The 57,671-nt window shown below is 70.8% G+C and carries 43 protein-coding genes (2 of these 43 running past the window's edge); 14 read left to right on the top strand and 29 right to left on the bottom strand.

The window, feature by feature from the left end; translation table 11 throughout:
- From AB0H93_RS07515 to AB0H93_RS07525, 3 genes are all read left to right on the top strand, one after another.
- On the top strand, window positions 1–506 hold the 3' portion of the coding sequence (locus tag AB0H93_RS07515) for a hypothetical protein (protein ID WP_358568959.1). The gene continues 316 nt to the left of window position 1, outside the view; only the last 506 of its 822 coding nucleotides appear in the window; its start codon lies beyond the left edge, outside the window; it ends in the stop codon at window positions 504–506.
- Window positions 507–670: 164 nt separating this feature from the next.
- Complete coding sequence (locus AB0H93_RS07520; protein WP_358568962.1) at window positions 671–2,269, top strand: amidohydrolase; 1,599 nt, start codon at window positions 671–673, stop codon at window positions 2,267–2,269.
- Window positions 2,270–2,414: 145 nt separating this feature from the next.
- The gene (locus tag AB0H93_RS07525) at window positions 2,415–4,631 is read left to right on the top strand and encodes a germacradienol/geosmin synthase (protein WP_358568965.1); all 2,217 of its coding nucleotides are present in this window, start codon (window positions 2,415–2,417) and stop codon (window positions 4,629–4,631) included.
- Between the two features lie 133 nt (window positions 4,632–4,764).
- On the opposite strand, the gene AB0H93_RS07530 is transcribed toward AB0H93_RS07525, so the two are convergent.
- Genes AB0H93_RS07530 through AB0H93_RS07540 form a run of 3 tightly spaced genes read right to left on the bottom strand, consistent with a single transcriptional unit; the run spans window position 4,765 to window position 7,807 of the window.
- A complete protein-coding gene (locus AB0H93_RS07530) occupies window positions 4,765–5,973 on the bottom strand; it encodes an amidohydrolase family protein (protein ID WP_358568968.1) in 1,209 nt (402 codons plus the stop codon).
- Window positions 5,970–6,431 (bottom strand): GAF domain-containing protein, encoded by a 462-nt coding sequence (locus tag AB0H93_RS07535; RefSeq protein WP_358568971.1) that lies wholly within the window; start codon window positions 6,429–6,431, stop codon window positions 5,970–5,972. The genes AB0H93_RS07530 and AB0H93_RS07535 overlap by 4 nt, the downstream gene beginning before the upstream one ends.
- Complete coding sequence (locus tag AB0H93_RS07540) at window positions 6,428–7,807, bottom strand: MFS transporter (RefSeq protein ID WP_358568974.1); 1,380 nt, start codon at window positions 7,805–7,807, stop codon at window positions 6,428–6,430. The genes AB0H93_RS07535 and AB0H93_RS07540 overlap by 4 nt, the downstream gene beginning before the upstream one ends.
- A 148-nt stretch (window positions 7,808–7,955) precedes the next feature.
- Between AB0H93_RS07540 and AB0H93_RS07545 the strand changes: the two genes are divergently transcribed.
- Window positions 7,956–8,837 (top strand): MurR/RpiR family transcriptional regulator, encoded by an 882-nt coding sequence (locus tag AB0H93_RS07545; protein WP_358568977.1) that lies wholly within the window; start codon window positions 7,956–7,958, stop codon window positions 8,835–8,837.
- 110 nt (window positions 8,838–8,947) lie between these two features.
- Here the strand turns inward: AB0H93_RS07545 and AB0H93_RS07550 are convergent, their stop codons facing one another.
- Window positions 8,948–9,661, bottom strand: a complete 714-nt coding sequence (locus AB0H93_RS07550; protein ID WP_358568980.1) for a hypothetical protein — start codon at window positions 9,659–9,661, stop codon at window positions 8,948–8,950.
- 221 nt (window positions 9,662–9,882) lie between these two features.
- Window positions 9,883–11,055 carry an MFS transporter gene (locus AB0H93_RS07555; protein WP_358568983.1) on the bottom strand — a complete coding sequence of 391 codons (1,173 nt, stop codon included), beginning with the start codon at window positions 11,053–11,055 and terminating at the stop codon, window positions 9,883–9,885.
- A 106-nt stretch (window positions 11,056–11,161) separates the two neighbouring features.
- Here AB0H93_RS07555 and AB0H93_RS07560 point away from each other — a divergent pair, with 106 nt between their 5' ends.
- Window positions 11,162–11,653, top strand: a complete 492-nt coding sequence (locus tag AB0H93_RS07560; protein ID WP_132486738.1) for an Lrp/AsnC family transcriptional regulator — start codon at window positions 11,162–11,164, stop codon at window positions 11,651–11,653.
- A 64-nt stretch (window positions 11,654–11,717) separates the two neighbouring features.
- Here the strand turns inward: AB0H93_RS07560 and AB0H93_RS07565 are convergent, their stop codons facing one another.
- The 4 genes from AB0H93_RS07565 to AB0H93_RS07580 all read right to left on the bottom strand — a co-directional run bounded on the left by AB0H93_RS07565 (window position 11,718) and on the right by AB0H93_RS07580 (window position 16,508).
- On the bottom strand, window positions 11,718–12,512 hold the full coding sequence (locus AB0H93_RS07565) for a serine hydrolase (protein WP_358568986.1): 795 nt from the start codon (window positions 12,510–12,512) through the stop codon (window positions 11,718–11,720).
- A gap of 39 nt (window positions 12,513–12,551) precedes the next feature.
- Window positions 12,552–13,937 carry an SLC13 family permease gene (locus tag AB0H93_RS07570; protein ID WP_358568989.1) on the bottom strand — a complete coding sequence of 462 codons (1,386 nt, stop codon included), beginning with the start codon at window positions 13,935–13,937 and terminating at the stop codon, window positions 12,552–12,554.
- A 114-nt stretch (window positions 13,938–14,051) separates the two neighbouring features.
- The gene (gene tnpB / locus AB0H93_RS07575) at window positions 14,052–15,434 is read right to left on the bottom strand and encodes an IS607 family element RNA-guided endonuclease TnpB (RefSeq protein ID WP_358568992.1); all 1,383 of its coding nucleotides are present in this window, start codon (window positions 15,432–15,434) and stop codon (window positions 14,052–14,054) included.
- Between the two features lie 135 nt (window positions 15,435–15,569).
- A complete protein-coding gene (locus tag AB0H93_RS07580) occupies window positions 15,570–16,508 on the bottom strand; it encodes an ornithine cyclodeaminase family protein (protein ID WP_358569509.1) in 939 nt (312 codons plus the stop codon).
- Window positions 16,509–16,727: 219 nt separating this feature from the next.
- Between AB0H93_RS07580 and AB0H93_RS07585 the strand changes: the two genes are divergently transcribed.
- The 5 genes from AB0H93_RS07585 (at window position 16,728) to AB0H93_RS07605 (ending at window position 24,165) form a co-directional block, all read left to right on the top strand.
- Complete coding sequence (locus tag AB0H93_RS07585; protein WP_358568995.1) at window positions 16,728–18,311, top strand: aldehyde dehydrogenase family protein; 1,584 nt, start codon at window positions 16,728–16,730, stop codon at window positions 18,309–18,311.
- Window positions 18,311–19,456, top strand: coding sequence for an FAD-binding oxidoreductase (locus AB0H93_RS07590; RefSeq protein ID WP_358568998.1), 1,146 nt, complete (start codon window positions 18,311–18,313; stop codon window positions 19,454–19,456). The genes AB0H93_RS07585 and AB0H93_RS07590 overlap by 1 nt, the downstream gene beginning before the upstream one ends.
- Before the next feature lie 248 nt (window positions 19,457–19,704).
- On the top strand, window positions 19,705–20,862 hold the full coding sequence (locus AB0H93_RS07595) for a Glu/Leu/Phe/Val dehydrogenase dimerization domain-containing protein (RefSeq protein WP_358569001.1): 1,158 nt from the start codon (window positions 19,705–19,707) through the stop codon (window positions 20,860–20,862).
- 147 nt (window positions 20,863–21,009) lie between these two features.
- Window positions 21,010–21,936, top strand: coding sequence for a LysR family transcriptional regulator (locus tag AB0H93_RS07600; protein WP_358569003.1), 927 nt, complete (start codon window positions 21,010–21,012; stop codon window positions 21,934–21,936).
- A gap of 45 nt (window positions 21,937–21,981) precedes the next feature.
- Complete coding sequence (locus AB0H93_RS07605; protein ID WP_358569006.1) at window positions 21,982–24,165, top strand: thiamine pyrophosphate-dependent enzyme; 2,184 nt, start codon at window positions 21,982–21,984, stop codon at window positions 24,163–24,165.
- 399 nt (window positions 24,166–24,564) lie between these two features.
- Here the strand turns inward: AB0H93_RS07605 and AB0H93_RS07610 are convergent, their stop codons facing one another.
- The 12 genes from AB0H93_RS07610 to AB0H93_RS07665 all read right to left on the bottom strand — a co-directional run bounded on the left by AB0H93_RS07610 (window position 24,565) and on the right by AB0H93_RS07665 (window position 44,364).
- Window positions 24,565–25,965: an FAD-linked oxidase C-terminal domain-containing protein gene (locus AB0H93_RS07610; RefSeq protein ID WP_358569008.1), complete on the bottom strand. Its 1,401-nt coding sequence runs from the start codon at window positions 25,963–25,965 to the stop codon at window positions 24,565–24,567.
- Between the two features lie 67 nt (window positions 25,966–26,032).
- On the bottom strand, window positions 26,033–26,833 hold the full coding sequence (locus tag AB0H93_RS07615; RefSeq protein WP_358569011.1) for an MBL fold metallo-hydrolase: 801 nt from the start codon (window positions 26,831–26,833) through the stop codon (window positions 26,033–26,035).
- 252 nt (window positions 26,834–27,085) lie between these two features.
- A complete protein-coding gene (locus AB0H93_RS07620; protein WP_358569014.1) occupies window positions 27,086–28,066 on the bottom strand; it encodes a phosphatidylinositol-specific phospholipase C in 981 nt (326 codons plus the stop codon).
- A gap of 72 nt (window positions 28,067–28,138) precedes the next feature.
- Entirely contained in the window at window positions 28,139–29,596 is a 1,458-nt protein-coding gene (locus AB0H93_RS07625; protein ID WP_358569017.1) for a carboxylesterase family protein, read from the bottom strand.
- 44 nt (window positions 29,597–29,640) lie between these two features.
- Entirely contained in the window at window positions 29,641–30,963 is a 1,323-nt protein-coding gene (locus AB0H93_RS07630; protein ID WP_358569020.1) for a wax ester/triacylglycerol synthase family O-acyltransferase, read from the bottom strand.
- 673 nt (window positions 30,964–31,636) lie between these two features.
- Complete coding sequence (locus AB0H93_RS07635) at window positions 31,637–32,530, bottom strand: methylenetetrahydrofolate reductase (protein WP_358569023.1); 894 nt, start codon at window positions 32,528–32,530, stop codon at window positions 31,637–31,639.
- A 31-nt stretch (window positions 32,531–32,561) separates the two neighbouring features.
- On the bottom strand, window positions 32,562–34,022 hold the full coding sequence (ahcY, locus tag AB0H93_RS07640) for an adenosylhomocysteinase (RefSeq protein WP_358569026.1): 1,461 nt from the start codon (window positions 34,020–34,022) through the stop codon (window positions 32,562–32,564).
- A gap of 47 nt (window positions 34,023–34,069) precedes the next feature.
- Window positions 34,070–37,636, bottom strand: coding sequence for a methionine synthase (gene metH, locus AB0H93_RS07645; RefSeq protein ID WP_358569029.1), 3,567 nt, complete (start codon window positions 37,634–37,636; stop codon window positions 34,070–34,072).
- A 19-nt stretch (window positions 37,637–37,655) separates the two neighbouring features.
- A complete protein-coding gene (locus tag AB0H93_RS07650) occupies window positions 37,656–38,630 on the bottom strand; it encodes a carbohydrate kinase family protein (protein ID WP_358569032.1) in 975 nt (324 codons plus the stop codon).
- Window positions 38,631–38,772: 142 nt separating this feature from the next.
- The gene (gene metK / locus AB0H93_RS07655) at window positions 38,773–39,975 is read right to left on the bottom strand and encodes a methionine adenosyltransferase (RefSeq protein ID WP_358569035.1); all 1,203 of its coding nucleotides are present in this window, start codon (window positions 39,973–39,975) and stop codon (window positions 38,773–38,775) included.
- A 185-nt stretch (window positions 39,976–40,160) separates the two neighbouring features.
- Window positions 40,161–41,864, bottom strand: a complete 1,704-nt coding sequence (locus AB0H93_RS07660; RefSeq protein ID WP_358569038.1) for a methyltransferase domain-containing protein — start codon at window positions 41,862–41,864, stop codon at window positions 40,161–40,163.
- Window positions 41,865–42,615: 751 nt separating this feature from the next.
- Window positions 42,616–44,364 carry an AMP-binding protein gene (locus AB0H93_RS07665; protein ID WP_358569041.1) on the bottom strand — a complete coding sequence of 583 codons (1,749 nt, stop codon included), beginning with the start codon at window positions 44,362–44,364 and terminating at the stop codon, window positions 42,616–42,618.
- Between the two features lie 228 nt (window positions 44,365–44,592).
- Between AB0H93_RS07665 and AB0H93_RS07670 the strand changes: the two genes are divergently transcribed.
- Both AB0H93_RS07670 and AB0H93_RS07675 read left to right on the top strand, forming a co-directional pair.
- Window positions 44,593–46,383, top strand: coding sequence for a sugar-binding domain-containing protein (locus AB0H93_RS07670; protein ID WP_358569512.1), 1,791 nt, complete (start codon window positions 44,593–44,595; stop codon window positions 46,381–46,383).
- 136 nt (window positions 46,384–46,519) lie between these two features.
- The gene (locus tag AB0H93_RS07675) at window positions 46,520–47,542 is read left to right on the top strand and encodes an aldose 1-epimerase family protein (protein ID WP_358569044.1); all 1,023 of its coding nucleotides are present in this window, start codon (window positions 46,520–46,522) and stop codon (window positions 47,540–47,542) included.
- On the opposite strand, the gene AB0H93_RS07680 is transcribed toward AB0H93_RS07675, so the two are convergent.
- Window positions 47,543–48,523: an iron-siderophore ABC transporter substrate-binding protein gene (locus AB0H93_RS07680; protein ID WP_358569047.1), complete on the bottom strand. Its 981-nt coding sequence runs from the start codon at window positions 48,521–48,523 to the stop codon at window positions 47,543–47,545.
- A 167-nt stretch (window positions 48,524–48,690) separates the two neighbouring features.
- On the opposite strand from AB0H93_RS07680, the gene AB0H93_RS07685 reads away from it, so the two are divergent.
- Window positions 48,691–49,527 (top strand): alpha/beta hydrolase, encoded by an 837-nt coding sequence (locus AB0H93_RS07685; protein ID WP_358569050.1) that lies wholly within the window; start codon window positions 48,691–48,693, stop codon window positions 49,525–49,527.
- Between the two features lie 15 nt (window positions 49,528–49,542).
- Here AB0H93_RS07685 and AB0H93_RS07690 read toward each other — a convergent pair whose 3' ends face one another.
- The gene (locus AB0H93_RS07690; protein ID WP_358569053.1) at window positions 49,543–50,427 is read right to left on the bottom strand and encodes an alpha/beta hydrolase-fold protein; all 885 of its coding nucleotides are present in this window, start codon (window positions 50,425–50,427) and stop codon (window positions 49,543–49,545) included.
- A 134-nt stretch (window positions 50,428–50,561) separates the two neighbouring features.
- Between AB0H93_RS07690 and AB0H93_RS07695 the strand changes: the two genes are divergently transcribed.
- The gene (locus AB0H93_RS07695; RefSeq protein ID WP_358569056.1) at window positions 50,562–52,106 is read left to right on the top strand and encodes an acetolactate synthase large subunit; all 1,545 of its coding nucleotides are present in this window, start codon (window positions 50,562–50,564) and stop codon (window positions 52,104–52,106) included.
- A 212-nt stretch (window positions 52,107–52,318) separates the two neighbouring features.
- Here the strand turns inward: AB0H93_RS07695 and AB0H93_RS07700 are convergent, their stop codons facing one another.
- The 6 genes from AB0H93_RS07700 to AB0H93_RS07725 form a co-directional block, all read right to left on the bottom strand.
- On the bottom strand, window positions 52,319–52,969 hold the full coding sequence (locus tag AB0H93_RS07700; RefSeq protein WP_358569059.1) for a response regulator transcription factor: 651 nt from the start codon (window positions 52,967–52,969) through the stop codon (window positions 52,319–52,321).
- An 18-nt stretch (window positions 52,970–52,987) separates the two neighbouring features.
- A complete protein-coding gene (locus AB0H93_RS07705; protein ID WP_358569062.1) occupies window positions 52,988–53,566 on the bottom strand; it encodes an ATP-binding protein in 579 nt (192 codons plus the stop codon).
- 242 nt (window positions 53,567–53,808) lie between these two features.
- Complete coding sequence (locus AB0H93_RS07710) at window positions 53,809–54,933, bottom strand: glycosyltransferase (protein WP_358569065.1); 1,125 nt, start codon at window positions 54,931–54,933, stop codon at window positions 53,809–53,811.
- Complete coding sequence (locus AB0H93_RS07715) at window positions 54,930–55,598, bottom strand: response regulator transcription factor (protein ID WP_132486789.1); 669 nt, start codon at window positions 55,596–55,598, stop codon at window positions 54,930–54,932. Before AB0H93_RS07715 ends, AB0H93_RS07710 begins: the two co-directional genes overlap by 4 nt.
- Window positions 55,599–55,733: 135 nt before the next feature.
- On the bottom strand, window positions 55,734–57,089 hold the full coding sequence (locus AB0H93_RS07720) for a glycosyltransferase family 2 protein (RefSeq protein ID WP_358569068.1): 1,356 nt from the start codon (window positions 57,087–57,089) through the stop codon (window positions 55,734–55,736).
- A 27-nt stretch (window positions 57,090–57,116) separates the two neighbouring features.
- Window positions 57,117–57,671, bottom strand: partial view of a glycosyl hydrolase family 18 protein gene (locus tag AB0H93_RS07725; protein WP_358569071.1) — the end only. The gene runs 654 nt beyond the window's last position; only the last 555 of its 1,209 coding nucleotides appear in the window; its start codon lies off the right edge, out of view — the gene reads right to left on this strand; it ends in the stop codon at window positions 57,117–57,119.

Genomic DNA, 57,671 nt, shown 5'->3' on the forward strand with positions numbered 1-57,671 from the left:
CCGTCGACTTCAACGGCGACTACCAGCCCAGCTGGCGCACCGCTCCCCCGCCGGCGGCCTTCGCCGAGGAACTGCGCCGCTACCCGCGGCCCGCCGCCGCCACGCCGGACTGGCTGGCCCCGCCGAGCGCCGGGCCGGCCGGCCTGCGCACCGCCGAGGTCTTCGACGACGACGGGCGGCCGATCACCGAGCGGCCGGGGCTGGACCCGGCGGAGCGCGACCAGGTGGCCGAATACCTGGAGGGGGCGCCGATCGTGCTGGCCGCGCGCAGCTACGACACCGACCGGCTGGACCCGCACCGCAGCCCGGCGGTGCCGATGACCTTCCACACCGACGGCAGCTGGATCTGGCCCGGCGCGGTCGGCTACTACCTCCGCCAGCACGGCGTCGCCCCCGAGTCGGAGCTGGTGGCGCACATCCGCAGCCGCGGCTTCCAGGTCCCGGACGTCGGCGAGCCCGCCCGCGAGCAGGCGGTCGCGGTCATCACCGGCGAACAGCGCATCTGACGACGGGTCGTGAGGGGCGACGGTCGCTAGAAAGGCCACAGGCCCGTCACGACCGTCGCCCTCCGGCTCGTGAGTGGCAATGGTCGTCATGACGGCCAGAACCACTCACGACCTCCGCCGCTCGCCTCGGCCGCGCCGGGGCGCGGTCCTGCGACAATCCGGGCATGCGCGAAGTCGTCTTCGCCGGCGGGCCGGTGGCCACAATGGACGCCGCCCGCTCGTTCACCGATGCCGTCGCCGTGCGCGACGGCCGGATCGCGGCCGTCGGCGACGCCGCCGTGCGAGCCCGGCTGACCCCGGCGACCGAGGTGATCGACCTCGACGGCCGGTTGCTGCTGCCCGGCTTCCACGACGCGCACGTGCACCCGGTGTACGGCGGCATCGAGCGGCTTCGCTGCGACCTCTCCGACTGCCTCGACTCGGCCGACTGCCTGCGGCGCATCGCCGAGTTCCGGCCGGACGCGGGCTGGGTGCTCGGCGGCGGCTGGGACATGGGCCAGTTCCCGGGCGGCACGCCCGACCGCGCCGCCCTGGACTCGGTGACCGGCAGCCGGCCGGCGTACCTGCTCAACCGCGATCACCACGGGGCGTGGGTGAACTCGGCGGCGCTGCGGCTGGCGGGCGTCGACCGCGACACCCCGGATCCGCCGGACGGCCGGATCGAGCGCGACGCCGACGGCGAACCGGCCGGGACCTTGCACGAGGGCGCCACCCGCCTGGTCGAGCGGGTGCTGCCGCCGACCAACGCGCAGGAGTACCTCGCAGGTTTGCTGGAGGGCCAGCGCCACCTGCACTCGTGCGGCGTGACGTCCTGGCACGACGCGATCATCGGCCCGTACCTCGGCTACGACGACACGCTGGAGACCTACCTGGCTGCCGACCGGCAGGGCCTGCTGACCGGCAAGGCCCGCGGCGCGCTGTGGTGGGACCGCGGGCGCGGGCGGGAGCAGATCGAGGAGCTGCGGCAGCGGCGCGAGCGGGCGCGGGGGCGGCGGTTCCGCGCCGACGCGGTGAAGATCATGCAGGACGGCGTGTGCGAGAACTTCACCGCCGCGCTGCAACTCCCGTACCTGGGCGGCCACGGCCGCGGAATGTCCTTCGTGGATCGCGACGTCCTCGCCGAAGTGGTTCCCGAGCTAGCCGCCGACGGGTTCCAACTGCACTTCCACGCGATCGGCGACCGCGCGGTGCGCGACGTGCTGGACGCGCTCGCCGCCACCACCGAGCGGCGCCTGCGGCACCAGATCGCCCACGTGCAGGTGGTGCACCCGAGCGACATCCCGCGGTTCCACGAACTCGGGGTCGTCGCGACGATCCAGCCCCGGTGGGCGGTCAACGACGCCGCGATGACCGAGTTGACCGTGCCGCACCTGGGACATCGGCGCGCCGGCTGGCAGTACCCGTTCCGGTCGCTGCGCGCCGCGGGCGCGGTGCTGGCCGCGGGCAGCGACTGGCCGGTGTCCGACGCCGATCCGGTGCAGGCGGTGCACGTGGCGGTCAACCGGCGCGAACCGGACACCGACGACGCGCCGTTCCTGCCGGAACAAGCGCTCGATCTCGTGGATGCGCTCGCCGCCTACACCGCGGGCAGCGCCTGGGTGAACCACGTGGACGGCGAAACCGGCACCGTCGAGGTCGGCAAGGCCGCGGACCTCGTCGTGCTCGACCGCGACCCGTTCTCCTTGCCACCAGGGGAGATCGGGCAGTGCCGGGTGGACCTCACGATGGTCGACGGCGTGGTCGTGCACGAGCGGAAGGCGTGACCCAACGCAGCGTCGCGCTGGGCTGGTCGGGCGACGTCGATTCTCGATCGTGTGTAACCCCACCGCAGGCATTGGCGGCCACCGCCAACGCTGGTTTCGTGCGCAGGGTCGACGACCATCGCAGAGAGGTCAGGTGCGCGAAACCATGCAGCCCTTCCGACTGCCGGACTTCTACCTGTCCTACCCGGCTCGGCTGAACCCGAACCTGGAGCGGGCACGAGAGCACAGCAAGGCGTGGGCTTACCGGATGGACATGATCGACGTGCCGCAGGACGGCGTGCCGATCTGGGACGAGGCGGACCTCGACCGGCACGACTACGCGCTGCTGTGCGCCTACACGCACCCGGACGCGGACGGACCGGAGCTGGACCTGATCACCGACTGGTACGTGTGGGTGTTCTACTTCGACGACCACTTCGTCGAGCTGTACAAGCGGAATCCGGACCTCGCCGGGGCCCGCGAGTACCTCGACGGGCTGGCCGCGTTCATGCCGGTGGAGGGCCCGATCACGGCGGAGCCGGCGAACCCGGTGGAACGCGGCCTGGCCGACCTGTGGACCCGCACGGTGCCTGCCATGAGCGCGGACTGGCGGCGGCGGTTCGCCGAGAACACCAAGCACCTGCTGGACGAATCGCTGTGGGAACTGGCCAACATCTCCGAGAACCGGCTGTCCAATCCCATCGAGTACGTGGAGATGCGCCGCAAGGTGGGCGGCGCGCCGTGGTCGGCGAACCTGGTGGAGCACGCCGTCGGCGCGGAGGTGCCGGCCGAGATCGCGGCGACCCGCCCGATGGAGGTGCTGCGCGACACGTTCTCCGACGCCGTGCACCTGCGCAACGACCTGTTCTCCTACGAGCGCGAGGTGCAGGACGAGGGCGAGCTGAGCAACGGCGTGCTGGTCTTCGAGAAGTTCCTCGGCTGCACGACGCAGGAGGCCGCGAACGCGGTCAACGACCTGCTCACCTCCCGGCTGCACCAGTTCGAGCACACCGCGCTGACGGAGGTGCCGCGCCTGCTCGACGAGCACGGCATCGACCCGGTCGGCCGGTTGGCCGTCCTCGGCTACGTGAAGGGCCTGCAGGACTGGCAGTCCGGCGGCCATGAGTGGCACATGCAGTCCGGGCGCTACCCGGACGGGTCGAGCACGCCGACCGTGCTGGCCGGGCCGAACGGGTTCGGGACCGCGGCGGCTCACATCGTCTCGTCGCTGCTTTCGACCGCACCGCAACGGATGCGCAGCTTCACCCGGGTCCCCTTCCAGCCCGTCGGCGAGATTTCGCGCCGGGAGATCTACATGCCCTACGAGGTGTCGATGTCCCCGCACCTCGACGTCTCGCGGGAGCACAACGTCGAATGGGCCCGCGCCATGGGCATGTTCGACGACGTGCCGCAGGTGTGGACCGAGCAGATGCTGCGGGACAACGACCTTCCGCACTGCTCCGCCGGGCTCGACCCCGATGCGACCGTCGAGGAGCTGGACCTGTCGGCCGCGTGGCTGACGTGGGGCACCTACGGCGACGACTACTACCCGTCGGTCTTCGGCCACGGGCGGAACATGGCGGGCGCGAAGGCGCAGAACGCCCGCCTGAAGGAGCTGCTCCCCCTCGAAGGCGCGAGTCCGGTCGTCCCGGTGAACATGCTGGAACGCGGTCTGGCCGACCTGTGGGAGCGCACGACCGGCCCGATGTCGCCCGAAGCCCGCCGGGCCTTCCGGAAGTCCGTGGAGGTCATGCTCGACAGCTGGCTCTGGGAACTGGACAACCAGCACCAGAACCACATCCCGGACCCGATCGACTACGTCGAGATGCGGCGCCGGACGTTCGGTTCGGACCTCACCATGAGCCTGTCCCGCTTCTCGCACGGGCAGTCGGTGCCGCCGGAGATCTATAGGACGCGCACGATCCGCAACATGGAGAACTCGGCGATCGACTACGCGACGATGGTCAACGACGTCTTCTCGTACCGCAAGGAGATCGAGTACGAGGGCGAGGTGCACAACGCGGTGCTGGTCGTGCAGAACTTCCTGGACTGCGGGCAGGACCGCGCCTTCGACATCGTGCACGACCTGATGACCGCGCGGATGAAGCAGTTCGAGCACACCGTGGAGGTCGAGCTGCCGGCGCTGTTCGAGGAGCGGGAACTGGACGCCGAGGCGCGGGCGACGCTCACCCGGTACGCCTCGGAGTTGCAGGACTGGGTGGCCGGAATCCTGAACTGGCACCGGGAATGCCGCCGTTACTTCGACTCGGAGCTGCGCCACAACATCCCGGTCGGCCTGACCAGGAGCGTGCTCCCCGGCCCCACCGGCCTCGGCACGTCCCTGGCCCGGCTGTCCTCCGGCTGGGACCCGGTGCTCGGCTGAGCCGGAGCGAACGGACCGTTCACCCCGGTAGACGAGGCAAACGGTCCGTTCACCGCACCCGCCCGCACCACCGAGGTGAGGTGAGGTGAACGGTCCGTTCGCTCCGGTAGATGCGGCGAGCGCTCCGTTCGCCTCAGACCACGGCGCCGTGCTGGACGACGTGGCGGATGTGCTCGGGGTTCGCGAGATTCGCGATGTCCTCCAGCGGGTCACCGTCGAGGACCACCAGGTCCGCCAGGGCACCCACCCGCAGCGTGCCGATCTCGCCGGTCATGCCGAGCAGGTCCGCCGCAGTGGTCGTCGCCGAGCGGATGACCTCCAGCGGCGGGAGGACCTCGCCGCGGATCCGGAACTCCTCGTTCTGGTGGCGGTGCATGCCGCCGAGCAGGTCGCTGCCGTAGACGATCTTGACGCCGCCGCGGTGCGCCATCTCCAGCGCCGCCAGCCCGGCGCCAAGCACGTCGTCGACCTTCCGCCAGCTGTCCTCCGGCAGCCCGAACTCGCGGCCCTCGGTCTTCAGCGCCCAGTACGTCACCAGCGTCGGCACCAGGAACGCGTCGTGTTCGAGGAATTCGGCCACGTTGGACTCGTCGATGAGGTTGCCGTGCTCGATCGACCGGATGCCCGCCTTCAGCGCCCGGCTGACCGAGCGAGCCGTGTAGGCGTGCGCGGCGACGTAGCGGTTGGCGGCGTCCGCCTCCTCGACGATGGCCCGCAGCTCCTCCATCGAGTACTGGGTGGAGTCGATGCGGTCGGTCGGCGAGGCCACGCCGCCACCGGCCATCACCTTGATGTGGTGCGCGCCCTTGCGGAGTTCGTCGCGCGCCGCGGCGCGCACCGCGTCCACGCCGTCGGCGATCCGGCCGAGGCCGGCGCAGCACTGGTGCCCGTCGTGCACCCGGGTGCCGCGCGGACGGCTGTCCCCGTGCCCGCCGGTCTGGCTGAGCGCCTTGCCGCAGAACGCCAGCCGCGGCCCGCGGATGAGGCCCTCGGCCTGCGCGTCGGCCAGCCCGAAGTCTGCGCCGGAGGCGTCGCGGACCGTGGTGAAGCCGCGGTCGAGCATCTTCCCCATGATCTGCGCGGCGTGCGCGGTGGCGTAGGACGGCGACCACGCGGGCAGCGCACCGAGATCGGCGGTGGCGGCGGTGACGTGCACGTGCGCGTCGATCAGCCCGGGCAGGACGGTGGCGCCGGCCAGGTCCACGATCTGCGCGCCGTCCGGCGCGGTCAGGCGGGGGCCGGTCTCGGCGATCCGGCCGTCGACGCACAGCAGGTCGCCTTCGGCGTACTCGCCGGTCTCGACGTCGAGCAGCTTGCCGGAACGCAGCAGCAGGGCGGTCACGAGTTCGACTCCTCCGTGGTGTTGTCGAGGCGCTGGACGAGTTCGGCCAGCGCCGGAACGGCCAGCGCCGCGAGCTCGGCGGCCCGGTCCACCTGGGCCTGGCCGTAGGCGTGCTCGGCGTCGAGCAGGGCGAGGGTGCCCAGGGTGGTGCCGTCGGTGCCGATGACCGGCACGTTGATCACCGAGCCGCAGCCGAGCTCCGCGATCAGCGCGTGGTCGGCGAAGACCTGGCGGACCGACTCCGCGTCAGGCCCGAAGAACGGCTTCTGCTGCCGGATGCAGCGGTCCAGCCAGTCGGCGGCGACCTCGACGGACTTCTCGCCGCCCACCGGGTACTGCTCGGGGTGGCTGGTGTGCGCCCGGTGCAGCACGCGGCGGCCGGGCAGCCACGCCAGCACGGTGAACAGCCGGACGCCGATCTCCCGCCGGATCCGGTCTTCCACTGTGGACAGGTTCATCGGGTGGCCACCTTCTCGACGTCGGCTTCGGCCACGTCCTCCAGCGACCGGCCCGCGGTGGACAGCCCGAACAGCAGGGTGCACACCACGCCGACCGCCAGGACCGCGGTGGTCATGCCGAACACGCCGCCGAAGCCCAGCGAGGCGGCGAACACGCCGATCACCGACGGCGCGATGATGCTCCCGATGCGACCGAACGCGCTGGCCAGGCCGGTGCCCGAGGCCCGGATCCAGGTGGGGAACACCTCCGGGGTGTAGGAGTACACCGCGGCGTAGGTGCCGTTGAGGAAGAACGACAGCACCGCCGCCGAGACCGTGATCATCACCGGATCGGTCATCTGCGACATCCAGAACGCGCTGGCCGCCGACCCCGCCAAGTAGAGCGCGATGGTGTTCTTGCGGTCCAGGAACTCGCCCAGCCACGCCGCCGAGAAGTAACCCGGCACCTGCGCGAGGTAGATGATGATCGAGAACTCGAAGCTCTTGGTGACCGTGATGCCCTGCTTCACCAGCAGCGTCGGGATCCAGGTGAAGAAGCCGTAGTAGGAGAAGGTGATCACGAACCAGATCAGCCAGGTGATCGCGGTGCGCCGCGCCATCCGGCCGGTCCACAGGTACTTCAGCGCCGAGAACAGGCCGACCTTGCGGGTCTCGGCGGGCTTGTCCACCGCGACCTCCGGCACCGGCGGGAGTTCGGTCCCGGTCGACGCCCGCACCTTGCGCTCCAGGTCGACCACGACCGCCTCGGCTTCTGCCGTTCTGCCGTTGGCCAGCAGGTAGCGCGGCGATTCCGGCAGCGAACGCCGCCACCACAGCAGCATCAGGATCGGCAGCGCGGTGATCACCTGCGCCCAGCGCCAGCCCTCGGGAATCGGCTGCACCACGAACCGGCCCAGCAGCGCGGCGCCGACGAAGCCGAAGGAGAAGAAGCCGGCGAGCGCGCCGACGAACCAGCCGCGCCGTGCGGCTGGGACGAACTCGGACAGGAACGGCGCGATGATCGCGCTCTCCGCTCCCGTCCCGAATCCGGCCAGCACCCGTGCGCCGAGGAAGATCTCGTAGTTCGGGGCGACCGCGGCGACGACGGAGAACACCGCGTAGACCGCCAGCGCCCACATCATGACCTTGCGGCGGCCGATGCGGTCGCCGAGCAACCCGGCGCAGGTGGCGCCGAACAGGAAGCCGAACGGGGCGGCCGAGCCGACCAGGCCGAGCTGCGCGTTGGTCAGGCCCCAAACTTCCTGGACGCTCGGCATCAGGAAGGCCACGACGGCCGCGTCCATCCCGTCGAAGGTGTAGCCGAGCCCGCCGATCAACAGCAACAGGTAGTGCGGTCGGCTCAGCGGGAGCCGGTCCAACCGGGCTAACAGGGACAAGGGTGCCTCCAGGATGTTCACAGCACCGGACGAAGTGACTGGCAACATATAGTGCAGATATCCTGATTTGCAATACCTGTTGCGTTTTGAGCTCGTTACAGTGTGCGTCGGCGGGCGCCGACGCCGAACGGCCGACGAAGGGAACGCGATGACCACCGACAGCGCAGTCGGGGAACCCGACGGGTTCGAAGAGTGGTTGCGCGGGCGCGTGCCCGAGCGCGGGCTGCGCAGCAAGGGCGCGTCGGTGCTGGAGGTGCTGCTCACGCAGCCCCGGCGGGCGTCCTACAGCTCCGCCGCCGAGGCCGCCGAGCTGGCCGGCGTCAACGTCGCGACGGTCAGCCGCACCGCGCAGGCGCTCGGCTTCAGCGGCTGGTCGGACCTGCAGCAGGAGTTGCGCGCACGGTTCCTGTCCTCGCTGAGCGCCCCTGAGGTCGCCGCGGCGCAGCACACCGAGGGCGAGCTCGGCGCCGCGTCGCTGCGCCGGGACCTGGAGTCGCTGGCCATGCTCGACCGGCGGTTCGACGAGCAGCAGATCCGCACCATCGCCGAGGCGATCGCGCAAGCGCGGCGAGTTCTGATCGTCGCCCACGGCAGTTACGCCTCGATCGGCGCGGCGCTGAGCCACAACGTGCGGCTGGCCGGGTACGACGCGACCCTGACGTACGACGCCGACCTGGCCAACGCGGTGTCCCGGATCGAACCGGGCGACGTGCTGGTGGCGATCAGCTTCTGGCGGCTGTACCAGCACACCGTGACCGCGGCCGAGGAAGCGCACAGCCGCGGCGCCCGGGTCTTCGTGCTCTCCGATGCGGCCAGCCCGGACCTGGTCGCGGCGGCGGAGGAGGTGCTGCTGATCCCCGCCGAAGGCGTGGCGTTCTTCCCGTCCCTCGCGCCGGGCCTGGCGGTCGCGCAGGCCATCGTCGCCCAGCTATCCACAGTGGACCCCGAGCGAACCCGCAAGTCCATCGAAGCGGCCGAGGCCCAGTGGTCCCGCTTCGGACTGATGCACCGCCAGCCCCGGCGCGGCTGAAGCCGGGGACCGCGCAGTTCCTGCCGATTCACCGCGCCGAAACGGCAAACCGGCGCGAAGCCGGGGCACAACCCAGGAAATCCGGGTCGTGCCCCGACGAGCGGTAGACGCTAGATACCGCCCACCCGCGGGAGCGGGATCTCCGGCACCAGCCTCGGCCGGAACCCCACGTCGCCCGACGCGGCCGACGGCGCCGGCGCTCCCACCACCGCGGTCCAGTGCGCGAGGTACTTGGCCGCCTCGGCCGCCAGCAACGCGTCCAGCTCCACCCGGTTGGCGTTCTTGCGCAGCCGCAACGGTTTTCCGCGACGCACGTCGAGCACCATCGGCGTCGCACCCGGCCGCAGGGCCGGCATCGCGTGCTCCAGGAGCCGCAGCGCCAGGCTCGCGGAGTCCGTGCCGAGCTCGGGCTCCTTCAGGTAAGGCAGCACGACCTCGGTGCGGCCGTCCTGGCGCCGCAGCGCCAGCGAACTCCGGTCCGAGATGGTGACCGCGAGGCCGCCGATGTTCCACCGCGCGGAGGTCATCGGCACGCCGACCGCCTTCGCCCTGCCCCACCAGCGCTGGAATCCCGCGTGCAGCTCCTGGAAGTGGGGCTGCTGCACCGGACGCGCCTGCCGCACCGCCGCCGCGACGATCTCCACCGCGTCCGGCGAGGTCACCGCCCGCCGCAGCGCCAGCCGGAACGGCCCGTAGAACGCCCAGGCCATGCTCGTCTCATCGAGGTAGATCTCCCGCTGGTCCCGCACGATGCCCGCGCAACCGCGCGGCGTGCTGCGCATGTAGTCGAGGAACGAACCGAGACTGATCTGCACACCGTCCACGAGTACCCCTTCCCGCGGTCGAGGGCAGCATCCAGCGCCACTGCGATCCGCCCCCGAAGGCGACGATCCACAGTGGTCCAAATGCGCCCAATCCCCCTGCCCGACAAGAAGATTCTAGCACGTCATACCGTCTTTTAGAACACTTGTTCGCCATCTTTCGAAGGGTTCGCGACGCCCGACCGGTTGGCTCGTCGGTGCTCGGGATGCGGCGGCTTCACCGATCATCTCCGCCGCACCAGCAGCACTAACGGCAGCAGGGCCAGCACTCCGCCCACCACCCCCAGCGCCGCGAATCCACCTGCCGCGAGGATCGCCGTGGAGGCGAGGCTTGCGGCCGCGGCCGCGCCCCACACCGCCGCGTCCACGGCGCCCTCGATCTGCATCCGGTCCGCTGCCGGCAACTGCCGGGTGACCTGTCCGCTGCCACCGACGAAGCACAGGTTCCACCCGTAGCCCAGCAGGAACAGCGCCGCCATGCGCAGCGGATCGCCCTCGCCGAACGCGGCGACCGCACTGGACAGGACGAGCGTGGCCAGGCCGGACGCCATCACCGGCCGGGTGCCGAACCGGTCCACCAATCGCCCGGTGACCGGGGAGAGCGCGAACATGCCGAGCGTGTGCGCTGACAACACCGCACCGACCACGCCCAACCCCGCACCGTGGTGGTGCATGTCAAGCGGCGCCGCCGTCATGATCCCGACCATCACCACCTGCGCGCTCGCCATCACCAGCAGCGCACTGCGGGCTGCGGGCACCCGCAGCAGGCGCCCGGGCCGCACTCCCGGCACCCCGCCCCGCGCGCCCGCTCCGGCAGGCGCGCCGAACCCAGCGACCACACCGACAGCACAACAGGTCGCAGCGGCGAGGAAGGCGCAGGCCGGCCCGGGCCAGCCGAGCAGCCCGCCAAGCGCCGCAGTGGGCGCGATCAGCAGCGGCCCGCCCACGGCGCCGAGGGTGGCCGCCCAGACGACCACGCCGATCGCCTGCCCTCGCCGGTGCGACGGGTACATCTCCGCGGCCGCGTACCGGGACAACTGCGCGCCGGCGTTGCCAATACCGAGCAGCAGCAATCCCACGCACAGTCCGACCGCATCCTGATGGATCGCGGCCAGGGTGGCGGCCGAACCACCCGCGGTGGCAAAGCCGTAGCCGAGCAGCAGCCCGGCCCGCCGGCCCCACCGGTTCATCCCGCGGCTGAGCAGCAACGCGCCCAGGCCGGTGCCGATGACACCGGCGGTGTTGGGCACCGCGGCCCACGCCGTGCCCAGCTGAGCTCCGGCGATGATCGTGCTCACCGCGCTCGCAATGCCCATCGCCGCGTTCATCACCACGGTGCCCGCGCACAAGGCTCGGGTCGCGCGTCGCCGCCGATCGATCGTCCCAGCTCGGAGCATGGTCATCACAGTAGAAAACCGGTTCGACGACTTGAATGTTCGAACAGCGGTGATCGACGCCGATCGGTTGTTGATCGCAAAGCGACGATGCCCTGATACTTTCCGAATGGAGAAGCCGCTCGATCAGACCGACTGGCGCATCCTCGCCGAACTCCAGGAGAACGGTCGGCTGTCGTACAACCAGCTGGGCCGCCGGGTCAACCTGTCATCGCCCGCAGTGGCCGAACGGGTGCGCAGGCTGGAGGAAGCCGGGGTGATCACCGGCTACCAGGCACGGGTGGACCCGGCGAAGGCGGGCCTGCCGTTGACTGCGTTCGTGCAGATGCGCTGCCAACTCGGCCGCTGCCTGTTGAAGACCACCACCGCGGCCGACCTTCCCGAAGTGGTCGAGGTGCACAAGCTCAGCGGCAGCTCGTGCAGCATGCTCAAGGTCCGGGTGACGTCGATGCGGCACTTGGAGGGCCTGTTCGAGCGGCTCGGCGAGCACGGCGAGATGCACTCGTACGTCGTGCTGTCCACCCAGTACGAGGGGCGACCGGTCGAGCCCCCGCCAACCGACGCCCGCCCGGTCACCGACCCGGCCGGCTGGAGTCGCTGACGAGCGTCACCTGCGAAGATCTCATCGCAGGATCAGCCGTTCCGCCGCTCCGGGTCGGCCGCGCTCAGCCGAGAGCGCGGTGCACGGCCCGCCCGAGGCTCGCGATCGCATCGCAGGCCGGTCCGCCGCGGTAGCCCGCGGCGGAGCGCTCGTCGGTGAGCTCGTCGACCAGCACCGCCACCACCGCGCGCGGCCGGTCGTCGCCGATCAGCCCCACGTCGTGGCGCAGGCCGAGCAGCTCGCCGGTCTTGTTCCAGCACTGCGCGCCGTCCGGCAGCAGCGCGGGCAGCCGGTCCCGGACCTGCTGCCGCGACAGGACGTCGAGCGCGTGCTCGGTCAGTTCCGGCGGCAGCGCCGATCCCCCGGCCAGCGCGGCGAGCACGCGCGCCTGGTCCAGCGCCGTGGTCTCGTTGCGGCCCGGGGCGTTGACGTCCATCAGCCGCCGCTGGACCCGGGTCGCCGTGCAGCCCAGGTCGGCGGCGCAGGCCCGGATCGCCTCGAACCCGACCGCGTCGATCACCGCGTTCGTGGCGGCGTTGTCGCTGATCACGATCATCAGCGTGATCAGGTCGCGCAGCGAGATCGCCGTCACGCTGGGAAGCTCCCGCAGCACCCCGAACCCGCCGGCCCGCTCCGCGGGCAACTCGACCTCGTCGTCCAGCCCGAGGCACCCCTCGTGCACGGCGCGCAGCGCGGTGATCATGATCAGGACCTTGATCGTGCTGGCGGCGTGCACGACCCGCTCGGCGTCGACCAGCACCGGTTCCCGCTCGTCGAGATCCCAGGCGGCGAACCCGATCCGCCCGGGCAGACCCCCGAACGCCGCCTCGGCCCGCAACCGCTCCGCAAACCCCACCACGCGCCTCCCCAACTGGTTCCTCCGGCGGGCCTGCGCGGGTCAGATCAGGACGAGGAACAGGACCGCGAACAGGGCCAGGTTGGCGACCATGATGGCCCAGCCGTTGAACATCATCATCCGCAGGTTCCGGGAGCGCGCGAGGCCCATCTGCCCGATCATGTCCGGCCCCGGGAACGGCCCGAACCAGTCGATCTGCGAGGAGCCCAGCAGCACCGCGGCCCACGCGCCGGGCGGAATGCCCAGCCCGGCCAGCGCCGGGCCGAACAGCTTCTGCAGCAGCACCACCTGCGCGACCGCCGCGCCGGAGACCCCGAGCCAGCCGACGACCAGCACGATCATGCAGAACAGCCACGGCCCGACATCGCCCAGCGTCGGCGCCACCAGCCGCTGCATCGCGTCGTAGGCGCCCGAGCGCTCCAGCAGCTCCAGCATCGGGTTGAGCAGCCAGAACAGCAGGAACAACCACAGCAGCGGCTGCGCGCCCCGGTACATCGCGTGCAGCGCCGCCGTCGGCGACATGCGGCCGCACAGGGCGGTGACCGCGGCGCTGACGGGCATCACGATCAGCACGTACGTGTAGCTCGCCTGGAACGCGATGCCCAGCGCCACCAGGACCACCATGCTGCCGAGGAAGCCGATGGTCGCCCGCCTGGCGGTCGCCGGGTCGTGCTCGGCCTCCTCGGCGACGTCGTCCGGATAGGAGTCGATGCCCTCGGTGCGCCGCTGGATCCAGTGCGACATGCCCAGCCCGGTGAGCCAGACGGTGGCGGCCATCGGGATCCCGGCGTTGAGCAGGTACTCGCCGTAGCCGATCTGCGCGGTGCCCATGATCGTGACCACCGGCGGCGTGAACGGCCCGGTGACCAGGCCCGCGGCGGTGCCCGCGTGGAACATCGCGGCCATCGACGGCGGGGTCAGCCGCATCGCGGCAGCGATCGGCAGCACGATCGGCACCAGCAGGGCGCTCGCGCCCGACAGCGTGCCCAGCGCCGCGCCCAGCAGCGTCGCCGACAGCATCACGCCGATCCGGAACCGCAGCCGGGTGCTGATCCCGATGCCGTGCAACACCATCCGCACCATCGTCGCGGCCGCGCCCGTCTCGGTGACGACCCGGCCGAGGCCTCCGCCGAGCAGGATGATCATGCCGACCACGGCGATGAACGAGCCCAGGGACTCGCCCATCAGCGTGCCCAGCTCCAGCGGCGCCGTGCCGGTCTCCAGCGCCGCGACGGCCAGCGCGGCGAGGGTGGCGAGCACGACGTCCACGTCGAGCAGGACGAGGATCGCGTACACCACGATCGGCGTCAGGCCCCACAGGGTGCCCGCGCCGCCGGTGGCGAGGATCGCCGCGCCGGTGGCGATCGCGGCGCCGAAAACGCCTGCGGCGGCGCGTGGTTTCCAGGTCGAGACCGCTGCGGTGGTCACTGCTTCTCCTCGTCCAGCGCGCTCAGGTCGACCGGCATCACGCGCCTGGTTTCGCGGTGGCTGCAGACCAGGAGGCCGAGGAAGACAACTGTCTCTCGCACCGAGTACCTCCGTTCACGAAGCGTGTGAAAGCGTGTCGTGAGCCGACGCCTTGCGGTGCCGGCGTTGGCCCGTGCCCTTCGGCGCGAGTCTTCCCGTGGCGATACCCGCTGCCCGCGTACTGCGGGTCTTGTGTGGGTTTCCATCGGGCTCGTTTATCGTCGCCCCGCAACTCGGGGAGGACGTCGTGGCCTCAGCGAGCTTGGCGAGGTTGTGGGCCGCGTTGAGGTCACGATCCATGCTCATCCCGCAGGAAGAGCAGGTGAAAACACGGTCGGACAGGCGCAGCTTGGCTTTCACCACGCCACAATCCGAACACGTCTTAGAGCTGGGATACCACCGGTCCGCGACGTGCACACGCACCCCGGCCCAGGAGGCTTTGTACTCGACCTGCCGTCGGAGTTCGGCCATGCCAGCATCCATTATGTGCCGCACCAAGCGGCGGTTTTTCGTCATGCCCGCCACGTTGAGATCTTCCAACACGATCGCTCCGAAAGTCCGCACAAGCCGGGTGGTGAGCTTGTGCAGTCCGTCACGGCGCGCGTTGGCCACCATGGTGTGAAGCCTGACGATGCGGGCTTGAGTCTTCCGCCAACGATTCGACGGCTTCTGCCCGGTACGCCGGTCCGGGCCTTGACGTCGCGAAGCCTGACGCTGCAACCGTCGCAACTCGCGTTGTGCCACTTCGAGGTGCTTCGGATTGGCGATCACCTCGCCGGTCGACAGCACGGCGAGGGACTTGATCCCGAGATCTACCCCCACCGCTACATCGGGCTGGGCAGAGGCGGGATCGTCGCGGGTGATCTCCACCGAGAACGACACAAACCAGCGCCCCGCCCGAAACGACACCGTCGCCGACCGGATCCGCGCCCTCCCATGCTCCATATGACGAGCGAGCTTGCGAGTGGACTCGTGCGTACGCACCACCCCGATGCGAGGCAGCTTCACATGGCGCCGGTCGCGGTCGAGACCGAAGCTGCCAGTGGTGAACCGGCACGACAACCCAGCTCGTTTGCCCTTGAACCTCGGGAACCCGACCTTGCGGCCCTTGCGTCGACCCTTGTTCGAGTCGTCCCAGCTCTTCAGCGCGGCCGCCAGATTGGCCAAGCCAGACGAGTACGCCTCCTTCGAATTTTCCTGCCACCACGGCGCAACCGTGTCCTTGGCCAGGTTCCAGTCCTTGCGCAAGTTGTAGGCCGACCAGCTCACAGACGGCGTCAACTCATCCCCGTCCAGGCCGTACGATGCCTCGGCTTTCCGCTGATCGCGGTTGGCCTTGATACGGCCCAGCCCCCAGTTGAACGCGAACCGCTGCGCACCACAATGCGACCGCAACGCCGACTCCTGGTCAGGGTTCGGGTCCAGCGCGAACCGGTACGCCTGCAACACCGTGCTCATCACTGGGAACAGTACCGGCGGGCACCGACAAACCCCACGATCTACCAAACCATCACATCCCCCCACACATTGACGCATTCCACCGAACAGTCCACCGCCACCCTTCGTCTTTCCCGCGACGAGCCGGGATTCCCTTCAGAGGGAGCCGAGCACGGCGTGGGCCGCGGCGGCGTCCTGCACGCCCAGGCCGACGCTGTTGTAGAACACCACCTCCCCCGCGCTGACGCGCCCCGGGGCTTCGCCCAGCAGCACCGCGCCGAGCGCTCGCAGCTGCGCGCGCTCGATGTCGCCGCGCTCCAAGGCGCGCACGATCGGTCCCGCGTGCGTCGCGGCCGTGCCGACTTCGTCGACCACGACCGCTCCGGCGCGCCGGATCAGCTCCGCGTCCACCTCGCACCGGTGGTGCTCGAAGCTGCCGACGCTGATCACCGTCGCTCCCGCCGCGACCGCGGCGGTCGGGACGACGGGTTCCGCGCTGAGCGTGCAGGCCACGACCAGCGGCGCTTCGCGGACCGCTTCCCCGGCGCTCGCCACGGCTCGCACCGCGATACCCAGCTCGGCCGCCAGTTCCTCGGCCGCGGCCTCGCGGCGCGCCGCGTCGCGGCTGTAGATCCGGAGTTCGCGCAGCTCGCGCACGCGCGCGATCGCGCGGGCGTGCGCCCTCGCCTGCACTCCGGAGCCGAGAATCGCGAGTTCGTCGGCGTCGGGCACCGCGAGCGCGTCGGCGGCGACGGCGCTGCCCGCGGCCGTGCGGATCTCGGTGAGCGCGGTGGCCTGCATGGTCGCCACCGGTCGGCCGGTGGTCGCGTCCAGGACCAGCACCGTCGCCGAGATCGCGGGCAGGCCCCGGTCGGCGTTGCCGGGGTGGACCGCGACCAGCTTGCTGACGGCTCCGTGCCTCGGCGACAGGCGGCTGAGGTAGCACAGCGTCGTGTCGTCGCCCGTTCGGATGGCGACCTTCTCAGCGAGCTGCGCCTCGCCGCGACCGAGCGATTCGAACGCCAGCCGCTGCGAGGCGATGGCGGTGTCCAGGTCCAGCGCCGCGGCCACGTCGGCGTCGCTCCACACGTCCATGCGCGGCACGCTGCCACACCTCCGGCCGCAGCGGTAGAGATCGACATCTCGGCGCGTGGAGATCATCGCGAGCAGAAGCCGTGCTATCGCTCAGGGGGAGAAGAAATCACTCTTCTGATTCTCCGCGAAGACGCCTCCGGGGATTTACGGTGATCCCGACGGCGGAGGTGTCCCGCGGCACACCTCCGCGCGAGTACCCCAACGAGCTGGAAGAGGTGCATGTCGGTGCAGTCGACGTTGAGCTCCGTGATCGGTCCGGACGCCCCCGCCCGGGTCGACGGCGGAGGCGAGTACCTCTCCCGCAACCCGGCGAACCTGGAGGACGTCGTCGCCGAGGTCTCCCTCGGCGGACCCGAGACGCTGCTGGCCGCGACCGAGCAGGCGCAGCGGGCGCAGCGCGAGTGGGCGCAGGTGCCCGCGCCGGTGCGCGGCCGGGTGGTGGCCGGGCTGGGCCGGCTGGTCGAGGCGAACAAGGAGTCGCTGGCGCGGCTGGTGACCCGGGAGATCGGCAAGCCCTACGCCGAGGCGCTCGGCGAGGTGCAGGAGATCATCGACACCTGCGACTTCTTCCTCGGCGAGGGCCGCAGGCTCTACGGGCAGACCGTGCCCTCGGAGATGCCGGACAAGCAGCTGTTCACCTTCCGCGTGCCGGTGGGCGTAGCGGTGGTGATCACCGCGGGCAACTTCCCGGTCGCGGTGCCGTCCTGGTACATGGTTCCCGCGCTGCTGTGCGGCAACGCCGTGGTGTGGAAGCCCGCCGAGTACGCCGCGGGCGCCGCGCGGGCACTGGCCGAGCTGGCCTGGCGCGCCGGGGTGCCCAAGGGCGTGCTCAACCTCGTCTACACCGACGGCGAGGCGACCTTCAAGGGCCTGGAGTCCGCGCTGGATGCGGGCACCGTCAACAAGGTCGGCTTCACCGGTTCCAGCGCGGTCGGCGCGCGGGTCGGCGAGCTGTGCGGCCGCTACCTGCAGAGCCCGTGCCTGGAGCTGGGCGGCAAGAACCCGATGATCGTGACCCCGGACGCGGAGCTCGACCTGGCTGTGGAGGGTGCGCTGTTCTCCGGGTGGGGCACCGCCGGGCAGCGCTGCACCTCGCTGGGCAACCTGATCGTGCACCGCGACGTGCACGACGAGTTCGTCGGGCGGCTGGACGCGGCGCTGCGCGCGGCCACCATCGGCGACCCGGCGGGCGACGTGCTCTACGGCCCGCTGCTGGACCAGAAGTTCGCCGACAACTTCGAGTCCATCCTGGACAACATCGCCGAGCACCACACCGTGCTCGGTTCGGAGTCGGTCGGCCGGATCACCGACTCGGCGCCGCGCAAGGGATTCCGGGGCGATCCGTCGACCGGGCTGTACTACCACCCGGTGCTGCTGGACGGGCTGCGGCCGGACGACCACGTGTTCCGCAACGAGACCTTCGGCCCGATCGTCGGCGTCACCACCTACGACACGCTGGACGAGGCCATCGAGCTGGGCAACGCCCCGGGCTACGGGCTGTCCGCGGCGATCTACACCACCGACCCGGCCACCGCGTTCCGGTTCCGGGAGGGCATCGGCGCGGGCATGGTCAGCGTGAACAACTCGACCTCCGGCGCGGAGGCGCACCTGCCCTTCGGCGGCAACGGCAAGTCCGGCAACGGCAGCCGCCAGTCCGGCGTCTGGGTGCTCGACCAGTTCACCCGCTGGCAGTCTCTGAACTGGGACTTCTCCGGCAAGCTGCAGAAGGCGCAGATGGACGTCGACACCGTCGAGCCGGAGCTGGACTTCCGGCTGCCACCGGAACTCGGCGGTGCGCGGTGATGCTGCCGCACCGGGCCGAGGTCGTCGTGATCGGCGGCGGGGTGGTGGGCGTCAGCACCGCCTTCCACCTCGCCGAGGCCGGCGTGGACGTGCTGCTGCTGGAGCGGGACGAGCTCGGCGCGGGTAGCACCAGCAAGGCCGCCGGCGGCGTGCGGGCGCAGTTCTCCGACCCGGTCAACATCGAGCTCGGGCAGCGCAGCCTGCGGGCGTTCGAGGACTTCGCGCGGCGGCCCGGCGGCGAGATCGACCTCAAGCAGCACGGCTACCTGTTCCTGCTGTCCGATCACGCGGACGTCGCGGCCTTCGAGCGCGGCGTGCGGCTGCAGAACGAGTTCGGCGTGCCCAGCCGGATGCTGACCGTCCGGGAGGCCTGCGAGCTCTCCCCGTACGTCGTGCCGGACGGGCTGCGCGCGGCGGCCTTCTCCCCCACCGACGGGCACTGCACGCCCGAGGCGGTGGTGCAGGGGTACGCGCAGGGCGCCCGGCACCACGGCGCGCTGCTGCGGCGGAACTGCCCGGTCACCGGCATCGAGGTCAGCCGCGGCGAGATAACCGCGGTGCACACCGACTTCGGCTCCGTCGAAACGTCCACAGTGGTCTGCGCGGCGGGCGCCTGGTCGGCGGCCGTCGGCGAGTTCGCCGGCGTCGAGCTGCCCGTTCGCCCGCTGCGCCGGCAGATCCTGGTCACCGAGCCGGTGCCGGGCCTGCCGCCGCGGCTGCCGTTCACCATCGACTTCGGCACCAGCTTCTACTTCCACGACGAGGGTCCGGGCCTGCTCATCGGCATGTCCGACCCCGACGAGGAGTACGGCTTCCGGCTCAACACCGACGACCGCTGGCTCGGACGGCTCGCCGACGCGGTGGCGCGGCGCGCGCCGCGGCTGGCCGACATCGGCGTGGCGCACGGCTGGGCCGGACTCTACGAGATGACGCCCGACCACAACGCGCTGATCGGTGAGGCGGCGGGAGCGAGCCGGTTCCTGTACGCCACCGGCTTCTCCGGCCACGGCTTCCTGCAGGGGCCGGCGATCGGCGAGGTGATGCGCGACCTCGTGCTCGGCCGCCGGCCGGTCGTCGACGTCTCCGGCCTCGACGCCCGCCGCTTCGCCGGGGCCGAGGTCCGCCCCGAGCACAACTGCGTCTGAAAGGCTGTTTTGGACTCTTTCTGCGTAGCGGTGCAGGTAGCGGAACCTCAGGCGCCGTCTCGGTCCGGGATCCCCGACTCATGTATGTCCAATACACAGCGCTGGGGCTGTCCTCCCGAGACGACGCCTGAGAACCCGCGGCGGTGCCGGTTGTGAGGGTGGGCTAAGCGGCTTCGCCGCTTCAAAAACGAGAACTGAATCCCCCGATCCGGGCTGCGTGCGGCGCAGCCGACGAAGGAGCGCGAACCGTGCGTGATCTGTTGCAGGAGATCGACGAGTGGGGCCCGGAGAAGGTCGTGTGCGTCTCCGACGCGCGCACCGGCATGCGGGGCGTGCTGGTCATCGACAACACCGCCCGCGGCACCGGCAAGGGCGGCACCCGGATGAGCCCGACCGTCACCGTCGGCGAGGTCGCCCGGCTGGCCCGCGTGATGACCTGGAAGTGGGCCGCGGTCGACCTGTTCCACGGCGGCGCGAAGGCCGGCATCTTCGCCGACCCGGACTCGCCGGACAAGGAGCGGATCGTGCGGGCCTTCGCGCGGCGGCTGGCTGACCAGATCCCGGCCAGCTACGTCGCCGGGCTGGACATGGGGATGACCGAGCACGACGCGGCGATCATCCAGGACGAGCTCGGCGATCGCGGCGCGGCCGTCGGGGTGCCCGAATCGCTGGGCGGCGTGCCCTACGACCAGCTGGGCGTGACCGGCCACGGCGTCGCCGAGGCCGTGGACGCGGCGCTGGCCCGGCAGGGCCGCAGCGTGGCCGGCGCGCGGGTGGCGGTGCAGGGCTTCGGCGCCGTCGGGGCGGCAGCGGCGAAGCGGCTGCACGAGCTCGGCGCGCAACTGGTGGCGCTGTCCACGATCGACGGGTCGGTGCACGACCCGGACGGGCTCGACGTGCCGCGGTGGCTGGACGCCCGCGCCGAGTTCGGCGACGCGTGCGTGGCCAAGGCCTCGGCGCAGCAGCGGATTCCGCGCGGCGAGGAGCTGCTGGTGGACTGCGACGTGCTGATCCCGGCCGCCGGGCAGGACGTCATCGACGAAGCCGTCGCCGCCGGCATCCGGGCCGGGCTGGTCGTGGAGGGCGCGAACCTGCCGACCACGCCGGAGGCCCGCCGGCTGCTGGCCACCCGCGAGATCACCGTGGTGCCGGACTTCATCGCCAACGCCGGCGGCGCCATCGCGGCCGGTTTCGCGATGGATGCGCGGTATTCCGCGTTCCGGCCGGAGCCGACCGCGATCCTGCGGGCGGTCGCGGAGCGGACCCGCAGCAACACCGTGCTGGTGCTGGACACCGCGCAGTCCGACGGCGTGCTGCCGCACCAGGCGGCGCTGGACCTGGCGAAGCAGCGGGTGCGGACGGCGATGCAGCTGCGCGGCCGGTTGCCCAGCACCGCGACCGCGTGAGGGCCGCTTTGAACCTGAACCCACATCGCGTGGCTCCGCAATTTCCATTGAAATCGAACCTTCGATTTCAATGGAAATTGCGGTCGACGCCCGGGGCGAGCCGGCACCGGGTGCGCGGTCTGGAAGACGAGAGTTGAGGGGGCAGGCGTGCTCAACCCGATCCACCTGAGAACCCTGCAGGAATGCGTCCGCACCGGCTCGTTCGCCGAGGCCGGCAGGGTGCTCGGCTACACCGCATCGGCGGTGTCGCAGCAGATGGTGCTGCTGGAACGCGCGGTCGGCGCGCCGCTGTTCGAACGCTCCGCCCGCTCCGCCCGCAGCACCGCGTTGGCGGTCCGGCTCGCCGACCGCAGCCGCGACGCGCTCGGCGCGCTCGACTCGCTGGAACGCGAGGTGCGGGCGATGGTCGCCGGCGAGGAAGGCAGTCTGCGGCTGGCCAGCTTCGCCACCGCCAACGCGCGCGTGCTGCCCGACGTGCTGGCCGCCGTGGTCGCCGAGCGGCCCAGCGCCGAGGTGCAGCTCGACGAGGGCGAACCGGACGAAGTGCTCGGCGACGTGCTCGAAGGCGTCCTGGACGCGGCGGTGGTCTTCGAGTACGACCTCGATCCCCGGCAGTGGCCGATCGAGCTGTGCGTGGAGGAGCTGATGGCCGAACCGCTGCGGCTGGCGCTGCCCGAGACGCACCGGCTGGCCGGCGCCCCGGAGGTGGACCTGCGCGAGCTCGCCGACGACGCCTGGATCTGCACCCGGCAGGACACCGCGGGCGCGCGGGCGCTGGTGCGGCTGGCCGCCGCGGCCGGGTTCGTGCCGCGGATCACCTTCCGCAGCAACGACTACTCGGTGATCCGGGACCTGGTGGCCCGCGACCTCGGGGTCGCGGTGCTGCCCGGGCTGGCGATCCCCGACGACCACGTGCGCATCTCCCGGATCTCCGGCTGGCAGCCGCACCGCAGGGTGAAGGCCCTGTACCGGAAGCAGAACACCAACCCGCTGCTGCCGATCGCGCTGGAGTGCCTGGCCAAGTCCTGCGCCCAGGTGGCCAACGGCTGGCACGCGGAACCGCGCGAGCCGTGACCGCGACCCAACGCCCGACCCGCTCACTTGCAACACGGAGGATCGATGAGCGACAAGACCGAGCCCGTTGACGAGTTCTTCCGGGCCGCCGTGGCCGGTTGGTCCGCACGACCGTCCACCGGGTCGGGGCCGGGCGACGAGTTGCTCGAGCTGTTCGACTCGCAGGCCGGCAGCCGGCACCTGGACTTCCAGGCACGGCAACTGGGCTCCCAGGGCAAGGGCTTCTACAGCATCGGCTCGTCCGGGCACGAGTCCAACGCCGCGGTCGCCGCCGCTCTGCGGCCGACCGATCCGGCGCTGCTGCACTACCGCTCCGGTGGCTTCTACGTCCACCGCGGCGGGCAGGTGCCGGGGCAGCACCCGCTGCGCGACGTGCTGCTGGGCATCGTCGCCTCGGCCGACGAACCGATCTCCGCCGGGCGGCACAAGGTGTTCGGCAACGCCGAGCTGTCCGTCATCCCGCAGACCTCGACCATCGCCTCGCACCTGCCACGCGCGGTCGGCCTGGCGTTCTCCTTGGGACGGGCGGCGAAGCTGGGCGTCCCGACCGCGTGGCCGGCGGATTCGGTGGTGGTGTGCAGCTTCGGCGACGCCTCGGCGAACCACTCGACCGCGACCGGCGCGATCAACTCGGCGCTGCACTGCGCCTTCCAGGGCCTGCCGATGCCGCTGCTGCTGGTGTGCGAGGACAACGGCATCGGGATCAGCGTGCGCACCCCGCAGGGCTGGATCGAATCCACCTACGGCAACCGCGCCGGCCTGCGGTACTTCGCGGTCGACGGCGCCGATCCGGTGCGGTGCCTGGCGGTCGCTCGGGAGGCCGCCGACTGGGTTCGCGAGCACCGCGCCCCGGCATTCCTGCACCTGCGGACGGTGCGGTTGATGGGTCACGCCGGGTCCGACGTGGAATCCGGCTACCGGTCGCGCACCGAGATCACCACCGACTACCAGCGCGACCCGTTGCTCGGCACGGCGAAAGCGCTGGTGGACAACGGGATCCTGGAGCCAGGCGAGGTGCTCGCGCGATACGAGGACAAGCGGGCCGAGGTCGCGCGCATCGCGGAGGATGCGCTCGGCCGCCGCAAACTGGGCAGCGCCGCCGAGGTGATGGCGTCGATCTACCAGGACCGGCCCGACGTCATCGCGCGCCGGGCGGGCGAGGTCCCGCCGCGGCGCGCGGAGGTCTTCGCCGATCAACTGCCCGAAGCCGAGGGGCCGCTGACCCTGGCGCAGGCGATCAACCGGTCGCTGACCGAGGAGCTGGGCCGCGACCCGGGCGTCGTGGTCTTCGGCGAGGACGTCGCGCGCAAGGGCGGCGTGTACGGGGTGACGCGCGGGCTGCGCAAGAAGTTCGGCGGCACCAAGGTCTTCGACACGCTGCTGGACGAGCAGAGCATCCTGGGCACCGCACTCGGTGCGGGGCTCGCCGGGCTGCTGCCGATCCCCGAGATCCAGTACCTCGCGTACGTGCACAACGCGGCCGACCAGTTGCGCGGCGAGGGCAGCACGCTGAGCTTCTTCTCCAACGGCCAGTACAGGAACCCGATGGTCGTGCGCATCGCCGGCTACGGCTACCAGAAGGGCTTCGGCGGCCACTTCCACAACGACGACAGCGTCGCCGCGCTGCGCGACCTGCCGGGCGTCGTGGTCGCCTCGCCGTCGCGGCCCGACGACGCCGCCGCGATGCTGCGCACCTGCGTCGCCGCCGCGCACGAGGACGGCCGGGTGTGCGTGTTCCTGGAGCCCATCGCGCTGTACCACACGCGCGACCTGCACGAACCCGGCGACGGCGAGTGGCTGGCGCGGTACCCCGCGCCCGGTGAGCACCACGTGCCGATCGGGCGGGCCCGCGAGTACGGCGACGGCGACGACCTGACGCTGGTCAGCTTCGGCAACGGCGTGCCGATGAGCCTGCGCGTCGCGAAGCGGCTGCGGGAGCGCGGCATCGGGGTGCGGGTGCTGGACCTGCGCTGGCTGGCGCCGCTGCCGGTCGAGGACCTGCTGGCCGCGGCGCGCGCGACCGGCCGGGTGCTGGTGGTGGACGAAACCCGCCGCAGCGGCGGAGTTTCCGAGCCGGTGGTGACGGCGCTGGTCGACGATGGCTTCGCCGGGCCGATCGCCCGGGTCACCAGCGAGGACAGCTTCATCCCGCTCGGCGCGGCGGCCTACCACGTCCTGCTCGACGAGGACACCATCGAGACGGCGGCCCTGGAACTCGCGAAGCGCTGACGGCGCTCCGCTGCCCACGGGCCATGGGTGCATTGACGGCGACAAGGCTGCTCTGCACGCCGCTTTCGCGCGAAAACGCCGCCCGGCTCCCGGACTACGACTGTTCGAGGTCAGCGCGGAGGACGTGCTTGAGAGCCTTTCCCGTGGGGTTCCGGGGAATCGCCTCCCGGATGACCAGCTCGCGCCGCCGCCATCGGGAACGAGCGCACGCGAACCCGTTCGGAGTAGCAGTCCGTGATGGGGCGGGCGTTGGGTGGCGGTTTCGCGCGAATCCGGCGCCTCCCGGTGCCGAGGCACCGATCCGCGCAGCCTCCAAGCGCGGAGGGCGCCGCTTTTCCCGCAACAATTGGGAAACGGGCCTCACGCGGGTGTGTCCCCGATGTGCTCGCGCGCGGGCTCTCAGCTGTCCGGGTCGCCGAAGACCTTGCCTGGGTTGAAGATCCCGGCCGGGTCGAGGGCGTTCTTGACCGCGTGGTGCATGCCGATCACCGCCGGGCTGAGCTCCGCGTGCAGGCCCTTTCGCTTGAGCAGGCCCACGCCGTGCTCGCCGGTCACCGTGCCGCCCATCGCGATGGCGTCGGCGACGATGTCGTCGAAGGCCCGCTGCGCGCGCAGCCGCGATGCGTCGTCACCGGGCGGCGTGATGATCAGCGGATGCAGGTTGCCGTCGCCGGCGTGCGCGATGTTGGCGATCTGCGTGTCGTGCCGCTGCGCCGCCGCCTCGATGCGGCCCAGCATCTCCGGCACCTTCGCCCGCGGCACGCAGACGTCCTCGGTCAGCACCGGGCCGAGCCGCTCCAGCGCCGGATACGCCAGCCGGCGCGCGGCGAACAACGCATCCGCCTCGTGCTCGTCGGTGGAACGGGCGCTCCAGGTCGCGCCGGCCTCGTCGAAGCAGCGCAGCAGCCCGTCGACCTCCTGCTCCCCCGCCGCGCCCGGCGTGTCGGAACGACCGAGCAGCAGCACGTTCGCCTCGGCGCTGAGGCCCATGTTCTTCCACTCGTCGACGGCCTTAAGGCAGTGCTGGTCGAGCAGTTCCAGCGCCGACGGCACGATCCCGGCCGCGGCGACCGCGGCCACCGCTTCGCCCGCCGCCACGAGGGAATCGAAGTACCCGACCACGGTGCGCTCGGGAGCTCGCAGGCCGGGCAGCAGCTTGACGGTGATCTCGGTGATCACGCCGAGCGTGCCTTCCGAGCCGACGAACAGCCCGCACAGGTCGTAGCCGGCGACGCCCTTGGCGGTGCGCCGCCCCAGCCGCACCACCTCGCCGTTGCCGACGACGGCTTCCAGGCCCAGCACGTAGTCGCGGGTCACGCCGTACTTCACGCAGCACACGCCGCCCGCGTTGGTGGCGACGTTGCCGCCGATGGTCGACCACGGCGAGCTGGCCGGGTCCGGCGGGTACCAGGCGCCCTGCTCGCGGCAGGCGGCGCGCAGATCGTCGTTGACCACGCCGGGCTGCACCACGGCGAGCTGCTCGCGCGGGTTGATCTCCAGGATCTCGTTCATGCCCTCGAAGGAGATCAGCACGCAGCCGTCGATGGCGTTCGCGCCGCCCGACAGACCGGTCCCGGCGCCTCGCGGCACCACCGGGACGCCCAGCTCGGCGCAGATCCGCACCGCGGCGACGACATCATCGGTGCTGGTCGCGCGCACCACCGCCAGCGGTTCGCCGTGCGGGGCCCACTCGGCCTCGTCGTGGGCGAAGCGGGCGACGGAATCGGGGTCGGTCAGCAGCACCGGCTCGGGCAGTTCCGCGCGCAGCGCCGCGAGCGCCTTCTCCGCCGTGCCTGACATGCCGTCCTCCGTCCGCCGCGATACTTACTCACGTTAACCAACGCGGGCGTCCACCCCCGCAGTGAGGTCAGCGCGCCAGGGCGTCCAAGGTGAACTTCTCGGGGAAGGGCGAGCGCTCCACCGCCTGCTCCGCGGTGAGCTCCCCCTCGGCCACCGCCCGGCACAGCTCGGCCACGGTCGCCAGCTCGGCGCGCTGGTGCAGCACGAACTCCCGGTCCACCGGCTCGCCGTGCCCGGGCAGCACCACCGGCGCGTCCAGCGCGAGGATGCCGTCCAGCGCGGCGGGCCACCCCTGCGGGTACGCGTCACCGAACTGCGGCGGAGCGCCCTGCTCGACCAGATCGCCCGTGAACACGACACCCGCATCCGGCACGTGCACGACCAGGTCGTGGTCGGAGTGCGCCGGTCTGAAGTGGAGCAGCGCCACGTCGCGCCCGCCGAGGTCGAGCACCTGCCGGTCGCCGACCAGGTTGTCGGGCAACGCGATCCGCACCGCCTCGATGCGATCGGCGACCTCGTGCTCGCCCCGCTCGCGGTAGTTCCGAGCCCACTTCTCGCGCTGATCCGCCCCCGTGGCCACGAGCTGGGCGCGGCACCGGTCGTGCGCCCAGACCTGGCACGGCAGGAACGCCTCGGTGCCGAAGCTGTGGTCGAAGTGCGCGTGGGTCAGGACCACCGACCAGGGCAGCGGCGTGACCTCGCGGACCGCCGCGGCGAGCTCGGCACCCTGCCCGGCATCGCCGCCGGTGTCGATGACGAGGCAGCGCTCGCCGCCCACGACGAGGCCGACCGAGAGGTCCAGCTCCTCGTACCGACGAACCAGCACGCCATCGGCGACGTCGATCCAGCGTCCCAACTTCCCACTCACCTCGTACTCACCACAGTTCCCACGACGAACAGGGCCGGAAGCGCCTCCGCTGCCCCGAGCAGACCATCCGCCGCGATTCTCCCCCGCAGGCCGACCGGTGCTCCCCAAGGCCGGGCCGATGAACCCGGGCGTGCCCCGATTTCGCCTGAAATCGGAAACCCCGGAACCGCACCTCACCGAGGGGCCTCAGCGCCGGGACGTGGTTCGCCGGTGGCTCCCGATTTCGCCTGGAATCCGGACGGCCCCGTCCGGTCAGCGGTTGGCCGCGATGATGGCGTTCACCAGGTCCGCTCCCGGGAAGTCCATCATGATCACCCCGGTCCTCGGCAGGTCGTTGCCGTTGAGGTGCTCCAGTGCGTAGTCGTTGACGCCGCGGAAGCCGGACGCGCCGCAGGCGACCGCGTCCGGGAACGCCGCCGGGCTGGAACCGCTGGAGAAGTTCAGGAACATCCGGCCGGTGTCGGCGGCCGCCGTCTTGTCCAGGTGGTCGCGGACCTTGAACCACTTGTCGTCGATGTCGAACAGCGTCGGCACTTCGTAGGCGTCCTGGACGTACTCGCCCCAGGTGTCGTTGTTGAACTGGCCGAGCCCGCGCCCCTCGTAGAGCCCGCCACCCGCGCCCTGCAGGGTGGCCAGCACGATCTTGCCGCGCGCCTGCCCCAGCGTCGGCATGTCACCGCCCGCCGGGTCGAGCAGGTACCCGCCGTTGGGATCGTTGTCCCGGTACCAGTCGAGGATCTGCGCGGTGTCGAGCTGGCTGTTCTCGTCGGTGCACGAGGTCATCTCGCCGGTGCACTCGGCCTTCAGCCGCATGAGCACCGCTTCGCCGGGGTGCGCGGCCAGGAACTCGCCCGCCTCGCGCAGCACGTCGGAGAAGTTGGCGTTCTGGTAGAACGGCCCGTGGTGCAAGGTGAACAGGTCGTCGTAGCGCCGCACCCGGATGTCGATGGCCCGGATGCCCGACTGCAGCTGCACGCCCAGCGTTTCCGCGCTGTCGCCGTGGTTTTCCTGCGTCTGCGTCAAGGAACCGCCGTGCAGCGACAGGGTTTGGTGGGTGCCCGGGATCGACAGCTCCGCGAGGCTGGCGTCGTCCGGTAGGCCCGCCATCCAGTCCGGGTTCGAGGTCTCCGTGATGCTCTGGCAGTACGGCGCCGCGGCCGCGGTCCCCGGTAGGACCGCGACGGCCAGCGCCATCGTGAGGACCGCTGCCGCACGAGCCGATCTTCCGGGCATGCGCAAGAGAATCCCGTGCCTGCCGCGGCAACGGCCGGAATGGCGGGAAATCGCCATCCCGGCCGACGACGATCACGCCGGGAAGCGGTGCCGCCAGATCTCGCGGGACGGCTTGATCGGGTCGGCCACCACCGTCGGCGGCACGTTCCAGATCCGGGCCGAGCGGTCGGCGGCGGTGTAGGCGGGCCAGCCCGGGTCGCCGGTGGTGGCGAAGGAGACCCACGCCCCGCGCAGCTCGCCGGAGAGGCCCTCGAAGTCCGGCGGAACCGTGCCCTCGAACCACGCCGCGGTGAGCTCGCTTTCCGAGACGCCGAAGGTGAACGGCACGTCCAGCCCGTGGCAGGCGCCGAGCGCACCGCCGAGCCCCGGGACGGGCCAGGAGAACTCGTACAGGTAGCTCCGCCCTCCGCCAGCGGCGTGGCCCTCGGCGAGCCACGTCGACGGCATGCGGAACAGCTGGTCGCTGAGCATCACGGTGTACAGTTCCGCGTCGTCGACGCCCGGGTACCCGGCGCGGTACTCGTCGACCACCGACGGCGCCAGCCGCAAGCCCTGCGCCATCGCGGCCGGGTCCTTGGCCTCCGCGGGGAGCCCGACCGTGAACATCTTGGTCTCGTCGGTGTTGTAGCCGCTGATCAGGTCCACGCCGCGGGCCGCACCGGAGCGCAGCGCCTCCCACGGCAGCTCCGACAGCACCTCCCCGTCCAGGACCACCGCGTACGCCGTGGAGTTCGTCCAGGCCGCGCGGTCGGCGTTCATCTCCTGCATCACCGGGGACTGGGCCGCGTGGATCGCCTCGGACGGCACCGAGCCCAGCGCCTCGGCGGTGGCCGGCACGTCCAGCCGGCCGGCGATCAGCTCGCCGATCTTGCGGGCCTCGTCCTCGTCGGAGTAGAGGTTGCCCAGGCTCTGCGCGATGGCGCGGTGAAAGAGGCCCTGCCCGGCCGAACCGGCGATCAGCGCCGCCACCGAGGTCGCCCCGGCCGACTCGCCGAAGATCGTCACGTTGCCCGGATCGCCGCCGAACGCCGCGATGTTCTCCCGCACCCAGCGCAACGCCGCGAGCTGGTCCAGGATGCCGCGGTTCGCCGGAGCATCAGCGACCCAGCCGAAGCCCTCGTAGCCCACCCGGTAGTTCACCGTCACCACGACCACGCCGTCGCTCGCCAGCCGCGCCGCGTCGTACGCCGGGCTGTCGGTCGCGCCGCCCAGGAACGCGCCGCCGTGGATCCAGACCATCACCGGCAACCCGCCGCCGAGGTCCGGGGTCCAGACGTTCAGGCTGAGGGAATCGGTGCCGTCACCGGGATTCCACAGCGGCGGCACGCCCGGCATGATCGCGGGCTGCGGCACCGATGCGCTGAACGCCGAGGCGTCGCGCACGCCGTCCCAGCGCTCGGGCGCGACCGGAGCCTGGAACCGGCGCGGGCCGTCCAGCGGCGCCGCGTACGGGATTCCCTTGAACGCACTGATCTCACCATTGACGGTGCCGCGCACCGCTCCGTGCTCGGTCCGCACCACAAGATCCATACCACCATATAACCAGGAAAACCGCGGCGGCGCGGGCGAACCGGTCATGACAGGTCGCCGAGTTCGGCAACCGCGAGCGGCAGCGCGCCGCTGAACTTCTCCAGGTCCGGCAGCGCGGCGCGGTTGGCGTGCACGCCGACGTGCACGGTGCCGCGGTACTGCGAAACCGCGATGGCCAGCGCCTGCCCTGCCGCCAGCGGTGCCACCGGGTACAGCTCCGCCAACGCCGCCCCGCCCAGGGTCGCCGGGAAGTCCGGCAGCGGCACGTTGGTGATCACGGTGTCGAACAGCAGCGCAGCGCTCTGCCCGGCCAGCGGGGCGGCCACCTGGTGCACGATCTGCGGCACTCGCCCGGCCAGCACCGGGAACGCGCCCGGCCCGCGCAGCGGACCCGCGCTCTTGTTGCGCCTCATCGCGGCCCGGATCGCCTGCAGCCTCGCCACCGGATCCGGCTCGTCCACCGGCAGATCGCACAGGTAGCCGGAGAGCCGGTTGTTCCCGCTCACGTCGTCGCCGCGCCGGCGGCAGACCGGGATCAGCGCCCGCACCGGCAGCTCGCCGACCGGATGCCCGCGCGTGGCCAGCCACCGGCGGAACGCCCCGGCGAGCACCGCGAGCACCACGTCGTTGGTGGTGCCGCCGTGCTTCGCGCGGATGCGCCGCAGGTCGGCGAGGTCGATCGGGACCAGCGCAACCCGCCGCGCCGTCGAGGACGAGGCGCGCAACGGCGAATCCGGGACCGGCACCCGCATGTTGCGCACCACCGACGAGGCGATGCCCAGCGTCTCGCCGGATTTCGACAGGGTTCCGCGCACCGCCCCGATCAGCTTCCGCGGGCGCCGGAGGAGCTGCAGCGGACCGCCGACGGGGCAGGCCGGTTCCTGCTCGGCGGGCGCGAAGCCGTCCAGCAGCGCCAGGCCCGTTTCGACGGCCTCGCGGCCATCGGCCAGGGCGTGGTGGAACTTCACCAGCACCGCGAACCGGTCCCCGTCCAGGCCGGTGATCAGGTGCAGTTCCCACAGCGGACGGCGCCGGTCCAGCGGATCCGCGAGGAGCTCCGCGACCAGCCCGGCCAGCTCCGCCCGCCCGCCGGGGGTGGGCAGCTGGTGGCTGTGCACGTGTCCGGACGCGTCGAATTCCGGGGCTTCCGCCCAGTGGGCCTGGCCGGGCAGCCAGGACTGGCCGATCCGCAGCCGCAGCCGCGCGATCCGCTGCGCCCGCTCCGCGAGCAGCGCCAGCAAGCGCAACCGGTCCGCCGGCTCCGGCGGCCGGAACACCGCGACCGCGCCGAGGTGCATCGGCGCGGTTTCCTGCTCCAGGCAGAGGAACGCCCAGTCCAGCGCGCTGACCTCGCTCGTCGTCATCATCGCCGCACCTCACCGCGCAATTCGAGAAGTCGTTTCCGCGAACCATTCGAACTCGGCAGATCGACCGGCCGGGTTACCGAACCGTTTCCGTTCCCGAAACAGCGGGCGGCGAATCCACGAGATGAGCCGATCCGCGACAATTGATCTTTCGGAATTCGTGGAGAAGATTCGCCCTCGAACGGTTCGGGACCGCGGCGCGAACACACCGGCGACAACGGCACTGACCTGCTCCTCCCCGTCCCGCAGACAGCACTCGACGAACCCCGATCCCGGCGTTTGCGACCCCCGCCCCGGGACACCGCTTCCAGCGCACCATTGCACTTCTGCCCGAATTGGACTGATCGATTTCCGGTCGCGGCCGAATTCGGCCGCGCGGACCGCGAATACGTCAACTCTAGCGAAGCGCGGGACCGGATCAAAAAGGAAGCCGCCGGGTCCGGTGCCCCGGCACCGCCGTTGATCGCTCCGCTGCGTGTCGAGTGCCCGCAGTCGGTCACCCGAATGCGGGCACGAAGACCGCGCGCGACGGCCGTCCGACGGGCTTCGATGACACCGCGCACCGGGGCGGCCCGGATGCGCGCCCCTGGGTCGTGACCGACCTCACCCGGAATCCCGCCCCGACGAGCAGAAACCCGCCGCCCCGGAGGGACGGCGGGTTTCGACGGCTCGGGCGTCAGGCGGCTTTCAGCACGCCGTCGGCCAGTCCGAGGTTGGCCACCACCTCGCGGGTGGCCTTGGCCCGGTTGAGGCTGTAGAAGTGCAGCGCCGGCACGCCTTCGGCGATCAGCTTCTCGCACAGCCGGGTGGTGATCTCCAGCCCGGCCGCCCGGAAGCCGGCCGCGTCGTCGCGCAACGGGTCCAGCGCCGCCGACACCTCGTCCGGGATCGTCATGTTGCTCAGCTGCGTGGTCATGCCCAGCACCCGCGGCGTGGTGATCGGCATGATCCCCGGCAGCAGCGGCTGGTCGCAGCCGTGCTGCGCCAGCCGGTCCCGCAGCCGCAGGAAGTACTCCGGCTCCAGGAACATCTGCGCCACCGAGAAGTCCGCCCCGGCCCGCAGCTTGTTGACCATGTGCCGGGTGTCGGACTCCAGGTCCACCGAGCGCGGGTGCAGGTGCGGGAACGCCGCGACGCCCACGCTGAAGTCACCGCACTCGCGCACCAGCCGCACGAGCTCGTCGGCGTAGGTGATGCCCTCCGGGTGCGGGACCCACCCGCCCATCGGGTCGCCCGGCGGGTCGCCGCGGATCGCCAGCACGTTGGTGATGCCCTCGGCCGCGTACGAGCCGATGACGTGCCGCAGTTCGGCGATCGAGTGGTTCACGCCGGTCAGGTGCGCCACCGGCACCAGGGTGGTGTCGCTGGCGATCCGGCCGGTGGTGCGCACGGTGCGGTCCCGGCTGGACCCGCCGGCACCGTAGGTCACCGACACGTACGCGGGGTCCAGCGGCTCCAGTTCCCGGATGGCCCGCCACAGCTGGCGTTCCTCCTCGTCGGTCTTCGCGGGGAAGAACTCCACCGAGAACACCGTCTTGCCGGGGCGCAGCCGGTCTATGACCCGAGTCATGGCCTGGTCTCCTTCTCAGCCGAGAAATCGATCAGTAGCGGTAGTGGTCGGGCTTGTACGGGCCGTTGACGTCGACGCCGATGTAGGCGGCCTGCTCCTTGGTGAGCTTGGTCAGCTTCACACCCAGCGCATCCAGGTGCAGGCGCGCGACCTTCTCGTCCAGGTGCTTCGGCAGGACGTAGACCTGCTTGTCGTACTCGCCCGGCTTGGTGAACAGCTCGATCTGCGCGATCGTCTGGTTGGTGAAGGAGTTCGACATCACGAAGCTGGGGTGACCGGTGGCGTTGCCCAGGTTCAGCAGGCGGCCCTCGGACAGCACGATGATCGAGTGCCCGTCCTCGAAGACGTACTCGTGGACCTGGGGCTTGATCTCCTGCTTGCGGATGCCCGGCACCTTCTCCAGGCCCGCCATGTCGATCTCGTTGTCGAAGTGACCGATGTTGCCCACGATCGCCTGGTGCTTCATCCGCGTCATGTGCTCGGCGGTGATGATGTTGAAGTTGCCGGTGGTGGTGACGAAGATGTCCGCGGTCTCCACGACGTCTTCGAGGGTGGCGACCTGGTAGCCGTCCATCGCCGCCTGCAGGGCGCAGATCGGGTCGACCTCGGTGACGATCACCCGGGCGCCCTGGCCGCGCAGCGATTCCGCCGAGCCCTTGCCGACGTCGCCGTAGCCGCAGACGACCGCGACCTTGCCGCCGATGAGCACGTCGGTGGCGCGGTTGATGCCGTCGACCAGGGAGTGGCGGCAGCCGTACTTGTTGTCGAACTTCGACTTGGTGACCGAGTCGTTGACGTTGATCGCGGGGAACAGCAGGTCCCCGGTCTTGGCCAGCTCGTACAGGCGGTGCACGCCGGTGGTGGTCTCCTCGGTGACGCCCTTGATCTCGCCGGCGATCTTGGTGAACCGCTGGCCATTCTGGGCGATGCTGGCGCGCAGGGTCTCCAGGATGACCTTGTACTCCTCCGGGTCGTCCTCGCCCGCGTTCGGCACCACACCGGCCGCCTCGAACTCGACGCCCTTGTGCACCAGCAACGTGGCGTCGCCACCGTCGTCGAGGATCATGTTCGGGCCCTGACCGTCACCGAACTGGAACAACTGGTCGGTGCACCACCAGTACTCCTCCAGCGACTCGCCCTTCCACGCGAACACTGGCACACCCTCGGGCTTCTCTGGAGTGCCGTTCGGGCCGACGACGATCGCGGCCGCAGCCTCGTCCTGCGTCGAGAAGATGTTGCACGACACCCACCGGACCTCCGCGCCCAACGCGACCAAGGTCTCGATCAACACAGCCGTCTGCACCGTCATGTGCAACGAACCCGCCACCCGCGCACCCTTCAACGGCTGCGAATCCGCGTACTCCTCGCGAGTCGCCATCAGGCCCGGCATCTCGTGCTCGGCCAACCGGATCTGATGCCGCCCGGCCTCGGCCAACGACAAATCCCGGACAGCGAACTCAAGGCCATTGACCTTCTGCAACTTGACGCTCATGGTTTCCCTTCTCGATTTCCCATGCGGTTGCGGTGTCTTGCGGTGGATCAGGTGTTGAAGTACTTCGCCTCGGGGTGGTGGGCGATGATCGCGTCGGTGGACTGCTCGGGGTGCAGCTGGAACTCCTCCGAGAGCACCACGCCGATGCGCTCGGCCTCCAGCAGGTCGACGATCTTGGCCCGGTCCTCGATGTCCGGGCAGGCGCCGTAGCCGAAGGAGTACCGCGCGCCGCGGTAGCCGAGCTTGAAGAACTCCTGCACGTCGGCCGGGTCCTCCTCGGCCACCGAACCGCCGGCGGCCCACAGGAGTTCCCGCCGGACACGGCGGTGCCAGTACTCGGCCAGCGCCTCGGTGAGCTGCACGCCCATGCCGTGCACCTCCAGGTAGTCCCGGTAGGCGTTCTTGGCGAACAGCTCGTTGGCGTAGTCGGCGATCGGCTGCCCCATGGTGACCAGCTGCACCGGCAGCACGTCCACCTGGCCGGTTCGCTCGGCCTGCTCGCGCGTCCGGAAGAAGTCCGCCAGGCACAGCCGCCGGTCGCGCTTCTGCCGCGGGAAGAAGAACCGGTGCCGCTCCTGGGCGTCCGGCTCGTCCTTGTCCAGCACCACGAGGTGGTTTCCCTCGGTCACACAAGGGAAGTAGCCGTAGACGACGGCGGCGTGCTGCAGGATGCCCGCGGTGGACAGCTCGTCGATCCAGTGGCGCAGCCGCGGCCGGCCCTCCGATTCGACGAGTTCCTCGTAGGACGGCCCTTCGCCCTTCTTCGCGCCGCGCAGGCCCCACTGGCCGAAGAACGTGGCCCGCTCGTCCAGCAGCGCCAGGTAGTCGGCGACCGCGACGCCCTTGACCACCTTCGAGCCCCAGAACGGCGGCGTCGGCACCGGCGCTTCGGCGTCCACATCGGACCGCGTGGTGTCGGTGTACTCCGGCTCGGGTCCCTGCTCCGCCTTGCGCTTCTCGGCGATGCGCATAGACCGCTCGCGGCGGGCCTTGCGCTCGGCCTTCTTCTCCCGCTCGGCCGCGTCTTCGGCAGGCGCGTCACCGCGCTTGACCGACATGATGCGGTCCATCAGGTGCAGGCCTTCGAAGGCGTCCTTCGCATAACGCACATCGCCCTGGTAGACCTCGTCCAGGTCGTTCTCCACATAGGACCTGGTGAGCGCCGCCCCACCCAGCATCACCGGGTACTTCTCGGACATTCCCCTGGAGTTGAGCTCCTCCAGGTTCTCCTTCATGATCACGGTCGACTTCACCAGCAGCCCGGACATGCCGATGGCGTCGACCTCGTGCTCCTCGGCGGCGTCCAGGATCGCGTTGATCGGCTGCTTGATGCCGATGTTGACCACGTCGTAGCCGTTGTTGGACACGATGATGTCGACGAGGTTCTTGCCGATGTCGTGCACGTCGCCCTTGACCGTGGCCAGCAGCAGCTTGCCCTTGCCGCCGGAGTCGTCCTTCTCCATGTGCGGTTCGAGGCACGCGACGGCGGCCTTCATGACCTCGGCGGACTGCAGCACGAACGGCAGCTGCATCTGCCCGGAGCCGAACAGCTCACCGACGACCTTCATGCCGGCCAGCAGGTTCTCGTTGACGATGTCGAGCGGCTTCTTCTCCTTCATCGCCTCGTCGAGGTCCGCCTCCAGGCCGTTGCGCTCGCCATCGACGATCCGCCGCTCCAGCCGCTCGAACAGCGGCAGCTTGGCCAGTTCCTCGGCCCGCGAGGCGCTGCTGGACTTCGCGGTCTTGCCTTCGAAGAGCTCCATCAGCTTCTGCAGCGGGTCGTAGCCCTCGCGGCGCCGGTCGTAGACCAGGTCGAGCGCGACCTCCCGCTGCTCGTCCTGGATCTTGTTCATCGGCAGGATCTTCGAAGCGTTCAGGATCGCGGTGTCCAGGCCGGCTTCCCGGCATTCGTTGAGGAACACCGAGTTCAGCACCTGACGTGCCGCCGGGTTGAGCCCGAACGAGACGTTGGACAGGCCGAGCGTGGTCTGGACGTCCGGATGGCGCTTCTTGAGCTCCCGGATCGCGTTGATCGTCTCGATGGCGTCCTTGCGGACCTCTTCCTGACCGGTGGTGATCGGGAAGACCAGGCAGTCGATGATGATCGCGGACTTCTCCAGACCCCAGTTGGTGGTCATGTCCTCGATCAGCCGTTCGGCGACCCGCAGCTTCCACTCGGCGGTGCGCGCCTGGCCTTCCTCGTCGATGCAGGTCACCACCACGGTGGCACCGTGCTCGACGACGAGCTTCATCACGCGCTCGTACCGCGAGCCCGGCTCGTGACCGTCCTCGTAGTTCACCGAGTTGACCGCGCACCGGCCGCCCAGGTGATCCAGACCTGCCTCGATCACGTCCGGCTCCGTGGAGTCCACCATGATCGGCAGGGTCGAGGAGGTGGCCAGGCGCGACGCCAGCTCCCGCATGTCGACCGTGCCATCGCGGCCGACGTAGTCCACGCACAGGTCCAGCATGTGGGCGCCTTCGCGCGTCTGGGACTTGGCGATCTCCACGCAGTCGTCGTAACGGCCTTCCAGCATCGCCTCGCGGAACGCCTTGGAACCGTTGGTGTTCGTCCGCTCGCCGATGTTGAGGATCGACGCGTCCTGTTCGAACGGCACCGCCTGGTACATCGACGAGATCGACGGGACGTGCTCCGGCTCGCGCACCTTCGGCGCCAGCGAGCCGACCGCCTCGGCCACGGCGCGCACGTGGTCGGTGGTGGTGCCGCAGCAGCCACCGACCAGCCGGGCGCCGAAGTCGTTGACGAACCCGACCAGCGCCTCGGCCAGCTCGTCGGGCTGCAGCGGGTACACCGCGCCGTTGGGGCCGAGCTGGGGCAGGCCCGCGTTGGGCATCACCGAGATCGGGATCCGGGAGTTCTGCGCCAGCACCCGCAGGTGCTCGCTCATCTCCGCCGGGCCGGTCGCGCAGTTCATCCCGATCAGGTCGATGCCCAGCGGCTCCAGCGCGGTCAGCGCCGCGCCGATCTCCGAGCCGACCAGCATCGTGCCGGTGGTCTCCACCGTGACCTGCGCGATGATCGGCAGCCACCGGCCGGTCTGGGCCATCGCCCGCTTCGCCGCCACGATCGCGGCCTTGGTCTGCAACAGGTCCTGGGAGGTCTCCACCAGCACCACGTCGATGCCGCCGTCGAGCATGCCCAGCACCTGCTCGACGTAGGCGTCGCGCAGCACGGGGTAAGGCGCGTGGCCCAGCGTCGGCAGCTTCGTGCCCGGGCCGACCGAACCGAGCACGAACCGCGGCCGCTCCGGCGTCGAGTACTCGTCGGCGGCCTCGCGGGCCAGCGCCGAACCCCTCTCCGCCAGCTCCCGGATCCGCTCCGGGATGTCGTACTCGCCGAGGTTCGCCAGGTTCGCGCCGAAGGTGTTGGTCTCGATCGCGTCCGAGCCCGCCTCCAGGTAGCCCCGGTAGATCGAGGACACCACGTCGGGCCGCGTGACGTTCAGGATCTCGTTGCAGCCCTCCAGGTTGGCGAAGTCGTCCAACGTCAGGTCGAACGCCTGCAGCGCGGTACCCATGCCGCCATCGGCGACGAGGACCCGCTCGCCGATGGCGGTCAGGAACCCGCTCGGATCGTTCTGCCGGTCTGCCATCCCCTGCTACTCCCCGTTCTCAGCCGAGCTTCGACTGGACCTCGGCCGCGGCGGCGTCACCGTACGCCTCGGCGATGCGCGCGACGAACGAGTCGCGCTCCACCTGGTACTCCTGCGGACCGTCGGTCTCCAGCGAGACGGTCGCCAGCGTGCAGCCCAGCTGCAGCGAACGCTCCAGGTCGAGGTCGTGGTACAGCCCCGCGAGGAACCCGCTGCGCAGCGCGTCGCCGACGCCGGTCGGGTCGCCCTTCTGCTTCTCCTTCGGCGGCGCGACCTCGACGGTCGGCTCCGACTTGGACTCCACCTGCACGCCCTTCGGGCCCAGCGAGGTCACCCACAGGCCGACGCGTTCCAGCACGTCGGCGTGCGTCCAGCCGGTGCTCTGCAGCAGCAGGCCGTGCTCGTACTCGTTGGTGAAGAGGTATTCCGCGCCCTCGACGAGCCGGCGGATCTCCTCGCCCTCCATCCGGGCCAGCTGCTGGCCGGGGTCGGCGACGAACCGGTAGCCGCGGTCCCGGCACTCCTCGGTGTGCCGCACCATCGCCGCCGGGTCGTTGGGCGAGATCACCACCACGTCGAGGCCGCCCAGCCGGTCGGCGACCGGCTTGAGCTCGATCTCGCGGGCCTCGGCCATCGCCCCGGCGTAGAACGAGGCGAACTGGTTGTCGTCGAGGTCGGTGGTGCAGATGAACCGCGCGGTGTGCTTGGTATCGGAGACGTACACCGACGCGGTGTCCACCCCGTGCCGCTCCAGCCACCCGCGGTACTCGTCGAAGTCCTGGCCGACGGCGCCGACGAGGGCCGAGCCAACGCCCAGCTGGCCGAGACCGAAGGTGATGTTGGCCGCGATGCCGCCGCGCCGCACCTCCAGGTCGTCGACCAGGAACGACAGCGACACCTGGTGGAGCCGATCCGCGACGAGCTGATCGGTGAACCTACCGGGATAGGACATCAGGTGGTCGGTGGCGATCGAACCGGTCACCGCAATCCGCACTGCTCTACTCCTTCACCAGGGCCGGCCGCCGCTGCGGCGCCGACCTTTGAAGCTCCATTGGACCCCGTCGCCGCTCACGCCGGACCGCGGGGCGCGATCGGCGCGCCCCGCAGCCTGCCGCCACGGCTCCCGAAGGTCGACGTCAGATACCGGCGGCGCTCTTCAGCGCCTCAGCCCGGTCGGTGCGCTCCCAGGGCAGGTCGACGTCACTGCGCCCGAAGTGACCGTACGCTGCCGTCTGCGCGTAGATCGGCCGCAAGAGGTCCAGGTCACGCACGATGGCGGCGGGCCGCAGGTCGAAGACCTCGTTGACCGCGGCCTGGATCTTCACCGGGTCGACGTTCTCGGTGCCGAAGGTCTCGACGAACAGGCCCACCGGCGCGGCCTTGCCGATCGCGTAGGCGACCTGCACCTCGATGCGGCTGGCCAGCCCGGCCGCCACCGCGTTCTTGGCCACCCAGCGCATCGCGTACGCCGCGGAGCGGTCCACCTTCGACGGGTCCTTGCCGGAGAAGGCGCCGCCGCCGTGGCGGGCCATGCCGCCGTAGGTGTCGACGATGATCTTCCGGCCGGTCAGGCCCGCGTCGCCCATCGGGCCACCCACCACGAACCGGCCGGTCGGGTTCACCAGCAGCCGGGTGTCGGTGGAGTCCAGGCCGACCCGCTCGATCTCCGGGTCGATGACCTTCGCCTTGATGTCGCCCGCCAGCATGCCCTCGAGGTCGATGTCGGCGGCGTGCTGCGTGGACAGCACCACGGTGTCCAGGCGAACCGGCTGGTCACCGGCGTACTCGATGGTCACCTGCGTCTTGCCGTCCGGCCGCAGGTACGGCAGCACCCCGTCCTTGCGGACCCGGGTCAGCCGCCGCGACAGCCGGTGCGCCAGCGCGATCGGCAGCGGCATCAGCTCGTCGGTGTCGGTGCAGGCGTAGCCGAACATCAGGCCCTGGTCGCCGGCGCCCTGCTTGGCGATCTCGTCGATGACGCCCTCGACGCGGGACTCGTGCGCGTCGTCGACGCCCTGCGCGATGTCCGGTGACTGGGAGCCGATGGCGACGTTCACACCGCAGGAGGCACCGTCGAAGCCCTTGGCGGAGGAGTCGTAGCCGATCTCCAGGATCTTCTCCCGCACGATCGTCGGGATGTCCGCGTAAGCGTCGGTGGTCACCTCACCGGCCACGTGCACCTGGCCGGTGGTCACCAGCGTCTCCACCGCGACCCGCGACCGCGGGTCCTGGGCCAACAACGCGTCCAGCACGGCGTCGCTGATCGCATCGCAGATCTTGTCCGGGTGCCCCTCGGTCACCGATTCACTGGTGAACAACCTGCGGTTGATCTCACTCACGACTGCTCCTCACCTCACAGCTGATGCAGCACTGATCCTTGCGTACGGTAGTGACGAAAACAGGCAGGGGGTCTCAGCTGACTGTTTCCAGACTCGTCTTGCGTGGCGATACCGGTAGCGGAACCTCAGACGCCACCTGGGCTCCGGGATCCCCGACTTGCGTATGACCATCTCCGACATCGTTCTCAGGCGCGGGCGTGGATGATGCCCCAGGAGAGGTTGCCCGCCTTGCCACCTGCGACCCAGTTCTTCAGACCCGTCTTCATCTTGGTGCGGTATTCGTCGCTGATCCGGTCCGCCAGCTCCGCTTCCCGGCTCTCGAGTACTTCTAGAACGCGCCCATAGTGAACGGCTAGGAACTCGGTCAGGTCTTCGAAGTCGAAGTTCTGCAGGCCGAGGCGGGCCAGCTCGCGGCGGTAGAAGCCGGGCGAGCCCATCGTCTCCAGGTTCAGCCGGTCCAGGATCGGCCCGAGGTCCTTCGACTTGGCGCCGTCGGCGGCCATCGGGTCGGTGAAGATGAAGGAGCCGCCGCCCTTGAGCACGCGGGACACCTCCTCCAGGACCCGCTCCCGGTCGCCGCTGTGCAGGATCGCGTCCTGCGACCAGACGATGTCGAAGGCGTTGTCCTGGAACGGGATGTCCTCGAAGGAACCGTCCTTGACCTCGATCAGCTCGTCCAGCCCCGCGGCCCGGGTGAACTCGAGGTTCCGGGCGTTCTCGACCTCGCTGAGGTTCAGGCAGGACACCTTGCAGCCGTAGGTCGCGGCGAGGTGGCGGGCCGCGCCGCCGTAGCCGGAGCCGATGTCCAGGACGCGGGTGTCCGGGGTGATCTCGACCTTGGCGGCCATCCGCTCCACGGTGCGCCGCGAGGCGCTGTCGATGTCCTCGTCCGGGGTCTGGTAGAGGCCGATGTGAATGTCGTTTCCGCCCCAGACGTGGTAGTAGAAGTTGTCCGCGTCCTCGGAATTGTAGTAATCCCGCGCGGTGTGCACCGCGGTCGAGTACACGTCGGAGAGCTCTTCGTCCGGGCGGTACTTCTTCTCCGCCACGTGGATGAAGAAGTCGGGTTCGGCGTCGTGGTAGGTCTCCTGGAAATCGCCGTAGGTGTCGATCCGCTGGAAGCCGACTTCGCGCATGAGCCGTCGCGTGTAGTTCTTCCGCAGCGGGTACATGTTCAAGAAGAATTCAGATTTGTCCGGGAACGTGTACTTGAAGCGCGCCAGGCCCTCGTCGATGTAATCGGGCTCCGCGGAGACGTCCTCGCCGGCGTAGTAGTAGGTGTGCTTCGACGAGAATCCGTTGTCCAGAATCGAGTCGTAATTCCGTTGATCGATGATCAGCACGCCGTCGTGCTTGAGCATCGCGTAGAACTCGGCGAGGGCTTTGCGCCGATCCCGTTCGGAGAACAGGTGCGTGAAGGAGTTGCCGAGGCAGATGATCGCGTCGTACTCGCCGTGGACGTCACGATTCAGCCAGCGCCAGTCCGCGTGCACCACGCGGAGGATGTGGCCGCCGTAGGTCAGTCCGTTGCTGAACGCCTTGGCGAGCATCTGCGGGCTGCCGTCCGCGCTGACGGCGTCGAAGCCCTCCTCCAGCAGCCGCACGGAGTGGAAACCGGTGCCGGTGGCGACGTCGAGCACCGAGCGGACGCCACGGGCCTTGAGCTGGTCGATGAAGAACGAGCCCTCGCTCTGGTAGCGCTTCTTCCAGTCGATCAGCTCGTCCCACTTCTCGACGAAACCGCCGACGTACTCGTACGTGTAGTGGTCAGATTCGCGCACTTCCAACGGGTTCTCGCCGAACACCTGCTCCTCGCGCGCCACCAGATCAGCGGTGTCCTGAGATCCGGGCTGCTCACTCGAAGCAAGATCGTCCACGCTCTTCGCCATTCTTCACTCCCACCACTCACGTTGGTCATGCGCCACCGCAGAACTCGGGGCCGCGCAAATCCGTGCCCCGAGCTCGTCTCGTGGCCGTGTCGGGTCGCCACTGCGAAAAAAGGCAACGCCCGTACCGGCGTGGGCAGCCGAGAAACGCTCAAGGCCGCAACACCTACGCCGATCACTTCCGGTCGGCACCCTTGCCGACCGGCCCTGACGCGGTATTCCTGCGTCGGTTAACTAACCTAGGCGAAGGAGATCGCAAAGCAAGCGTACGAACGTGTGACGCTAATCACCGGAATACGATGAATGCGTGATTTCCACTGTCACCCTGGGTGAATAAATGCGCTGCCACCTGCGCCGATTCGGCGCATTTTCGAGAGGCGCAGCGATCACGCGAGTGCAGAATGTCAGCGATCTGTGTATACTGGCGCCCGCTTTGCCTTACCACAACAACTGCAAATTACACAACCGCGATTCCCGTCAAAATTATGAAGACTGGGCAGCGTGGCGGTTGACTTTTTCTCTTTTCATTGAGTTCATCGCGGCGCGGAGCACAGATGTTACGGTGCCCGCCTCACGCATGCGAGCCATTTTTCCGCGCCGGATCCGGCCCACCGGCCGCCGGCCACCGCCCTCCCCCATCAGGCCTGCTTCACGCTCCCCCGCCGGGACGATCGGCGAAAAGGTTCCTCGCCGCATCGACCCTGGGGAAGTGTGGCACGCGCCCCCGGCGCGTGCCACCGCAGCAACGCCCGGCTCAGCCCTTCAGTTCGGGGAAGTCCTCTTCGCGGAATTCGCGGTTTTCACCGCCGGGTCCGTCACCGGATCCACCGCCGGACCGGTGCAGTTCATCCTCCCGGCCGCGCAGTTCGACCCGACGGATCTTGCCGGAGATCGTCTTCGGCAGCTCGTAGAACTCCAGCCGCCGCACCCGCTTGTAGGGGGCCAGGTGCTCGCGCGCGAAGCGCAGGATCGACAGCGCCGTCTCCGGCGTCGGCTCGTGCTGCCCGGCCAGTACCACGTACGCCTTCGGCACCGCGAGCCGGATCGGGTCCGGCGACGGCACCACCGCCGCCTCGGCCACCGCCTCGTGCTCCAGCAGGACGCTCTCCAGCTCGAACGGCGAGATCCGGTAGTCGGAGGCCTTGAACACGTCGTCGGTGCGCCCGACGTAGGTGATGTAGCCGTCGGCGTCCCGCGATCCGACGTCACCGGTGTGGTAGTGCCCGCCGCGGGTCACCTCGGCGGTGCGCTCGGTGTCGTCGGCGTAGCCGGTCATCAGCCCGACCGGGCGCGGCTGCAGCGCCAGGCAGATCTCGCCCTCCTCGGCCGGTTCCCCGGTGACCGGGTCGAGCAGCGCCACCTCGAAGCCGGGCAGCGGGCGGCCCATCGAGCCCGGCCGGACCGGCTGCCCGGGCGTGTTGGCGACCTGCACGCTGGTCTCGGTCTGGCCGAAGCCGTCCCGGATGGTCACCGACCAGGCGCGCCGCACCTGCTCGATGATCTCCGGGTTCAACGGCTCGCCCGCACCGACCACTTTGGACGGTGGCGTGGTCAGGGTGCCGAGGTCGGCCTGGATGAGCATCCGCCAGACCGTCGGCGGCGCGCAGAAGCTGGTGATGCCGCAGCGCTGCATCTGCGCCATCAGCCCGGCCGCGTCGAACCGGGTGTAGTTGTAGATGAACACCGTCGCCTCGGCGTTCCACGGCGCGAAGACGTTGCTCCACGCGTGCTTCGCCCACCCCGGCGAGGAGATGTTCAGGTGCACGTCGCCCGGCTCCAGCCCGATCCAGTACATGGTCGAGAGGTGGCCGATCGGGTAGGACACGTGGGTGTGCTCGACCAGCTTCGGCTTCGCCGTGGTGCCGGAGGTGAAGTAGAGCAGCATCGGGTCCTCGGCGCGGGTGGGCCCGTCCGGGGCGAACTCCGCGCCGGCCGCCGAACTGTCCGCATAGGACTCCCAGCCCGGCACCGGGTCGCCGACCGCGATGCGGGTGTAGTCGCCGGGCACGTCGGCGAACTTCGCCGCGTCGGCCGCGGTGGTGACCACGTGCCGGGCCCGGCCGCGGTCGATCCGGTCGCGCAGGTCGGCCGGGCCGAGCAGCGGGGTCGCCGGGATGATCACCGCGCCCAGCTTCATCGCGGCCAGGATCGTCTCCCACAGCTCGACCTGGTTGCCGAGCATCAGCACCAGCCGGTCGCCGCGGGACACACCGAGCCCGCGCAGCCAGTTGGCGACCTGGTTCGAACGGCGCGTCATGGCGCGGAAGGTCACCTGGTGCTCGCTGCCGTCGGCGTCGACGATCCACAGCGCGATGCCGTCGCGGCGCTCGCCGATCGTGTCGAACCAGTCCAGCGCCCAGTTGAACTCGGCCGGCTTCGGCCACTCGAAATCGCGGCGAGCGGTGTCGTAGTCCTCGCGGTGCCGCAGCAAGAAGTCCCGGGCGGTGCGGAACACCTCCGTCGCGATGCCTTGCTGGGCTGAGGAATAACCGGTCACGTGCACACCCTCCTGGACTCGGCTGATTCACCCGATCACTTGAGCGGGCCAACAACGTAACCTCATGAGCCCTACCGATCCACGGCGCTTGCTCCGATTTGCGGGCGCTCTTTCGGCCGCGTTGACTGTGCGTGCGTTCATGGTCATTGTTGTCGGTTGATGGTGATTGCTTTTCGCCTTCTTCGGCAAGTCGGTCTGGAGGCAATCGTGCTGCTGCGCGCCCTGCTGCTCACCATGCTGTTGGCCACCGCCTCCGGGATTCCCGCGACCGCCGCCGTGGCCGCCGATCCCTGGCGCCCGAAACCGCCGCCGCTGGCCACGCCGTGGACCGACGAGGTCGGCCCGGACAACGCCCTCCCCGAGTACCCGCGCCCGCAGCTGACCCGCGAGCGCTGGCTGAACCTCAACGGATTGTGGTCCTACGGCGGCGGATCGACCCCGCCGGCCGCGGCGACCGAGCAGATCCTGGTGCCCTTCCCGCCGGAATCCGGGCTCTCCGGCATCCAGCGCCACGACGACCACATGCTGTACCGGCGGACCTTCGAGGTGCCGCCGGACTGGTCGGGGCAGCGGCTGCTGCTGCACTTCGGCGCGGTGGACCAGAAGGCCGAGGTGTCGGTCAACGGCCGGACCGTCGCGGTGCACGAGGGCGGCTACACCGGGTTCAGCGCCGACATCACCGACGCGCTGCGCCCCGGCGCGAAGCAGGAACTCGCGGTGGCCGTCGAGGACCGCAACGACGCCAACCCGTACCCGGTGGGCAAGCAGCGCAACAAGGCGGGCGGGATCCTCTACACCGGCGCGTCCGGGATCTGGCAGACCGTCTGGCTCGAACCGGTGCCCGAGGCGCACATCGCCAAGCTCGACATCACCCCGGATCTGCGCGGTTTCGACCTGACCGCGCGCACTTCCGCGCGCGCCGGGCAACGGATCGAGGCGGTCGCCTTCGACGCCGAGGGCCGCGAGGTGGGGCGCGCCGACGGCCCGGCCGACACGGCGCTGCGGCTGGCGCTGGCCGATCCGCACCTGTGGACGCCCGACGACCCCTACCTCTACGACCTCGCGGTCCGGCTGGTCGGCGCCGACGGGCGCACCGTCGACACGGTCGGCAGCTACGCCGGGTTGCGCACCATCGAGCTGGTCGACGACTCGCAGGGGCGGCCGCGGATGGCGCTCAACGGCCGGATCCTGTTCCAGCACGGTCCGCTGGACCAGGGCTACTGGCCGGACGGGATCTACACCGCGCCCACCGACGAGGCGCTGCGGTTCGACCTCGCCGAGACCAAGCGGCTCGGGTTCAACATGGTGCGCAAGCACGTGAAGGTCGAGCCGGCCCGCTGGTACTACTGGACGGACCGGCTGGGCCTGCTGGTGTGGCAGGACATGCCGTCGCTGCCGATCGACCTCGCCGACCCGCCCGGCAGCAACCCGTCGCCCGGCGAGGAGGCCCGCGCGCACTTCCGCGACGAGCTCACCGCCATGATCGACCAGCTGCGCAGCGTCCCGTCCATCGTGGCCTGGGTGCCGTTCAACGAGGGCTGGGGCGAGTTCGACACGGCCGAGATCGCCGAACTGGTCCGGCGCACCGACCCGACCCGGCTGGTCAACGCCAACAGCGGGGTGAACTGCTGCTACTCGCTGCCGGACAGCGGCGCGGGCGACATCTACGACGACCACACCTATGTCGGCCCGGGCAGCCCGGAGGTGCGCGGCGAGCGGGCGTCGGTGGACGGCGAGTACGGCGGGCTGGGGCTGGTCGAGGAGGGCCACCTGTGGCCCGGGGAGCCCGGCGCGTACGAGATGACCAACAGCCGCGCCGAGCTGACCGACCGCTACGCCGAGGTCAGCGGCGACCTGGCCCGCATCGTCTCGACCAACGGCCTGTCCGCGGCGATCTACACCCAGACCACGGACGTGGAGAACGAGGTGAACGGCTTCTTCACCTACGACCGCCGGATCCTCAAGCCCAACCCGGACGTGGTCCGCGCCCGCAACCAGGCGGTGATCGACGCCGGCACGCCCTGACGACTGGCGACCCGGTCATCCACCGGCCACAGTGGATGGCGATCACCCGGGACCGGCGCGATTCCGCGAGAAATCGGCCGCCACCCGGGTGAACGTCGATTTCTCGCGGAATCGCGCACTCCCCAGGAGGTCCAGGATGCGACGTTTCAGCCGGCGGGCCGCGCTCGCCACCGCTGCCGGTGCGACCACCGCCGCCGCGCTCAGCGGCAGCGCCATCGCGCAGCCGGCCGATCCGGGCGGCGGCCGGTGGACGGCGAACGGGCGGCTGTACGAGATCCGCTCCGGGCGGCAGCGGGCCGTGATCGCCGGGGTGTCGGCGACGCTGCTGTCGTGGCAGGTCGACGGCGTCGAAATGCTGCTGACGCACCCGGCCGACGACGTCGGCGAGGGCTACCAGGGCAAGACGATCCTGCCCTGGCCCAACCGGATCGACCACGGCCGCTACACCTTCGGCGGTGAGGAGCTGCAGGTCCCGATCAACGAGCCGGAGCGGGACACGGCGCTGCACGGGCTGATGAGCTTCGTGGAGTGGCAGCCCGTGCGGCACCGCGCCGACGGCGTCGTCCTGGAGTACGTGCTGCCGCCGGACTACGGCTACCCGTTCCGGCTGGCGTTCCGGATCGAGTACGAAGTGGACGCTGCCGGGGTGCGAAGCACGTTGAGCGCCAAGAACATCGGCGACACCGCCGCCCCGTTCGGCACCGCCAACCACACCTACCTCGGCGCCGGCGGGGACCGCATCGACGACATCGTCTTCGAGCTGCCCGCCGACACCTACTACGTCGTCGACGACCGGCTGATCCCCACCGGCACCGCCCCGGTCGAGGGCACCGACTACGACTTCCGGTCGTCGCGCCCGATCGGAGCGACCGAAATGGACACCGCGTTCACCGGGCTGAGCCGCGGCGCCGACGGTGGCGCGGTGGTGCGGTTCGCCCGCCCGGACGGCGTGACCGCCGAGCTCTGGGTCGACCGCACGCACGGCTACCTGCAGGTCTACACCGACGACAGCCCGGCGACCGACCGCCCGGGGCGGGCCGGGATCACCGTGGAGCCGATGACGTGCGCGCCGAACGCGTTCGTCACCGGCGACGGCCTGATCACCCTGCGGCCTGGCGCGACCCACCGCGGCACCTGGGGTTACCGCATCGCGGACTGATCACGAGGCGTCCACACCGTAGGCCTTGGCCAGGTCGTCGAGGACCCGGTTGGCGGCCTGCACGCCGATGCCCGACATCCAGGTCTCGTCGGGAACCGGGAACACCCGGTTGTTGCGGACCGCGTTCATCCGGGTCCACAGCGCGCTGGATTCCACGGCCTTCTGCTGGGTCTTCTCCGGCGACACCGCGGTGGTGACGAAAACGGTGTCCGCGTCGGCCATGTCGATGAGCTCGGGGCTGATCTCGTTGTCGAACTCGTCGGCGTTCTGCGATGGCGGCCGGGCCATCCCGGCGTCGGCGAGGACCACGCCCGAGAAGTTCGACTTCTGGTAGAGCCGGATCTTGCCCGCCATGAAGCGGGTCACCGACACCGTCGGGGCGGTGCCGCCGTTCTTGGCGATGATGGCGTCGCCGATCCGCTTCGCCCGGGCCTCGTAGGCCTGCAGCGCGGCCTGCGCTTCGGCCTCCTTGCCGAGCGCCGCGGCGTGCACGGCGAGGTTCTGCTTCCAGGGGAAGCCGGTCGTCTCGGTCAGCACCGTCGGCGCGATCCGGGCCAGCTGCTCGTAGAGGGCGTCGTGGCGGACCCTGCTGGTGAGGATCAGGTCCGGCTTGAGCGAGGTGATCAGCTCCAGCTTCGGCGAGTCCGACGGGCCGACCAGGGCGGTATCGCCGAGCTTGTCCCGCAGGTAGGCCGGGAACGCCTCGCCGGTGGACAGGTGCGGCGGGATCGCCGCGACCGGTGTGATCCCCAGCAGCGTCACCGAATCCAGTTCGGCGGTGTCGAGCACGACCACGCGCTCCGGCTTCTTCGGGATGGTCACCTCGCCCTTGGCGGTGGCGATGGTCCGCGGGAAGCCCGCTCCCGGTTCGGCGGCCGGGGCGGCTCCGTTCGGCGCGGCGCCGCCGCAGGCCGCGGTCAGCGCGACCAGCCCGGCGGCGACCAGTGCGCCCGCGGTGCGCACGATTCGTCGTTGGCGCATCTGGGTTTCCTCTCGATCGGGGTTGAACGTCGACACCGCCGACGCGCCCCCCGCGACCGGCGAAACCGCACGAACCTTAATTAGGCAAGCCTTCCCTGATCAAGGGGATGTGTTTCCGGCCCCGCTGCTCTATGATCCGCCGTTCGGCGCACCAGTAGAGTGACCGGGTGGCCGAGTACATCCAGATCCCGACTCCTGCCGGGAAGTTCGACGCCCTGACCGCCGGTCCCGAGGACGGCCGCCCGGTGCTGCTGCTGCACGGCTTCCCGGAGGCCGCGGTGCAGTGGAGCGAGCAGCTGTCGGTGCTCGGCGGCGCGGAGTGCTTCGCGGTGGCGCCGGACCAGCGCGGCTACTCCCCCGGCGCGCGGCCCGAGCAGGCGACCGACTACCGGCTGGCCGATCTGGTCGGCGATGTGCTGGCCATCGCCGAGCACTTCGGCTGGCAGCGCTTCGACCTGGTCGGCCACGACCTCGGCGCGATCGTCGCGTGGGCGACGGCGGCCGAGCACCCGGACCGCGTCCGCACCCTGACGGCGGTGTCGGTGCCGCACCCCGACCCGTTCTTCGACGCCATCCGGTCCGACGAGGACCAGCACCAGCGGTCGGGCTACATGCAGGTCTTCCAGTCCTCGGGCGCGGAGAAGACGCTGCTGGCCGACAACGCCAAGAAGCTGCGGCAGATCTACTACCCCGGCGTGCCCCAGCACCACGTCGACGACTACGTCCAGCGGCTCACCGAGCCGGGCGCGTTGACCGCGGCGCTGAACTGGTACCGGGCCATGCGCTACAGCGGCCGGATCGGCCCGGTCGAGGTGCCGACGCTGTACGTCTGGAGCACCGAGGACACCGCGATCGGTTCGACGGCGGCGCTGGCCACGGGCGACCACGTCACCGGGCCCTACCGGTTCGAGATGCTGGAGGACGTCTCGCACTGGATCCCGGAGGAGGCCCCGGACACCCTCACCCGCCTGCTCCTCCAGCACCTGGTGGCCCACCAGGCGTGACGGGTCCGCGGGCGCTCAGTCCGCGGCGGGCAGGGCGTCGGCGAGGAACTGGACGAACTCGGTGCCGACCGCCTCGAACACCGCGCCCTCGTGGCCGCCGGGCAGGAAGGTGACCACCGGGGTGTTCGGGTACCGCTCGATCAGCTGGTCGATGCCGTCCAGGAACGGGTCCGAGTCGCCGGTCCACACGCCGACCGGCACGCCGCCGAGGTCGTCGAGGCGGCGCAACGGGTCCGCGGCCAGCCACTCCTGCTCGGTGGCGAAGGCCTCCTTCTCCCGCATGCCCTCCCAGCTCACCTGCAGCGCGGGCGCGACCTCCCCGACCGCGGCGACCGGGTGACCCGCCAGGTTGCGGTCCGCCGCGTAGTTCAGCGCGCCGAAGCCGCCGGTGGAGATGCCCGCGACGGCGAACGGCCGGCCGTCGGCGTCGCCCAGGCCGCGCTCGCTCAGCCAGCGCGGCAGCTCCTCCTGGAGCATGGCGGCGAGGTCGCCGTTGGCCGATCCGTCGTTCCAGTACGGGTTGTAGCCGCCGTCGAGGACGGCGAAGCCGAACGCCGGGATCGTGCCTTCGCGGTGCAGCCGTTCGAGCGAGGCCAGCGTGTCGTACGGGATCGGGGTGGGCTGGACGCCGTCACGGCCGTGCAGGTAGAGCACGATCGGCAGGTCCTCGGTGGATTCGAGGCCGCGCGGGTAGGCGAGGTAGAGCTCCACCGGGACACCGCGGTGCTTGGAGTGCAAGTACTCCGTGCGGATGACCGGCATGTCCTGTTCGGACAGTGCGGGCTCGACGACCGGCACCGGTGGCGGCGCGTCCGCGACGGGCGGCGCTGCGCAACCGGACAGACCCGCGACCAGCAGCACCGGCATCAGCAAGCGCCGGGAGATCCGTTCGCGAGCCACGCCACCTCCACCGTCCGGTTGGTCCGGTTCACCAGCCTAACCGCGTTCGTCGCTTGCCCGGGCCGCGGGTGACGGAGAGCATGGCAGCCGAGATCCGTCCACGCGGACGGCAGCGAGATCCTTAGGAGTGGCACGTGAAGGGTTCCGAGAGCCTGCTGGCCACGGCGACCGCGGCCGGCGTCCAGGTCTGCTTCGCCAACCCCGGCACCACCGAGATCCCACTCGTCGAAGCGTTCGACCAAGTTCCCGGCGTGCGCGCGGTGCTCGCGCTGTCCGAGGGCGTGGTGACCGGCGCCGCCGACGGCTACGCGCGCATGACGGGCGTTCCCGCGATGACCCTGCTGCACCTCGGACCGGGGTTCGCGAACGGGATCGCGAACCTGCACAACGCACGCCGCGCCCGCACGCCCCTGATCAACATCATCGGCGAGCACGCCTCCTGGCACCAGCCCGCCGACGCCCCGCTGTCCAGCGACATCGAGTCGCTGGCCCGGCCGGTGTCGGGCTGGGTCGGCCGCACCACCTCGCCGGCCTCGGCCGCCGCCGAATTCGCCGAGGCCTACCGGGCGACGCTCGGGCAGCGCCTGCCCGCCACCCTGATCGCCGCCGCCGACCACATGTGGAGCCAGGGCGGCGAGCCCGCCGCCGTCCCGGCCGCGCCGGCGAGGCCCGCGGTCGACGACCAGCAGATCGCCGCGATCGCGAAACTGCTCGCCGGCGGGAGCGGCCGGACCGCGCTGCTGCTGGGCGGGCACGCGCTGAGCGCCGAAGGCATCCGCACCGCCGCGCGGATCGTGGCGACCACGGGCGGCGAAGTGCTGGTCGAGCGCTCGCCCGCGCGCATCGAGCGCGGCCCGGACATCCCGGCCGTGCGGTCGCTGCCGTACTTCCCGGAAGACGTTCTCCGTTCCCTCGAAGGGTTTTCGCACCTGGTGCTGGTCGGCGCGCGGACCCCCGTGGCGTTCTTCGGCTACCGGGGCATGCCGAGCTTCCCGCTGCCCAACGACCTCAAGGTGCGCACCCTGGCCGACACCGACCAGGACGCCGTCGAGGCGCTGCGCGCGCTGGCCGACGCGACCGGCAGCGCGGCGGCCGAAGTGCCGAGCGCCGAGCGTCCGCAGGTGCAGGCCCCGGAAGGGCCGTTGACGGCGGCGAGCATCGCGGCGGCGATCGTGCTCACCCAGCCCGAGCACGCGATCGTCGTGAACGAGGGCATTTCCTCCGGGGCGGCGTACCCGGCGATCGCCGCCGCCGCGCCGCCGCACACCGAGCTGACCAACACCGGCGGCGCGATCGGCATGGGCATGCCGGCGGCCACCGGCGCCGCGGTGGCCTGCCCGGACCGGGCGGTGATCAACTTCCAGGCGGACGGCAGCGCCGCCTACACCGTCCAGGCACTGTGGACGCAAGCCCGCGAGGGCCTCGACGTCACCACGGTGATCTGCGCGAATTCCCGCTACGGGATCCTGGAAGCCGAGCTGCGGCGCGCGGGCGTCGCCGAGCCCGGCGCGGCGGCGGCGAGCATGACCAGCCTCGCGGAACCCGCGATGGACTGGACGGCGATGGCGAGCGGTTTCGGCGTGCCCAGCAGCCGGGCGGCCACTGGCGAAGAACTGCTCACGGCGCTCCGCAAGGCGCACGCCGAACCGGGCCCCCACCTGATCGAAGCCGTGCTGTGAAACGGCGATCCCATCGGGCCTCTTGCGCTCGCGGCGGCCTGCACGGCTCGTGAGCACTTGTGGTCGCTAGACCAGCCAAAAGTACTCACGACCCGGGTGCGAGTGCTGGTGGTCGCTAGACCAGCCACCAGCACTCACGGAGCACCGGGCGCGGGAACTGACCGTGAGTCCCTTTGGCCCCCAATCCAAAGGGACTCACGGACCCCCAGTGATCAGCCCGCGACGGGCATTCGCTCGTCGTCGAGCAAGCCGTGGCGCATCGCGAACGAGGCCGCCTCCAGCCGGGAGTGCACGCCCAGCTTCGTCAGCACCGACTGCACGTGCGTGCGCACCGTCGTCGGCGCCACCCCGAGCTGCTTCGACATCGCCGTCGTGTGCGCGCCTTCGACGAGCATCCGCAGGCATTGCCGTTCCCGCGCGGTCAGGTGCGAAGCGAGCCGCCGGGCGTCCGTGGTGCCCGCCAGGCGCGGTGCCCGCGCCGCCGCCAGTTCGACGACGACCTCGCCGTCCATGACCCCGCGGATCGCCCCGGCCAGCACCGACAGCCCGCACATCTTGTTCACGTATCCCGCCGCGCCCCTGGCCAGGGCGTCGCGCATGCCCTGCACGTCGCCGTCCGCGGTGAGCACCAGGACCTTGGTGCCCCCGCCTGCGTCGAGGATCTCGCCGATGACGTCGAGCGCGTCGCCGTCGCCGAAGTACCGGTCCAGCAGGCAGATGTCCGGCCGGTGCTCCCGGACCACCCCGACCACCCCGGCCACGTTGTCGGCGGTCCCGACGATGCGGCAGCCGTGCCGCGGCAGCGTCGCCGCCAGCGCGTCGACGAAGATCGCGTGATCGTCGCCGAGTACCAGATCGACCATGTTCGGCGTTCCCCCCGCTCAGGCCGCGCAGCCGGACGGGAACACCAGCAGCGCGCGGGTGCCCCCGCCCGGTGCCGGCTCGATCCGCAGGTCGGATCCGCAGCGCTGCGCCAGCGCCAGCACGATGCCCAGCCCGAGCGATGACGATCCGCGCGGCCCGCGGCCGAACCCCGGCCCGTCGTCGGTGATCTCGATCCGCACCCCGCCGGGCTCGGCGTGGCGCACCGCCACCTCGACCCGGCCGCCGTGCCCGGCGGCGCGCACCGCGTTGTCCAACAGGTTCGACACCATCCGCCACAGCAGTGTCTCGTCAGTGCGCAGCCGGACGCCCTCGTCGGCGCGCAGGGTGACCTCGGCCGTCCCGGACAGCGATTTCACCGCGACGAGCTGGGCCAGCAGTTCGCGCGGCGCGAAGGTCTCCTCGCTGCGCTGCGCGGCCCGCAGGTCCACCAGTTCCAGCAGCCGGTCCAGCTCCAGTTCCATCAGCTGCAGCCGGTGCGCCGCGTCGCCCGGCAGCGCCGGGTCGGTGCGCAGGCCGTCCGCGAGGTAGGACAGCGTCGCAAGACCGTGCCCGAGATCGTGCAGCAGGCTGTGCAACTCCGCGCCACCTCGCGACGTCGCCCTCCGCTGGCGCCCGCGCGATATCGCCGTATCGGTAATCGTGTGCACCTCGACTCCTCTCCCCCAACGGCAGTCTTGTGCTATCCGGCAAATCGGATGCCGCGCGCGCAGCGTTGCAGTTGCTGCGAAAAGAGGAGGGTGACTACTCCACGTGCAGCAGATGCCCGAGGTCCAGGCACGCGGAAGTACTGTTCCCGCGGTAACCCGGCTACCGTCGGTTACCGGGCTCCGTACGCTTCGACGAGCGCTCCGGCCAGCGCCTCGATGCGGTGACAGCCGTCCACTCTGGCACGCGCCGCCGTGGCGAGCCGGTCGGCGACGCCGGGCGAGTCCAGCAGGTGCGCGATCGCCGCGGCCAGCAGTTCGGGCCGCCCGGGCGGCACCAGCAGCCCGGTCTCGCCGGGCGCCACCACGTCGCCGACCGCGTTGACGGCGGTGGCCACCACCGGCACGCCGCACACCATCGCCTCGACGATCGCCAGCGGCAGCCCCTCGTACCGGCTGGGCAGCGCGAACACGTCGAACGCGGGCAGCAGCTCCGCGACGTCGTCGCGCTCGCCCGCCAGCACCACGCGGGCGCCGCTCGCGGCGACGCACGCGCGCATCGGCTCGGCCAGCTCGCCGTCGCCGATCCACACCCCCACCACGCCGGGCCGGTTCAGCGCACGCAGCGCCACGACGAAGTCCTCCGGCGCCTTCTGGTACGTCAGCCGCCCCACCGCGCCGACCACGACGTCGCTCGGCGCCAGCCCCAGCCGCTGCCGGGCGCGCCGCCTGGCCCGCGCGGTGCGCGTCGGCACGTCGTGGTCGACGGCCACCCCGGTGGTGCGGATGCGGTCCGGGGCGAGCAGCCCGCGCCGCAGCGCCTCGACCGCCACGCCGCTGCCCACGCACAGCGCGAGGTCGGTGATCCGGCCGAGGCCGCGTTCGATCTCGACGTAGGCACGCCGCCGCACTCCGCTCTGGAACTCGTGGAAGCCGAACCCGTGGTAGGTGTGCACGATCCGCCCGACACCGGCGCGGTGCGCAGCGATGCGGCCCAGCGCACCGGCCTTGGAGCAGTGGGTGTGCACGACGTCGAAGCGGCGCCGCCTCAGCAGCGTCGTCAGGCGGTGCAGGGCGAGCAGGTCGTGGCCCGGCGAGATCGGCGCGCGCAGCGCCGGTTCGACGATCATCTCCAGCCCGGCGGCCTCCGCGTCGGGCAGCAGGCCGCCGGACCCGGTGATCACCGCGACCTGGTGGGTGGCCGGGTCCAGCGCCTTCGCCCCGCGCAGCGCCAGCACCCCGGCACCGCCCGCCAAGCGGGTGATCACCGTGGCCACCCGCAGCGGCCCGGCGGTCACGGTTCGCCGTCCGGTTCACCGCGCAGTCCCGCGGCGCGGGCGACGCTGACCGCCTCCAGCTGGCTGTGCACCCGGAGCTTGGCCAGGATGCTGCGCGTGTGCGTGCGGACCGTTTCGGTGGAGATCAGCAGTTCCCCGGCGATCTGCGCGCCCCGCTTGCCGGCGACCATGCCGGCGAGCACGTCCCGCTCGCGGTCGCTGAGCGCGTCCAGCGGGCCGTTGCGCTGCCCCGCCCGCACGACGTCCTCGCGCAGTTCGCGCAGCACCGGGCCGAGCAGGTCCGGCGGGTACCAGCTCTGCCCGCGCCGCACGCCGCGCAACACCTCGGTCAGGCGTTCGATCCCCCGTTCCTTCGGCACCCACGCGGCCGCGCCGTCCCGGGCGGCTTCGACGGCCTTCCGGACGTCGCGAATCCCGGTCAGCACGACCACTTCCGCGGCCGGCCGGACCTCCTGCAGGCGCCGCACCAGGCGCCCGGCACCGGCCGGCTCCAAGTCGAGCGTGATCACGTCCGGCCGGGACTGCCGCACCAGATCGGGCAGCCGCGGGTCGCCGGTCGGGCAGTGCCCCACGACCCACAGGTCGGGCACCTCGGCCAGCCGGGCGCTGAGCGCCTCGGCCAGCATGAGGTGGTCATCCACCATGAGCAGCCGCACCACGTCCACGCCCCCCAGCCTGACCGCCCCGGACCGACCGGGCCTCCTCCAATCGCACGAAAGCACCCTCCCGCACCCGCATGGCGGTCTGATGGGTGATGTCCACCTTTTCCCCGCACAACGGGGAAAAAGGCCCTTCACGTCTCATCGCGTCGGTGCCGTGCTCGGCGCGGCCGGGCCGACGGCGCGGCGATCCGGGCTGCGCCACCGGCCGGACGAACTGGACAGCCAGGCCGCGGGGATCGCGTACAGCGCGATGCCCGCGTCCAGGACCCGCAGTGCCAGGAAGAAGAAGGCGAACAGCAGGAACCTGGGCTGCCGCTGCAGCACGGCGACGATGCAGGTGAGCAGCAGATCCGGGATCACCACGCCGAAAAGCAGCGTCTCCAGCGACGCGAACCCGGCGACGAAGTCGTGCGCCTCGTTCACCACCGGTATCGCGAGAACGCCGTCGAACACGGCGGGCACGACGAGCACCAGCGCCACCAACGGCAGCAGCACCAGCATGAGGCTGCTGGCCAGCATCTCCAGCAGCAGCAACGCCAGCATCGCGGTGAACAGGTTGGTCCGCGGCGGATGCCGCCGGACCGTCTGCCACAGGCCCAGCGCCCAGCGCTTGCACTGCTTCACGTAGTCCCCGAAGCTGCTCGGGTCCTGCGTGGTCGCCACCGCCGACGGCGTGAATCCGACCTTGCCGAGCCGCTTCTGGTACACCTCGAAGGTCATGTTGAAGTCCTCGATGACCAGCCCCGGCGGGTTGACCTCGATGCGCGGCAGCACCTCGGTGCGGTACATGCTGGCGAAGCCGGGCACGATGTGGGTCGCGTTGACCCGCCGCCAGGTCTGGCCGAACTTCAGCAGGTACTGCGTCATGGTGTAGATCCGCTGCCGGTGGAAGGCCACCAGCTTGCCGACCGGCCCGAGCGCGCGGTCCCGCCACGAGGTCCGGACGCAGCCCGCCACCGCCACCACCCCGGGATCGTCGAACAGCGGCAGCGCCGCCCGGAAGTACCCGGGCTCCACATGCGTATCGGCGTCCAGCAGCATCACGACCCCGAAGCGGTCGACCAGCCCGAACCGGCGGATCGCCTCCTGCAGCGCGCCGGCCTTGCCGACGTTGCGGGTCGTGCTGATCACGTTCACCCCGGCCGCCTCCGCGAGTTCCACCGTGCGGTCGGTCGAACCGTCGGAGACCACGTGCACGTTCTCCGGCGGCACCAGGGCGGTGATCGCCCGGATGCTGTCGACGATGACGCGTTCCTCGTTGTGCGCGGCCATCAGCACGGCCACGTCGGCCACGCCCAGCCGCACCGGGCGGGCGCGCCGGCGCTGGACGCGGTGGCGCCCCACCAGGAAGTCCTGCTCCGGCGAGGCCACCCCGCCCCGCTGCCGCCACCAGCGCCGCGTCGAGGTCTCGAGCAGGCGCATCAGCCCGATCAGGCCCCACAGCGTGAAGTTGGTCCCGAACACCGCGATGGCCAGCACCCACCAGGGAATCATCCGAATCCTCCACAGCGGACCGGCCGCTCAACTGTCCAGCGGGAGGCTGTGCTGCAGCTCCCGCCAGGTCTCGGTGTCCTCGTAGCCGAACATCCACAGGTAGACCCCGCGGATGCCGGAGCCGCGCGCCGCCTCGAACTTCGCCTTGGAGCTGGCGGCGTTCTCGAACCACACCTCGTGCTCCCGGCCCTGGTCGTCGGTGTAGCGGAACCACGGCGACTGGGTCGGCGCGTCGTAGCCGACCTTCGCCCGGTGCTCGGTGGCCAGCTGGAACGCCTTCAGCCAGGTCACCGCCGTGCCGTGGCCGTCCACCCAGTCGTAGCCGTACAGCGGCACGCCGAGCACGACGCGCTCCGGCGGGATCTGGCTCTTGGCGTAGCCCAGCGTTTCCCGCACCCAGGCGATCGGCGCCACCGGCCCCGGATCCGAGGTCGCCCAGTGGAAGTCGTAGCCCATCAGCCGGACCTCGTCGGCGGCCCGGCCGATCGCGGCGTAGTCCTGCGCCACGTTGCGCTCGTCGTAGCCGGCGTCGGTGGCCTTCGCGAAGACCGCGACCGACAACGTCTTGTCCTCGTCGTCCAT

Source organism: Saccharopolyspora sp. NPDC050642 (assembly GCF_040654735.1).
Lineage (GTDB): Bacteria > Actinomycetota > Actinomycetes > Mycobacteriales > Pseudonocardiaceae > Saccharopolyspora > Saccharopolyspora elongata.

Coding starts and splice junctions, on each gene's coding strand:
- AB0H93_RS07670 (WP_358569512.1), top strand. CDS start 44,593: ATGCTGTTGGCCACCGCCTCCGGGATTCCCGCGACCGCCGCCGTGGCC.
- ahcY (WP_358569026.1), bottom strand. CDS start 34,022: ATGAGCGTCAAGTTGCAGAAGGTCAATGGCCTTGAGTTCGCTGTCCGG.
- AB0H93_RS07520 (WP_358568962.1), top strand. CDS start 671: ATGCGCGAAGTCGTCTTCGCCGGCGGGCCGGTGGCCACAATGGACGCC.
- AB0H93_RS07675 (WP_358569044.1), top strand. CDS start 46,520: ATGCGACGTTTCAGCCGGCGGGCCGCGCTCGCCACCGCTGCCGGTGCG.
- AB0H93_RS07625 (WP_358569017.1), bottom strand. CDS start 29,596: ATGGATCTTGTGGTGCGGACCGAGCACGGAGCGGTGCGCGGCACCGTC.
- tnpB (WP_358568992.1), bottom strand. CDS start 15,434: ATGAGCACGGTGTTGCAGGCGTACCGGTTCGCGCTGGACCCGAACCCT.
- AB0H93_RS07545 (WP_358568977.1), top strand. CDS start 7,956: ATGACCACCGACAGCGCAGTCGGGGAACCCGACGGGTTCGAAGAGTGG.
- AB0H93_RS07630 (WP_358569020.1), bottom strand. CDS start 30,963: ATGATGACGACGAGCGAGGTCAGCGCGCTGGACTGGGCGTTCCTCTGC.
- metH (WP_358569029.1), bottom strand. CDS start 37,636: ATGGCAGACCGGCAGAACGATCCGAGCGGGTTCCTGACCGCCATCGGC.
- AB0H93_RS07720 (WP_358569068.1), bottom strand. CDS start 57,089: ATGATTCCCTGGTGGGTGCTGGCCATCGCGGTGTTCGGGACCAACTTC.
- AB0H93_RS07605 (WP_358569006.1), top strand. CDS start 21,982: ATGAGCGACAAGACCGAGCCCGTTGACGAGTTCTTCCGGGCCGCCGTG.
- AB0H93_RS07525 (WP_358568965.1), top strand. CDS start 2,415: ATGCAGCCCTTCCGACTGCCGGACTTCTACCTGTCCTACCCGGCTCGG.
- AB0H93_RS07590 (WP_358568998.1), top strand. CDS start 18,311: ATGCTGCCGCACCGGGCCGAGGTCGTCGTGATCGGCGGCGGGGTGGTG.
- AB0H93_RS07610 (WP_358569008.1), bottom strand. CDS start 25,965: ATGTCAGGCACGGCGGAGAAGGCGCTCGCGGCGCTGCGCGCGGAACTG.
- AB0H93_RS07660 (WP_358569038.1), bottom strand. CDS start 41,864: ATGGCGAAGAGCGTGGACGATCTTGCTTCGAGTGAGCAGCCCGGATCT.
- AB0H93_RS07555 (WP_358568983.1), bottom strand. CDS start 11,055: ATGCTCCGAGCTGGGACGATCGATCGGCGGCGACGCGCGACCCGAGCC.
- AB0H93_RS07585 (WP_358568995.1), top strand. CDS start 16,728: ATGTCGGTGCAGTCGACGTTGAGCTCCGTGATCGGTCCGGACGCCCCC.
- AB0H93_RS07560 (WP_132486738.1), top strand. CDS start 11,162: ATGGAGAAGCCGCTCGATCAGACCGACTGGCGCATCCTCGCCGAACTC.
- AB0H93_RS07635 (WP_358569023.1), bottom strand. CDS start 32,530: ATGACTCGGGTCATAGACCGGCTGCGCCCCGGCAAGACGGTGTTCTCG.
- AB0H93_RS07580 (WP_358569509.1), bottom strand. CDS start 16,508: ATGGACGTGTGGAGCGACGCCGACGTGGCCGCGGCGCTGGACCTGGAC.
- AB0H93_RS07535 (WP_358568971.1), bottom strand. CDS start 6,431: ATGAACCTGTCCACAGTGGAAGACCGGATCCGGCGGGAGATCGGCGTC.
- AB0H93_RS07620 (WP_358569014.1), bottom strand. CDS start 28,066: ATGCCCGGAAGATCGGCTCGTGCGGCAGCGGTCCTCACGATGGCGCTG.
- AB0H93_RS07700 (WP_358569059.1), bottom strand. CDS start 52,969: ATGGTCGATCTGGTACTCGGCGACGATCACGCGATCTTCGTCGACGCG.
- AB0H93_RS07680 (WP_358569047.1), bottom strand. CDS start 48,523: ATGCGCCAACGACGAATCGTGCGCACCGCGGGCGCACTGGTCGCCGCC.